At 45.4% G+C, this 56,667-nt stretch carries 62 protein-coding genes and 2 riboswitches (1 of these 64 only partly in view); of the genes, 18 read left to right on the top strand and 44 right to left on the bottom strand.

Annotation, left to right across the window (positions count from 1 at the left end; translation table 11 throughout):
• Positions 1-362, bottom strand: partial view of a response regulator aspartate phosphatase gene (locus AB3351_RS03490; protein WP_371145742.1) — the 5' end (the start) only. It extends 724 nt beyond the left edge of the window; 362 of the gene's 1,086 nt are visible here — the first part of the coding sequence; the start codon lies at positions 360-362; the stop codon falls past the left edge of the window.
• Between the two features lie 303 nt (positions 363-665).
• Here AB3351_RS03490 and def point away from each other — a divergent pair, with 303 nt between their 5' ends.
• Positions 666-1,202 carry a peptide deformylase gene (def, locus tag AB3351_RS03485; protein WP_371145741.1) on the top strand — a complete coding sequence of 179 codons (537 nt, stop codon included), beginning with the start codon at positions 666-668 and terminating at the stop codon, positions 1,200-1,202.
• A gap of 86 nt (positions 1,203-1,288) precedes the next feature.
• Here def and AB3351_RS03480 read toward each other — a convergent pair whose 3' ends face one another.
• From AB3351_RS03480 to AB3351_RS03465, 4 genes are all read right to left on the bottom strand, one after another.
• Positions 1,289-2,080: a cytochrome c oxidase assembly protein gene (locus tag AB3351_RS03480; RefSeq protein ID WP_371145740.1), complete on the bottom strand. Its 792-nt coding sequence runs from the start codon at positions 2,078-2,080 to the stop codon at positions 1,289-1,291.
• The gene (locus AB3351_RS03475) at positions 2,070-2,576 is read right to left on the bottom strand and encodes a DUF2243 domain-containing protein (protein WP_371145739.1); all 507 of its coding nucleotides are present in this window, start codon (positions 2,574-2,576) and stop codon (positions 2,070-2,072) included. Before AB3351_RS03475 ends, AB3351_RS03480 begins: the two co-directional genes overlap by 11 nt.
• Before the next feature lie 132 nt (positions 2,577-2,708).
• A complete protein-coding gene (locus AB3351_RS03470; RefSeq protein WP_371145738.1) occupies positions 2,709-4,445 on the bottom strand; it encodes a methyl-accepting chemotaxis protein in 1,737 nt (578 codons plus the stop codon).
• A 49-nt stretch (positions 4,446-4,494) separates the two neighbouring features.
• Positions 4,495-4,579, bottom strand: a riboswitch (cyclic di-GMP riboswitch).
• Positions 4,580-4,703: 124 nt separating this feature from the next.
• Positions 4,704-5,681 carry a helix-turn-helix transcriptional regulator gene (locus tag AB3351_RS03465; RefSeq protein WP_371145737.1) on the bottom strand — a complete coding sequence of 326 codons (978 nt, stop codon included), beginning with the start codon at positions 5,679-5,681 and terminating at the stop codon, positions 4,704-4,706.
• A gap of 94 nt (positions 5,682-5,775) precedes the next feature.
• Here AB3351_RS03465 and AB3351_RS03460 point away from each other — a divergent pair, with 94 nt between their 5' ends.
• Positions 5,776-6,687 (top strand): SDR family oxidoreductase, encoded by a 912-nt coding sequence (locus AB3351_RS03460; RefSeq protein WP_371145736.1) that lies wholly within the window; start codon positions 5,776-5,778, stop codon positions 6,685-6,687.
• A 39-nt stretch (positions 6,688-6,726) separates the two neighbouring features.
• On the opposite strand, the gene AB3351_RS03455 is transcribed toward AB3351_RS03460, so the two are convergent.
• Complete coding sequence (locus AB3351_RS03455) at positions 6,727-6,993, bottom strand: hypothetical protein (RefSeq protein WP_371145735.1); 267 nt, start codon at positions 6,991-6,993, stop codon at positions 6,727-6,729.
• Positions 6,994-7,237: 244 nt separating this feature from the next.
• On the opposite strand from AB3351_RS03455, the gene AB3351_RS03450 reads away from it, so the two are divergent.
• Positions 7,238-8,110 (top strand): YitT family protein, encoded by an 873-nt coding sequence (locus AB3351_RS03450; RefSeq protein WP_371145734.1) that lies wholly within the window; start codon positions 7,238-7,240, stop codon positions 8,108-8,110.
• A 148-nt stretch (positions 8,111-8,258) separates the two neighbouring features.
• Here AB3351_RS03450 and AB3351_RS03445 read toward each other — a convergent pair whose 3' ends face one another.
• Together AB3351_RS03445 and AB3351_RS03440 are read right to left on the bottom strand one after the other, a co-directional pair.
• A complete protein-coding gene (locus AB3351_RS03445; protein ID WP_371145733.1) occupies positions 8,259-8,864 on the bottom strand; it encodes a hypothetical protein in 606 nt (201 codons plus the stop codon).
• A 149-nt stretch (positions 8,865-9,013) separates the two neighbouring features.
• Positions 9,014-9,337: a hypothetical protein gene (locus AB3351_RS03440; RefSeq protein ID WP_371145732.1), complete on the bottom strand. Its 324-nt coding sequence runs from the start codon at positions 9,335-9,337 to the stop codon at positions 9,014-9,016.
• A gap of 218 nt (positions 9,338-9,555) precedes the next feature.
• On the opposite strand from AB3351_RS03440, the gene AB3351_RS03435 reads away from it, so the two are divergent.
• Positions 9,556-9,873 (top strand): NHLP leader peptide family RiPP precursor, encoded by a 318-nt coding sequence (locus AB3351_RS03435; RefSeq protein WP_371145731.1) that lies wholly within the window; start codon positions 9,556-9,558, stop codon positions 9,871-9,873.
• A gap of 518 nt (positions 9,874-10,391) precedes the next feature.
• Here AB3351_RS03435 and AB3351_RS03430 read toward each other — a convergent pair.
• The 8 genes from AB3351_RS03430 to AB3351_RS03395 form a co-directional block, all read right to left on the bottom strand.
• A complete protein-coding gene (locus tag AB3351_RS03430) occupies positions 10,392-13,697 on the bottom strand; it encodes an S-layer homology domain-containing protein (protein WP_371145730.1) in 3,306 nt (1,101 codons plus the stop codon).
• A gap of 581 nt (positions 13,698-14,278) precedes the next feature.
• Positions 14,279-14,473 carry a hypothetical protein gene (locus AB3351_RS03425; protein WP_206250224.1) on the bottom strand — a complete coding sequence of 65 codons (195 nt, stop codon included), beginning with the start codon at positions 14,471-14,473 and terminating at the stop codon, positions 14,279-14,281.
• Between the two features lie 148 nt (positions 14,474-14,621).
• Positions 14,622-14,798: a hypothetical protein gene (locus tag AB3351_RS03420; protein ID WP_371145729.1), complete on the bottom strand. Its 177-nt coding sequence runs from the start codon at positions 14,796-14,798 to the stop codon at positions 14,622-14,624.
• Between the two features lie 173 nt (positions 14,799-14,971).
• Positions 14,972-15,232 carry a hypothetical protein gene (locus AB3351_RS03415; RefSeq protein WP_371145728.1) on the bottom strand — a complete coding sequence of 87 codons (261 nt, stop codon included), beginning with the start codon at positions 15,230-15,232 and terminating at the stop codon, positions 14,972-14,974.
• A gap of 272 nt (positions 15,233-15,504) precedes the next feature.
• Positions 15,505-16,365 (bottom strand): CvfB family protein, encoded by an 861-nt coding sequence (locus tag AB3351_RS03410; RefSeq protein WP_371145727.1) that lies wholly within the window; start codon positions 16,363-16,365, stop codon positions 15,505-15,507.
• Positions 16,366-16,404: 39 nt separating this feature from the next.
• Positions 16,405-18,492, bottom strand: a complete 2,088-nt coding sequence (locus tag AB3351_RS03405) for an ATP-dependent helicase (protein ID WP_371145726.1) — start codon at positions 18,490-18,492, stop codon at positions 16,405-16,407.
• A 169-nt stretch (positions 18,493-18,661) separates the two neighbouring features.
• Positions 18,662-20,212: an acetyl-CoA hydrolase/transferase family protein gene (locus AB3351_RS03400; RefSeq protein ID WP_371145725.1), complete on the bottom strand. Its 1,551-nt coding sequence runs from the start codon at positions 20,210-20,212 to the stop codon at positions 18,662-18,664.
• A gap of 207 nt (positions 20,213-20,419) precedes the next feature.
• On the bottom strand, positions 20,420-21,091 hold the full coding sequence (locus AB3351_RS03395; protein WP_371145724.1) for a LytTR family DNA-binding domain-containing protein: 672 nt from the start codon (positions 21,089-21,091) through the stop codon (positions 20,420-20,422).
• Between the two features lie 187 nt (positions 21,092-21,278).
• On the opposite strand from AB3351_RS03395, the gene AB3351_RS03390 reads away from it, so the two are divergent.
• Complete coding sequence (locus AB3351_RS03390; RefSeq protein ID WP_371145723.1) at positions 21,279-21,929, top strand: GerMN domain-containing protein; 651 nt, start codon at positions 21,279-21,281, stop codon at positions 21,927-21,929.
• Positions 21,930-21,965: 36 nt separating this feature from the next.
• On the opposite strand, the gene AB3351_RS03385 is transcribed toward AB3351_RS03390, so the two are convergent.
• The 7 genes from AB3351_RS03385 to AB3351_RS03355 form a co-directional block, all read right to left on the bottom strand.
• Positions 21,966-23,078 (bottom strand): YheC/YheD family endospore coat-associated protein, encoded by a 1,113-nt coding sequence (locus tag AB3351_RS03385; RefSeq protein ID WP_371145722.1) that lies wholly within the window; start codon positions 23,076-23,078, stop codon positions 21,966-21,968.
• A gap of 182 nt (positions 23,079-23,260) precedes the next feature.
• Positions 23,261-23,665 (bottom strand): FixH family protein, encoded by a 405-nt coding sequence (locus AB3351_RS03380; protein WP_371145721.1) that lies wholly within the window; start codon positions 23,663-23,665, stop codon positions 23,261-23,263.
• Between the two features lie 18 nt (positions 23,666-23,683).
• The gene (locus AB3351_RS03375; RefSeq protein WP_371145720.1) at positions 23,684-25,102 is read right to left on the bottom strand and encodes a sensor histidine kinase; all 1,419 of its coding nucleotides are present in this window, start codon (positions 25,100-25,102) and stop codon (positions 23,684-23,686) included.
• Positions 25,099-25,785, bottom strand: coding sequence for a response regulator transcription factor (locus AB3351_RS03370; protein ID WP_371145719.1), 687 nt, complete (start codon positions 25,783-25,785; stop codon positions 25,099-25,101). The genes AB3351_RS03375 and AB3351_RS03370 overlap by 4 nt, the downstream gene beginning before the upstream one ends.
• Complete coding sequence (locus AB3351_RS03365) at positions 25,782-26,774, bottom strand: YncE family protein (protein ID WP_371145718.1); 993 nt, start codon at positions 26,772-26,774, stop codon at positions 25,782-25,784. The genes AB3351_RS03370 and AB3351_RS03365 overlap by 4 nt, the downstream gene beginning before the upstream one ends.
• Before the next feature lie 281 nt (positions 26,775-27,055).
• The gene (locus AB3351_RS03360) at positions 27,056-27,688 is read right to left on the bottom strand and encodes a DNA-3-methyladenine glycosylase family protein (protein ID WP_371145717.1); all 633 of its coding nucleotides are present in this window, start codon (positions 27,686-27,688) and stop codon (positions 27,056-27,058) included.
• A 2-nt stretch (positions 27,689-27,690) separates the two neighbouring features.
• Positions 27,691-28,143 (bottom strand): hypothetical protein, encoded by a 453-nt coding sequence (locus AB3351_RS03355; protein ID WP_371145716.1) that lies wholly within the window; start codon positions 28,141-28,143, stop codon positions 27,691-27,693.
• Between the two features lie 200 nt (positions 28,144-28,343).
• Positions 28,344-28,503: riboswitch (FMN riboswitch) on the top strand.
• 6 nt (positions 28,504-28,509) lie between these two features.
• Here AB3351_RS03355 and AB3351_RS03350 point away from each other — a divergent pair.
• Both AB3351_RS03350 and AB3351_RS03345 read left to right on the top strand, forming a co-directional pair.
• The gene (locus tag AB3351_RS03350; RefSeq protein ID WP_371145715.1) at positions 28,510-29,103 is read left to right on the top strand and encodes an ECF transporter S component; all 594 of its coding nucleotides are present in this window, start codon (positions 28,510-28,512) and stop codon (positions 29,101-29,103) included.
• Positions 29,104-29,274: 171 nt separating this feature from the next.
• Positions 29,275-29,433 carry a hypothetical protein gene (locus tag AB3351_RS03345; protein ID WP_371145714.1) on the top strand — a complete coding sequence of 53 codons (159 nt, stop codon included), beginning with the start codon at positions 29,275-29,277 and terminating at the stop codon, positions 29,431-29,433.
• Between the two features lie 63 nt (positions 29,434-29,496).
• Here the strand turns inward: AB3351_RS03345 and cbpB are convergent, their stop codons facing one another.
• From cbpB to AB3351_RS03305, 8 genes are all read right to left on the bottom strand, one after another.
• Positions 29,497-29,937: a cyclic-di-AMP-binding protein CbpB gene (gene cbpB, locus AB3351_RS03340; protein WP_371145713.1), complete on the bottom strand. Its 441-nt coding sequence runs from the start codon at positions 29,935-29,937 to the stop codon at positions 29,497-29,499.
• An 83-nt stretch (positions 29,938-30,020) separates the two neighbouring features.
• Positions 30,021-30,488 (bottom strand): large conductance mechanosensitive channel protein MscL, encoded by a 468-nt coding sequence (gene mscL, locus AB3351_RS03335; protein ID WP_371145712.1) that lies wholly within the window; start codon positions 30,486-30,488, stop codon positions 30,021-30,023.
• Positions 30,489-30,550: 62 nt separating this feature from the next.
• Positions 30,551-33,103: a DNA translocase FtsK gene (locus tag AB3351_RS03330; protein WP_371145711.1), complete on the bottom strand. Its 2,553-nt coding sequence runs from the start codon at positions 33,101-33,103 to the stop codon at positions 30,551-30,553.
• Between the two features lie 214 nt (positions 33,104-33,317).
• The gene (locus tag AB3351_RS03325) at positions 33,318-33,713 is read right to left on the bottom strand and encodes a DUF2512 family protein (protein ID WP_371145710.1); all 396 of its coding nucleotides are present in this window, start codon (positions 33,711-33,713) and stop codon (positions 33,318-33,320) included.
• Between the two features lie 180 nt (positions 33,714-33,893).
• Complete coding sequence (locus AB3351_RS03320; RefSeq protein ID WP_371145709.1) at positions 33,894-36,581, bottom strand: YhgE/Pip family protein; 2,688 nt, start codon at positions 36,579-36,581, stop codon at positions 33,894-33,896.
• A gap of 205 nt (positions 36,582-36,786) precedes the next feature.
• A complete protein-coding gene (locus AB3351_RS03315; protein WP_371145708.1) occupies positions 36,787-37,014 on the bottom strand; it encodes a YlzJ-like family protein in 228 nt (75 codons plus the stop codon).
• Positions 37,011-37,778 (bottom strand): ClpP family protease, encoded by a 768-nt coding sequence (locus AB3351_RS03310; RefSeq protein WP_371146253.1) that lies wholly within the window; start codon positions 37,776-37,778, stop codon positions 37,011-37,013. The genes AB3351_RS03315 and AB3351_RS03310 overlap by 4 nt, the downstream gene beginning before the upstream one ends.
• A 135-nt stretch (positions 37,779-37,913) precedes the next feature.
• The gene (locus AB3351_RS03305; RefSeq protein WP_371145707.1) at positions 37,914-38,132 is read right to left on the bottom strand and encodes a hypothetical protein; all 219 of its coding nucleotides are present in this window, start codon (positions 38,130-38,132) and stop codon (positions 37,914-37,916) included.
• Positions 38,133-38,389: 257 nt separating this feature from the next.
• Between AB3351_RS03305 and AB3351_RS03300 the strand changes: the two genes are divergently transcribed.
• Positions 38,390-38,998: a DedA family protein gene (locus AB3351_RS03300; protein ID WP_371145706.1), complete on the top strand. Its 609-nt coding sequence runs from the start codon at positions 38,390-38,392 to the stop codon at positions 38,996-38,998.
• Positions 38,999-39,016: 18 nt separating this feature from the next.
• Positions 39,017-39,595 carry a hypothetical protein gene (locus AB3351_RS03295; protein ID WP_371145705.1) on the top strand — a complete coding sequence of 193 codons (579 nt, stop codon included), beginning with the start codon at positions 39,017-39,019 and terminating at the stop codon, positions 39,593-39,595.
• A 33-nt stretch (positions 39,596-39,628) separates the two neighbouring features.
• On the opposite strand, the gene AB3351_RS03290 is transcribed toward AB3351_RS03295, so the two are convergent.
• Both AB3351_RS03290 and AB3351_RS03285 read right to left on the bottom strand, forming a co-directional pair.
• Complete coding sequence (locus tag AB3351_RS03290; RefSeq protein ID WP_371145704.1) at positions 39,629-40,147, bottom strand: hypothetical protein; 519 nt, start codon at positions 40,145-40,147, stop codon at positions 39,629-39,631.
• A 102-nt stretch (positions 40,148-40,249) separates the two neighbouring features.
• The gene (locus AB3351_RS03285) at positions 40,250-40,489 is read right to left on the bottom strand and encodes a hypothetical protein (RefSeq protein WP_371145703.1); all 240 of its coding nucleotides are present in this window, start codon (positions 40,487-40,489) and stop codon (positions 40,250-40,252) included.
• Between the two features lie 202 nt (positions 40,490-40,691).
• Between AB3351_RS03285 and tlp the strand changes: the two genes are divergently transcribed.
• Positions 40,692-40,925: a small acid-soluble spore protein Tlp gene (tlp, locus tag AB3351_RS03280; RefSeq protein WP_371145702.1), complete on the top strand. Its 234-nt coding sequence runs from the start codon at positions 40,692-40,694 to the stop codon at positions 40,923-40,925.
• 167 nt (positions 40,926-41,092) lie between these two features.
• The gene (locus tag AB3351_RS03275) at positions 41,093-41,290 is read left to right on the top strand and encodes a hypothetical protein (RefSeq protein WP_371145701.1); all 198 of its coding nucleotides are present in this window, start codon (positions 41,093-41,095) and stop codon (positions 41,288-41,290) included.
• A 68-nt stretch (positions 41,291-41,358) separates the two neighbouring features.
• Here the strand turns inward: AB3351_RS03275 and AB3351_RS03270 are convergent, their stop codons facing one another.
• The 3 genes from AB3351_RS03270 to AB3351_RS03260 are packed head-to-tail and all read right to left on the bottom strand — an operon-like array spanning position 41,359 to position 43,587.
• A complete protein-coding gene (locus AB3351_RS03270; RefSeq protein ID WP_371145700.1) occupies positions 41,359-41,697 on the bottom strand; it encodes a phage holin family protein in 339 nt (112 codons plus the stop codon).
• Between the two features lie 59 nt (positions 41,698-41,756).
• A complete protein-coding gene (gene recT / locus AB3351_RS03265) occupies positions 41,757-42,626 on the bottom strand; it encodes a recombination protein RecT (protein ID WP_371145699.1) in 870 nt (289 codons plus the stop codon).
• Positions 42,627-42,645: 19 nt separating this feature from the next.
• Positions 42,646-43,587: a YqaJ viral recombinase family nuclease gene (locus AB3351_RS03260; RefSeq protein ID WP_371145698.1), complete on the bottom strand. Its 942-nt coding sequence runs from the start codon at positions 43,585-43,587 to the stop codon at positions 42,646-42,648.
• Between the two features lie 252 nt (positions 43,588-43,839).
• On the opposite strand from AB3351_RS03260, the gene cls reads away from it, so the two are divergent.
• The 4 genes from cls (at position 43,840) to AB3351_RS03240 (ending at position 48,316) form a co-directional block, all read left to right on the top strand.
• Entirely contained in the window at positions 43,840-45,360 is a 1,521-nt protein-coding gene (gene cls / locus AB3351_RS03255; RefSeq protein ID WP_371145697.1) for a cardiolipin synthase, read from the top strand.
• 49 nt (positions 45,361-45,409) lie between these two features.
• Positions 45,410-46,441 carry a CobW family GTP-binding protein gene (locus tag AB3351_RS03250; RefSeq protein WP_371145696.1) on the top strand — a complete coding sequence of 344 codons (1,032 nt, stop codon included), beginning with the start codon at positions 45,410-45,412 and terminating at the stop codon, positions 46,439-46,441.
• Between the two features lie 22 nt (positions 46,442-46,463).
• Positions 46,464-46,697: a membrane protein insertion efficiency factor YidD gene (yidD, locus tag AB3351_RS03245; RefSeq protein WP_371145695.1), complete on the top strand. Its 234-nt coding sequence runs from the start codon at positions 46,464-46,466 to the stop codon at positions 46,695-46,697.
• 158 nt (positions 46,698-46,855) lie between these two features.
• Entirely contained in the window at positions 46,856-48,316 is a 1,461-nt protein-coding gene (locus AB3351_RS03240) for a sigma-54 interaction domain-containing protein (RefSeq protein ID WP_371145694.1), read from the top strand.
• Between the two features lie 27 nt (positions 48,317-48,343).
• Here the strand turns inward: AB3351_RS03240 and AB3351_RS03235 are convergent, their stop codons facing one another.
• On the bottom strand, positions 48,344-49,138 hold the full coding sequence (locus AB3351_RS03235; protein ID WP_371145693.1) for a D-alanyl-D-alanine carboxypeptidase family protein: 795 nt from the start codon (positions 49,136-49,138) through the stop codon (positions 48,344-48,346).
• Positions 49,135-50,259 (bottom strand): UDP-N-acetylmuramoyl-tripeptide--D-alanyl-D-alanine ligase, encoded by a 1,125-nt coding sequence (locus tag AB3351_RS03230; protein ID WP_371145692.1) that lies wholly within the window; start codon positions 50,257-50,259, stop codon positions 49,135-49,137. The genes AB3351_RS03235 and AB3351_RS03230 overlap by 4 nt, the downstream gene beginning before the upstream one ends.
• Positions 50,260-50,473: 214 nt before the next feature.
• Here AB3351_RS03230 and AB3351_RS03225 point away from each other — a divergent pair, with 214 nt between their 5' ends.
• Positions 50,474-51,307 (top strand): aldo/keto reductase, encoded by an 834-nt coding sequence (locus tag AB3351_RS03225; protein WP_371145691.1) that lies wholly within the window; start codon positions 50,474-50,476, stop codon positions 51,305-51,307.
• 47 nt (positions 51,308-51,354) lie between these two features.
• Here the strand turns inward: AB3351_RS03225 and AB3351_RS03220 are convergent, their stop codons facing one another.
• From AB3351_RS03220 to AB3351_RS03205, 4 genes are all read right to left on the bottom strand, one after another.
• The gene (locus AB3351_RS03220) at positions 51,355-51,549 is read right to left on the bottom strand and encodes a GNAT family protein (protein ID WP_371145690.1); all 195 of its coding nucleotides are present in this window, start codon (positions 51,547-51,549) and stop codon (positions 51,355-51,357) included.
• Positions 51,550-51,656: 107 nt separating this feature from the next.
• On the bottom strand, positions 51,657-52,154 hold the full coding sequence (locus tag AB3351_RS03215) for a metallophosphoesterase family protein (RefSeq protein WP_371145689.1): 498 nt from the start codon (positions 52,152-52,154) through the stop codon (positions 51,657-51,659).
• A 429-nt stretch (positions 52,155-52,583) separates the two neighbouring features.
• Positions 52,584-52,802 carry a hypothetical protein gene (locus tag AB3351_RS03210; protein WP_371145688.1) on the bottom strand — a complete coding sequence of 73 codons (219 nt, stop codon included), beginning with the start codon at positions 52,800-52,802 and terminating at the stop codon, positions 52,584-52,586.
• Between the two features lie 180 nt (positions 52,803-52,982).
• Positions 52,983-53,657: an FHA domain-containing protein gene (locus AB3351_RS03205; RefSeq protein WP_371145687.1), complete on the bottom strand. Its 675-nt coding sequence runs from the start codon at positions 53,655-53,657 to the stop codon at positions 52,983-52,985.
• A 241-nt stretch (positions 53,658-53,898) separates the two neighbouring features.
• Here AB3351_RS03205 and AB3351_RS03200 point away from each other — a divergent pair, with 241 nt between their 5' ends.
• Together AB3351_RS03200 and AB3351_RS03195 are read left to right on the top strand one after the other, a co-directional pair.
• A complete protein-coding gene (locus tag AB3351_RS03200; RefSeq protein ID WP_371145686.1) occupies positions 53,899-54,288 on the top strand; it encodes a CidA/LrgA family protein in 390 nt (129 codons plus the stop codon).
• Positions 54,263-54,949, top strand: coding sequence for an LrgB family protein (locus AB3351_RS03195; protein WP_371145685.1), 687 nt, complete (start codon positions 54,263-54,265; stop codon positions 54,947-54,949). Before AB3351_RS03200 ends, AB3351_RS03195 begins: the two co-directional genes overlap by 26 nt.
• A gap of 99 nt (positions 54,950-55,048) precedes the next feature.
• Here AB3351_RS03195 and AB3351_RS03190 read toward each other — a convergent pair whose 3' ends face one another.
• Together AB3351_RS03190 and AB3351_RS03185 are read right to left on the bottom strand one after the other, a co-directional pair.
• Positions 55,049-56,230: a serine hydrolase domain-containing protein gene (locus AB3351_RS03190; protein WP_371145684.1), complete on the bottom strand. Its 1,182-nt coding sequence runs from the start codon at positions 56,228-56,230 to the stop codon at positions 55,049-55,051.
• A 20-nt stretch (positions 56,231-56,250) separates the two neighbouring features.
• On the bottom strand, positions 56,251-56,550 hold the full coding sequence (locus AB3351_RS03185) for an MFS transporter (RefSeq protein ID WP_371145683.1): 300 nt from the start codon (positions 56,548-56,550) through the stop codon (positions 56,251-56,253).
• Positions 56,551-56,667: the final 117 nt, after the last annotated feature.

Below are 56,667 nucleotides of genomic sequence, written 5' to 3'. Positions count from 1 at the left end.
AGTTTTTGTTCGGCGAATGTATAGGCGGAAATGGCTTCACAATAGTTTTTCAAACTATACTCATACATTCCCTTGAAAAAGTAATAATAGTAAGCTAAAAAATCATCTAGTTTTTCGGGCGCTACTTGCTCAAGAACAGCTTCACTCCTTGTTACACTTTCATTTAATAATCGATAACGAAAATCTAGAAGGGAATAATAAACTAAAAGGGTCTGGTTCTTCTCCATTCTACTAATTTTTTCTTCTACTTCTTCTTTCATACTGTGAATTACTTCTTCATTTTCTTCTCGAATATGGATGTACCAAGTATTTAGCAGCTTCATCATCTGTTCGGAAGTAATTACTTCATAATACCCTTGCATAAACAGACCTCCATACCAAGACCATCAAGAGAAAAGCTGTACTGTACAACTTGGCGTATACAATAAGTAAATTTTTAACATTATCTCTTGTATAAAAAATATACCTCTTTTTTTATACATATGATAGACCCATTTTTTGTAAATTACTAACATTTATCGACATTACGATCATATTTTTACACCTTATTGCTGTAAAATAGCTTACCATACACAGGCGGCGTTTTTTTGACGCCTGTGTATTACCAACGTAACAAGGAAGGGAAAACATGCACCGTATCATATTAAATCAAAGGATGTGAGGAGATGGCACAAAAAAACATTGTTCGATTTGGTGATCCTATATTAAGAAAAGCAGCCAAACCTGTATCGGAAATCACAACAAAAACCTTAACGCTTCTCGATGACATGGCTGATACATTGTATGCAACAGACGATGGCGCAGGCCTTGCTGCCCCACAGGTTGGAATACTTAGAAGAATCGTTGTGATGGATTGTGGGGAAGGATTGATTGAGCTAATTAACCCTGAGATTATAAAGGCAAGGGGGAAGCAGGTAGGTCCAGAAGCCTGCTTATCATTTCCGAAGTTCACAGGACTTGTAAAGAGGGCGAATTACGTTAAGATAAAGAGCCTCAATAGAAAAGGCGAAGAATTTTCATTAGAAGCAAAAGGTTTTCTCGCTCGCTGCATCCAACATGAAATCGACCATCTAAACGGCATCTTATTCATTGATCACGTTCAGGGAAATGAGCTTTACCACCAAATATCAAAAAAGAAAATAAACCTCCTTGATGTAATCCGTTTATCTCATGGAAATAAACGTGACAATGAGCTTTTCTAGGCAACAGCAGCTTCCGCTTGCAAATTCCGTATACTACAACAAAAAAAGACCAAACTCTTTAGTAAGGTCTTTGCAAAAAATCATTTTTACTTTAAAACCGTAGACAACGATGGGCGAGGTCGGGCAGCCTTGAACCATTGAAAACAAAGGATGGTGATAAGTACAAGGTCAATTGCATCCCCGCCATAGTACATTAACATCCCGCCCATTTCCGCCTGTGCTGCAGAAACACCCGGAGGTGGATAAGCATAGATGTATTTAGATAGAATTCCATGGCCCGCTAAGGCTATTATGAATACGATGGCACGGTAGACAAAGTGAAAACGATGTGGGGTTGGATCAATATAGATCATAGACACAGTGAAAAGATAGCCTGCAAAGAAGACATGTACGTGTACTACTATATGCAGAAGAAAACTCTGCTGCATCGCTGCGTACAAGTTGGTTGTATAGAGCAGCCACAGACCTCCAATATTAAGAAGCGATGCAATAATAGGATGCGTATACATGCGAATGGGCCAGCTTTTCAATACGCGAGTGAAACGCCGTGCTACATTTACGTTACTTGTTCTCAAGAAAAGGGTCACAGGCGCAGCTAGCGCCATCAGAAGCGGTGCAAGCATACCAAGGAACAAATGCCCGAGCATGTGTGCTGTGAAATCTACATGAGCTCGAGCGGCTAAAGGCCCTACGAATACAAGTGCCGCACAAATAACGCCACAAACCCAACATATTGTACGGTATAACGGCCACTTTTTGTGATGGCGATTAGATATGATTACAGCACCAATATAAAAAATCAACGCCAGAACAAAAGGCAGCGCCAAGATCAGTTCTAAAGAAGCTCCGCTGCTATGATGAATGTGATCATTGTTCATATGACGCGGTTCCTTCCACTTGCTGTGATCCGCTTCGTGTGCGAACAACCAGGATGATGCCAATAAGCATGATAACAATGGCGGTAATATTCCATACCAGGTCATAGGGAAGAACATCCACATTGTAGCGAATCTGGTGCAACCGCATCAGTTTGTGTTGAACGGTTCCGTCGTATAACTGGAATGCCCCTGCTCCAAGGAACATGCCTCCTATCCACCTTGTAAGCCACAATGCATTTCGGCGCCGCAAATCAGCAAACATAAATAGCGATCCAATTGTTGCAAACCAGCTAAAAGCGTGAAACAAACCATCCGAGATCAATCCGACACTGGTGGTAGACTTGTCATAGAAATGATGCCAATGCAGTAATTGATGGAAAACGGCTTCATCTATAAAGGCGACCAAGCCAACACCAAATAGGAAACCCGACCATAGATTGCGGGCCGAGTAGGCAGAGCGAAGCGAATCATTTGCATTAGTAGTTTCAGCAGCCATGGCTCCTCCTAAGTGTATATGCTTTTTCTCCCCTAGTTTACCTCATATGAGTAGGCTGCAAACAAATTCAGTAACTTTTCAAAGTGATTTCTTACATAAAACTGCCATAATTGTCGATCATCCGGGAAAAGATCATGCTCTACGATCCATTTCATTCTGTATTTGATCTAACAGACGTACTACTTCCACAGAAGATTCTTCAATTAAATAGAGCAGTGATTCCGCTTTATCTTTTTGTCCTCTATTTATATATTCGTGTGCTTCCTGTGCTAGCTCATGTACATGACGATGCGGCGCTTCCAGCTCCTTAAATGCCGGAAGTTTTGAAATATGTGGGTGTTTTCTCATTTGCTCATACCATTTTCCTAAACGGCACTGCGTATGATTCACAAAATGCTGTGCTTCCATTTGATGATATCCGAGGATACTGTTATATACCCACCACTTCCATAACAAATGCTCTGTTTTTACCACTCGAATGACCTGTTTATTTTGCAATCTAGGAATGGACCCAATTGCTTTTTTGCGAAGATTATTAATGCCCATACTTACATCGTAAATGGTTTGGCCCGTGTACTGGGCATCGTTCTTAATCTCATCCGTCTGATGCAACACCTCGCTAATTCGTAGGGTGATATCGTGCGTAGCAGCTGACTGTTCCTGAGCAATCGCTGCAATATTGCCTGTTGAACTACCGATGAGTTCAATCCTCGATACAATAGTACCTAATGTTTCAATCGCATCTTTCGCTTGATCCACTTGGTCATTAAGCTGGTTTGCCATTCTTTCTTCCATGATACTAACTTCTCTAGCTTCCGTTTGTACTTGTTGAATTGTTTTTGTGATTTTATCCACCGATTCCTTTGTCTGTTCAGCCAAATTTCTGACCTCATCGGCGACAACAGAAAATCCCCGTCCTTGCTCACCCGCTCTTGCTGCCTCAATCGACGCATTTAACGCAAGTAAATTGGTCTGTTCAGCAACTCCTTTGATGAATTCAACGACTTGAGAAACATTTTTAATTTCGTCAAGCAACGTATTAATTTTATTCCTTGTCTCTATAAATGAGTCTGTCATACCTAAAAAGCCTGTGAGAGACTTTTCAATTACTTCCCGTCCTTGTTCCACCTGTTGTATGGTTTCTTCAGTGTTTTCTGCGACGCTAACTGCGTTAGTGGCAACTTCTTCTACAGAAGCAGAAAGCTGTTCAGCTGCCGCACTTACACTCTCTACATTTTCTGCTGCGGATGCCACCGTATTCATTAACGTGCTTATTTTATCCAATCCAATAACCGTTTCCATAACAGAGCTGACACTCTCAATAATTTTAAAATCATTAGCTTCTTGATAGGATTCAAGAACGATCTGTGAATCAAGTGTTACAATACGAATGAGCGCCATCAAAATGTCTTTCATTTCATCCGGTCTATGTCCATATTGTTCGATAATCTCTGGAAGTACATACTCATATACACGAATATAAGATCCTGTATACCATTCTGGAGTCAATCGTATTCTACTATGTACCTCTCCAATTTTCACACGGTTTTGGATGTACTCTGTGTCCAGTTTGATTCTTGGTATTGATTTTACATATTGAATAAACGTTTGACTAAGTCGATCGACCGTACTATGATCCTGCATAATCTTTTCTAGGTTCCCGTATTCGCTAAGCATTCTATAATGGCGATTTGTAATCTCAACCGCAAGTTGATCTATCACGTTCTCCAACTTTTTGATGCTATCTATATCATGTGTGGTCATCTCTAAAAATTTTAACTTATCACCTAAACGTGGTGTAGTTTGAATATCTGACTTTTGGATAGGCTTCATTTTCTTTGATACTTTTAATTTCCTTCTAAAAAACACACCGTTTCCTCCTCTTTTCTTGCTTTTTCCATAAAAAAAAGCCAGGTTTTAATAAACCGGCCGGTTGCACTACTTGCTCCAGATTCTTCAAGTGCCCATGTACGAAAGAATCTCTCATCGCATCCTATTTTTTGATTATTATTTACTAGTATATAATACCTATAAAAAAATGAAAATACCTATACTACACCGAATTTTGACGAAATGCTATCCACTTCTCTGATGCTATGCAAGTGGTGTACTAAATCGGACTTTTTCCTAGTGCATCCCTTTGTCACCTATCTCATAAAAATTCACCACACGCTTTGCCATATCATAAATCGTTTGCTTTAATGCGTCCGGACGAATAATTCTTATCTGATCTCCAAAGCCCAGAATGTATTCTTTTGCCTCCTGTTCTGTATCAAAACGCAGGTTTGCTGGAATCCACCCATCTTCTAAAGGTGAATCCATTTTTAGTAGCTGTACAAAGCGTCCGGTAAACCGTATTCTCTGAACGATAGATGGAGAAATTTCAACATCTACCTCATAACTTGGGAGATTTTTAATAAATTTTTGTGTAGAGTTATTCCAATACTGGGCTAAATTAAAGTCATCTGGCCGAGAAAACGAATCCTCTGTCAAGAATACGGACTTTATTCTCGACGCTCTATAGTTTCGGATTTCTTCATCTGAAGATGCGATCAAGTACCAGACGCTTCCTTTAGCGACTAGTCCTAACGGATTTACAACTCGATCGATCACCTCTCCATCTGTCCGTTCATATGTAATCTGCAGCTTTCGCTCATCCCAAATTGCTTGCTGTAACAATGTAAATGATTCAATTTTTTCCGGTGATTGTTTCCATGTAGTCGTATCAATATGAATCCGATTCCAAATATCTTGGGAATGTCCCTGTGTGGAACTTGGAATCGCAGCGAGAATTTTTTGCCGCGCTTCATTCCAATCTTTTGCCAGACCTAAATCAGCAAGCAATTGAGGAGACGGCGAGATAAACAATGACTTGATTTCATTGGCTTTTAACCCCGTTACATTTGTACGATATTGTTCAAGCAATCTCCAACCACCCAATTTCCCCCGTTCAGCTACAACAGGAATCCCCGCCGCACTCAACGCCTCCATATCTCTATGAATCGTACGTCCGGTAACCTCTAATTCTTGCGCCAATTCTCTGGTTGTTAATTTTCCTCTATTTTGCAGTAACAATAAAATCGAAATCAACCTATCTGCGCGCATATTTTCCCACCTTACAAAAAGATACTTTTTATATGACAAGAGATGTCATCATTAGTAATTATACTATATCTATCGAGAAAAAGGAGTGAACGCAATGAAACCTCTAGCTGGAAAAGTTGCTTTGGTAGCGGGTGGAACAAGAGGCGCAGGACGCGGCATTGCGATGGAATTAGGTGCAGCAGGAGCTACCGTCTATATCACTGGACGTACAACACGACATCAGATGTCTGAATACGGACGCCCTGAAACGATTGAAGAAACCGCAGAGTTAGTAAATGATGTAGGCGGCATCGGAATTGCTGTTCAAGTGGACCATCTTGTTCATGAACAGGTCCAAGCCCTAATTAAAAGAATTGAGAAGGAACACGGACGGCTAGATATACTGGTAAATGATATTTGGGGAGGTGAATATTTAGTAGAATGGAATACCCCCGTCTGGGAGCACTCACTGGAAAAAGGATTACGAATGCTGCATTTGGCTATTGATACTCATATCATTACCAATCATTATGCGCTTCCCCTGCTAATAAAAAATAAGGGCGGATTGGTTGTCGAAATGACAGACGGTACAGAAGAATATAATCGCGATAATTACCGTCTATGTTTGTTCTATGATATAGTGAAAACTACAATCAATCGGATCGCTAAGGCTTTGGCACATGAGATCTCCCCTTATGGATGCACGGCGATCTCTCTTACACCAGGATGGATGCGTTCGGAAATCATGCTTGAGGAATTTGGGGTTACGGAAGAGAACTGGATGGATGCGACAAAAAAGGAACCTCATTTCGTTATCTCTGAAACCCCACGTTTTACAGGACGAGCGGTTACTGCCATCGCAGCAGACCCAGCTAAAGATCGTTTAAATGGACATTCACTATCAAGCGGTCAGTTGGCTAAAATGTATAATTTTTTTGATATAGACGGATCGCAGCCAGATTGCTTCAGATACTTAGTTGAAGTTCAGGAAGCTGGAAAACCGGCCAACGCAGAGGGATATAGATAAATGGATTGTTTCCGCCGTATTGGCTGTTAAGCCCTACGCTCATACAATTTTCAGAGACAAAAAGCCGGTTTTTCCTGTACTAGGGAGAACCGGCTTACTTCTTTTGTTATCGAACTTCGTCAGTAATTGACATTGAGCAAACCCTATTGCCTGGTTGCTGGTATATGCGAGAAAAACAGCCGCATGCTTCTCTCCAAACAATTGCTCCATTTCTTCTATAAGTTCCGCTGTGGTATGAGTAGGCCAAAGCAATAATGCCAATTCCGCTACAGTTTGCGCATCCTCTAGTCCAGCTTGCTTAACCATAATCGCTCTCCTTTTCATTGAAAAACACCAGTATATGATTATTGAACTACAGACAAAATTGTTAGTAGACTACATTCTAGACACACAGAGCACAACATGCGAAAATAAAAACAGCCTAAACCAAGATGTCTACGATGATAAAATGGGATACGTGAGGATTGAAACATCTTATTTTATACGAACGTACTTTACTTCCATGTGTCCAATACGAACAGAGAACATATTCTGAAACAAGGAGAGTCAAATGAGTACAATCGCAAAACAAAAATCCAACAGGCTTAAAATGGCTTCAAGAATGCTATTGGTTATTATCGGAGCCTTCATAACAGCATATGGCCTCGAATCGGTACTAATCCCAAACAATGTATCAGACGGGGGTGTAACAGGTTTAAGTATCGTCGGTTCACAATTAAGCGGATTACCTCTAGGGCTGCTAATTGCAGTACTGAATATCCCGTTCGTATTTTTAGGATATAAACAAATTGGCAGAAGCTTTGCTATTTACTCGGTTATCGGGATTGCTTCACTGGCAATCGGCACCAGTCTTATGCATCGTGTACCAACCATTATACAAGGTGATACGTTATTAATAACCGTTGTTGGTGGGATTATCATCGGTTTTGGAATGGGATTGGCATTACGGAATGGCGGAGCATTGGATGGGATTGATATGTTAGCTGTGCTGCTTTCGCGCAAATTACCTTTTGGAACAAGCGATCTCATCTTATTTTTAAACATGTTTGTGTTTATTGTTGTCTCAACAGTCTTTGGTCTTCAAGGGGCCATCTTATCGGCTATCGCTTACTTTATTGCTTCTAAAGTCATTCATATCGTTGAAGAAGGATTAAGCGGTTCTAAAACCTTTAAAATTATTACAACGCAACCCGAATTGATGGTAGAAACAATTCGTAACCGCTTAGGGCGTGGGGCAACATATAAACTGGCTCAAGGTGGTTATTCAAATGAGCAATTTAAAGAAATTACGTGTGTTATTAACCGGTTAGAAGAAAGTAAAATGAAAGAAATCATTAATGAAATTGACGCCCACGCCTTTGTTATTGTATATGACGTAGCTGAAGTTAAGGGCGGTAACTTTAAAAAGCATGATATTCATTAATTAACGATCCACTGCCTCTCCCCAAGCACACAAAACATAGCATGCACCTTTTTCCATCGAGTAGGAGGGGGCGATCAACCCCCGACTACTTACATCACCGTATGTCCCATTCGATGTACGGCGTCTTACTAAAACATTCATCCATACGCTATTTCTTAAAAGAAACGGTATCAACAACTTTTAAAAACATAGGTAAATTAGGTTCAAAATCCTTCCTACTACTTTCAAATACCAGGTATGCTGCATTATTGGCACCCATCTTTAGCGCGATCAGGGCCTGTTTCTTTTCTGAGCCAACCTGCCTGCTTAAAACAAAAAAGAGCGTTTTTTTATTTTGGAGCAGGATTCCCGTACCTTCTTTGGTAGATTGAATTGCTTTGGTTACGTCTTTATTGTTCATGCAGACAACGATTTTATGCGCTTGTTGTAAGCTTTTATAGTTGTTTAGTATACGAATGGCACTATTATAAGCCGCCGTTCCTTTTTTATACTGCGAAGTCCGCAGTAAGTTTTTGTTATTGTTATCATTATTCTGCTTAAGTATAATTGTCAGTTCATAATCGGCGTTTTCTAGTTTATCAACTGTCTCCTTCATTACATCAAATTGGTAGTTTTTCACTATCTCCTTACTATAAGAAGGCGCTTGAAATTGATACCCCTTCATATGAAAAGTCTTCCATCCTTCTGCATACCCCGTTGTTGCTAACGATAAAAATAAAACCAATATACCTAACCCAGTCCCTAGCTTCTTCACTACTACTCCTCCTCTTCCATACTAGATTACATTCTATACAACTCTCTTATTACCTCTTTACTGGAAATTTTTAGTGATGTATGGTTGTCGATATTCACCTCAGCTTTACGATAAAAGAAAAAGCCACTCCGTGGAGTGACTTTAGGACTTTAGCGCATATTGCCGATAATTGAGCTTCTACTATCCTGCATCTTTTTAATAAAGTTCGTCATAACATCAAATGCTTCATTACGCTTGTTCGAAAGATTCTGAAGCCGCAGCATATCCATTTGCTGAGCATTGTTTATTTGATCTTGCAGTTGAGCATCCAACAGTTGTTGTCGTTGTGATTGAACAAGCATTAAAGCCGTCTCTACATCCATATTTCTTACATCGATCCCATTTACATTTCCAATACTTCCAGCAGATACGGCCCCGGCGCTAGAGAATACCATAGTGGCAATCATCAGTCCGCCAATAAGTTTCTTTTTCATCATGAGCAACTCCTTTTATACCATTTCGTTGTATGAATCTTGATGAATTCATTCTAACAAGGTAAACAGGATAAAACTGTAGCTCAGACTACAAACCTGTAATTTTTATTTAGAGGAATAAAAATGAATTGTTTGTAGTTTGAATTACAGTTTCATCTATCCCTTCTTAAATTATAATCAATGCATGGCATTCAAAGAATACGAGGAGGAATGTAGATATGGAATGGAATAACGAAAAATTAGATCAAGCAATCATCCAATTTCAAGAGAAAGCATCTACGGATGCAGAGTTTCGTAAGCTTGCTTTAAGGAATCCGTCAAATGCTGTTAAGCAAGTAGTAGGCTTAGATTTACCTGAAGGATTCAAATTACAGATAGTTGATAACGCTGGTGCACATTTAACTGTTGTACTTCCAGACTTGAAAAAAAATGAGTATGAATTAGACGAAACTGAGTTACAAAATGTAGCTGGTGGTTATATGCTTTTATGTGTAGATGATAATGGTTTACCGATTTATTCAAAAGCAAAAAAATAAAGGCATCCTTTATACTCGATTACTATATAAATGAAACAGTTAGAGACCAATCCTAATGTCGATAAGGTTTCTGAATGTTTCTTTACCTATCATCCAGATTTTAAGCTTAAGAAGACAGGTATTAGAAATGTGCATTATAATCCAGGGGATAATAAATATCGTGGACGCATCGTTGCATCGTCTCTTTCTTCCTGGGGAATGGCTGAGTGTTTGTTGACATAAAGTAACAACGTGGAAAAAATCAAGAAAATTTGATGTCAAAGTAAAAGTTACGTATGGTATTTTCTCTATTATATGTAAAAGAAAAGAAAGAAAAACAAAGGAATAAAATCAGGATGTGGTCAAATGCGTGGTCAAGAAAACAGCGCGAAAGGACCTGTTTAACCCTATTTCAGACCGCAACTCTTTGCTATGCCCTTTAAAATCTCTAACAAAATCAGGCCTCCCGGATAAGCGGGAGGCCTTAACTATAACTGAGTACACGTATTTACTGTTCTGCTCTTCTATCTGCACAAACACTATTCTTGTTCTAACATATTAAGAAGAAAAACAACAGCCTCTGCTCGGGTAGTTAAATCATTAGGTGCAAATTGATTACCGCCTCGGCCGCGGATTACACCTTTCTCAAACAAAGCATTTACAGAGCCTTGTGCCCATTTTGGAATTTCCTTATTATCTGAAAATGTTGTCGGTGGATTATTCTTCACTTCTAACTTCAGAGCACGTGCAAGAATACTAGCCATTTCTACTCGTGTAATTTCCTGATTCGGACGGAATGTGCCATCCGGGTAACCACTGACAAGTCCTTTTTTTACTATAAGGGAAAGAGATTGTTCCGCCCATTTTGGAACTTCTCCCTGATCATGGAAAGAGGTTACTTCCTCTTCACCCTGTAATTGTAAGGCACGTGCAAGTAGTGATACCCATTGAATTCGTGTTACTGGTTGATTTGGCCGGAAGCTTCCATCTGGATAGCCACTTACTAGCCCCTTTTGCACAGCCCCTTGAATCTTTTCTTTTGCCCAGTGTTTCTCTGTATCGTTAAAAACAGTTGGGGAAGGCTGAACCTTTGGCGACTCCGGTTGCTTCACTTCCGTAGGAGGTACTGGCACCGTAGACGAAGAGGAGCCTCCCCCTCCACCACTTCCCCCACTCGAAGCGTACGCACGGTATAAGGTAAGCTTATACGTTTTCGTTGTACCATCCTCAGCAGTCACTACAATTACTACTACACTGTTTCCTTCAGGAACAGAGATGGGTTTTATTACACCATTATTTTGCATCTGACCATTTATTGTTATCGATGCATTCGTATCATCTAAAGTCGCTACCAAGTCAATGGACGTACTTTGATTTGAAAGAGTGAGCGTATACTTTGTTACACCTGGATCAAATACCGGATTGATTATTCCTTGATTCACGGTAAGATTACGCAGATTCGCATTGGCAGACAGCGGCTGGCTAGGCTGTGTAATTACAAGAGCTACGTTTTTGGTATGACCATTGTTTATGATGGTTACTCCTACCGTTCCTGACTGCGCTCCAGATGCAACCGTAATCAATCCATTTGGGCTGACTGTTACCAGATTCGTATTGGCCGATAAATAAGTAGTTCCTTCCGATCCTGCTGTCACATCTTTTGTGCTTCCATTGGACATTGTCGCTTCCACATATAACTGATGTGTGGCTCCCGGCAACAAGGTAATGGTATCCGGTGTCACTCCAATGCTCGTTACGGTCGGTGCAGGAGGTGGCGTTTCTATTCCAAGAAGGGTAGCTGTTCCAAGAGTCCCCTGATAATCAGCCGTAACCGTAACTGTATCGGCCGATGTAATGTTGACCAGTCCGTTCGTAACACCTGCTATCGCTGGTTTATCTACCGACCATGTTGATAAGCTCGTTACATCTGTAGTTGCACCATCCGTAAATTCAGCTATTGCTCTATACTGCTGCGTTGTCCCTACCTCAATGGTTGCCGTAGAAGGTGTGAGAGTTAGCTGAGTCACAGTAGGTGGAGGATTCGTTGTAAACGTGAGGACTGTCTCTGCTCCGGCAGGTGCTCCCGTTACCGCATTAGCTGCAACCCTTACTCTCACCGTATGGTTTCCACTTAGATTTGGATGGTTATTCCCTGTATACTGGATATACGAGCCTCCGTCTACACTAAACTCCATAGCTGTTGTTAAACCCATGATGACATTATTTATGTCATCCGCAGTTATCCGTGGTGCTTCTGGCGGACCTGCCAATGTAATGGAGTTCGTAAGAGAAAGTTCATTTCCTGCATCATCACGCAGCTGCATATGAACGGTTTTGCTACCATCTCCAGCAGTAAGAATCCAACTCTTAGTAGACTTTACTGTTTCCCAGCTACTCCATGTACTTCCATCATTGGAGAACCGCATATCAGTACTTCCACTCTCGGTAATATCAAGTGTGACACTGTCGCTTGATGTAAACGCCGCTCCGTTATTAATCGTAAACGAGCCCGTTGGTGGTGTTTTGTCTATCGTAAAAGAAATCGTTGTTGTATTTCCCACAGCATCTGTTACAACCAAAGTATAGAAGCCTTCATTACTTATTGTTGTACCGTTTGTAAAGAGCAAGCCGTTTAATGTAGCTGTTCCTTCATTAAATGAAATGGTTAAGTCAGTATTAACTTTTTGACCATTACTTACCCCTGTCATAATCGGCGGTACTGTATCAATCATCCATGCATACATCGCTGGAGTTCCATCTATATTTCTTGCTGCATCCTTTGCTCGTACAGCAAAAGTATGGCTGCCTGAACTTAAACCTGAGACCGTAACAGGAGAAGTGCACGCTGTATATGCGCCCCCATCCAGACTGCATTCAAATGAGCTGCTTCCCTCATTTGAGGTAAACGTAAATGTCGCTCCTGTGCTACTTGTCATTCCTGCAGGGTGTGACGTAATAGAAGTATCCGGCACTGTCGTATCTAAAATAATGGTATCGGAATACGTATCGGATACTAATCCACTTGCATCCTGGATTTGCATATAGACGGCTTTGTTCCCGTCTCCTGCTACAAGCGACCAAGCCTTGGTCGCGGATACTGTTTCCCAACTGCTCCACGTTGCATTGTCATTAGAAAACCTCATGTTAAGAGAATCGTTTTCTGGATCAGAGGCATTCACTTCTAATGTGACAGTAGAAGAGGATGTATAGGCTGCCCCAGAGTTTATTGTAATGGATCCTGTTGGCGGGCTAGTAACAGGGTTATTCGTAACATACGTATCAAATTGCTCATTGGATGTATCATTTGTTGGACTAGCCCACCCATTATTGAAATGAGCCAAAGTTACCCATAGAGCATAAGATGGTGGGATTGTACTAGATGTAACTTCCTGAATGCCATCCACGCTATATTTGTACGTCTGATAACGTATTTCCTTGTTTTCCATTGTTTCAATTTTGAATCTGGAAAGCGTCGCCCAACGTGCATCTACCGGTATGGAGAGTGGATCAGTAGTCTCTCGTACCTGATTATCTTTACTATAAAGATATACTTCATCCCGGGAATATGAAGACCATTCATCATCATAAATTTTCTTAGCTACTATCCATTTTGCATTTGAAGGAGGGGTAGGACTTTCACTAATGTGTGTTCCATCACTATAAACATAGCTTTTTACGCTACCTGAATAACTACCATTAAAATACGTATAGGATGTTAACACTTGGGCATTAGATGCTGCCGCAAAAGATTTTTCATTTGCACAAATGGAAATAAAGGTAAAAACAAAGAGTAAAACGGTTAGTGCTATAGGCCGCGTTCTTTTAGAAGAAGGGCTTTTAAGCATAATCAATAGCCCCCTTTTGTAATTAAAATCATAATTCACAGGTAACAACTTAACTTTATAGTTTCCACCTCCTTTTGTTTATTTGTTTTACGATATGTCTGTAAATAAGATAGTGAATTGCGTAAAAATTATAACATCGACTTTACTTTCTATTCAGTCATATGTTTGGTCATGATTTCAATGGGGTACATAGTTTCTTCGACCTATAAAATTAATTCCTTACATCATTTCCCTTCCACGCATAAAGTGACATCTCAGTATATAAAACAGAAGTCCTATCCGTTTACCTTTGCCATGCTCGCTGCTTCCCGAAATGGATTCATCGGCATATTCATTTACCTCTTTCCGATCGTTAATGAGACTTCTTTTTTCGCCTGGTTCCAATCCAGGGAGAGAATCCAAAGCTGGCTTCTGAACGCCTTGGACATGCAGAAAGACTTGGCAGCTAATTTGGAAATGGCAATGAGGAATAGCAGCAGGCACCCTCCTTCAGGCACTTTAGTAGACTAAAGGCGGTCAAAATGTGGTCAATTGCATTTTTCCACCAAAAATCCCCGCCTTGTAGGCGGGGATGTGTCTGCTTACTTCTTCTTTTTCCGGTACGGCAGTGAAATGCTTTTCTTGCCTTCAACCGGCGGTAAATTGCGGTATTTCTCAAGTTCTTCCTCGGACAAGCGATACGTCACCACTTCACTTGGACGCATCGTTGCATCGTCTCTTTCTTCCTGGGGAATGGCTGAGTGTTTGTTGAAATAAAGCAAACGTCCATGTACCATGTTCATCTACTCCTCTGCTTCGGGATCTACCGCTTCAGTTAGAAATATTTTACCCGCTTTCTTCATATACGAAACATCTCAACCATCCCATTCATAATCAAAAGCGGACCCGTACACTACCGGGTCCACTCTTTTTCCTTTCCTATAGCTAATTGGCCAGCCGCTCGTCACCGACCATTTCCTGGGCAATCGTTACACGTGGAGAGCCCTGTTCAGCAACTTCTTTAGCGAATAAACGCGCTTCTTCCAGCGTTTCAAATGCAGCTACGTTATGATCATTCGCTTTTCCAAACAAAGAAATTGTTTCATATACCACGTAGTACATAGCTTCACTCTCCTTACTATTAGATGATAAAAACAGCGTATAATAGCTAACTAACCTTACCCAAAATCCTTGATGTCTAAACTGTTTCCTCTTACAAAATGTATGTTGGAATCTTGAAAATGTGCCAACTTTTTAAAAGAAAAATGTCCTGTACAGATTGTACAGGACATTTTTTATTCAAAGGTGCCTCGATATGCATCCATTCCCATCAAGCGTGAAATGCTTCGATTTACTTCATGGGCCTGCTGCCAAGACACGCCGGTGTGAATTGCATTGATGTTAATCGTTTCACCGCTTCTCATATCATCTAGCACCGTCGACTCTTCTTCTTCGGGCTCTGTCCATGTATTATTCTCCATGGAAAGCATCTGCATTCGCAAATTTGATAAGCGTTCCCATTTTTTCATCTGCGACTTCTCATCATAATATACCACTGCCTAGCAGCCTCCCTTGATATGGTGTGTGTTGTATGTTGTATTCACCAGTTCCGGATTATGTATGGTATATATTTTCGTATCCATTACCACGTTTATGTCGCATTTTAAACATTTTGATATGTATTTTTCTCTTATTTATATATTGCTTATAGTCTGAATTGTATATACTTACATTGTATGCGCTTTCTCATAAATAATTCAAGTACATATTGTACTAGAAAAGATAAAAACGCCGATAAAATATCGGCGCCTGTTGTAGGAATGTATCATTATTTTTTTTCTGAAAGAATGGTCCAGCCATCTTCCTGATAAACTCCGCGTTCTTTCATTAATTTGCCTAATGCACGCTTGAAGCCGGCTTTACTGATACCAAACTTCTCTTTAATAACATCCGGCTCAGTCTTATCCGTATACGGCATGCGCCCGCCCCGATTTTTTAGGTAATCATAAATCATCTCAGCGTCTTGGTTATAGCTTATTTCTTTGCGCGGCTTCATCGTTACATTAAGTCGCCCGTCTTCGCGCACTTTTGAGACGCGGCCTTCTACCCGCTGTCCTACACGCAGGGACTCACTCGCCTCATCCCGATGAATGAACGCAAGGTGCTGCCCCTCGGTTAGCAGGAATGCGCCAATTTTAATGACTTTATAGATATATCCGGTGATATCTTGATTGAACGCCTCTTCCTCTGCTGGCGTAGCAACCTGGGCAAAATCCTCCTCGCGCGCAAGTACCGCAAGCATCCGGCCCTGCTTATCATGCTCAAGCTGTACATATACGCGATCACCCTCACGCGGCCATTTACTTTTGATCTCGGGCAGCTGATCAGCCGGAAGTAATAAATCCTTCTGAATGCCATTATCCAAAAACACGCCCATGCGCGGGTGTATGTCCTTCACTTCAAGCCAGCCGAACTCGCCAAGTGTAACATGCGGCTTATGCTGCGTGGCGGCCAGCCTGTCCTGATGATCATGATAGAGAAACACTTCTACTTGTGAACCAATCTCTACCCCATCTTCCACTTCACTCTGATGTAGAAGGACGTCTTGTCCCCCTACCGACAGAAAATAACCAAACGGCGCCTTTCTTTCTACGGTTGCTGTCACCAGCATGCCTGCTTCTGGTTTCACTGATTGTGTTCCTCCTTATTATTACCTGCGTACTAAAATCTATGGTGCGCTGCGAAACGCTTCTAACAGGAAGGGGGACGGGATGGCGGGCTTGCCGCGAAAATACTGCGGCGTACTGATATAGAGCTCCTGCATCGCTCTTGTAACAGCCACGTATGCGAGCCGACGCTCCTCCTCCACTGCTTCGTCCTGTTTCTCATCGTTTTTCTTATGCAGCCAAAAATCCGGCTTCTCCTCCGGGTCCACCGCAATGCTATGCGGGAGGACACCGTCAATTGCTCCGATAAGAATAACGACCGGATACTCAAGTCCTTTGGCACTGTGAATGGTCTGCAGCGTGACACCATGATTTGGTTGCTGCATTTTTTTCCGTGTCTCTTTCTGTGCGAGAATGGTATCTGCATATGCTAAGAATTCAGTTACCGTAGCGAATGCCTTCACCGCTTCTTCAAGCTCAAACAGATCATCACGCAGCATCTCCTTATGATAAGTCACGGCTCCTTCCTGTTCACTGCCGAGAAACTTATCATAGCCGCCCCCTGCTTCATTGCGAATCTCTCGCACAGCCTGCAGCGGACTTAACCGGGCAATGCTTCTGAGCCAATCGACCTGTTCACTGATGCGCCGGCGCTGAAATGATGGAATGCCCTCTAAATACCGCAGCGCCTCCACATAGGATACGCCCCGCTGAATCGAGAGGATTTGGATTTCTTTCATGAAGCGGGCTTTGCTGATATATAGACAGGGCAGGACACCTTCGAGTGCCGCTTCGTTATATGGATCAAGCGACAGCCGCATAAAATCAAGCACCGGACGAATGGTAGAAAGTTCATAAAATGTTGGGTCGTCACGATGCGTGGTGAACGGAATACCGCTTAGCAGCAGCTTCTCATATAAGGTACGCACCGTACTGTGCGTCCGATAGAGAATAGCGATATCACCATACTCATACCCATCAGATGCGGTCAACTGTTCAATCAACTGCAGCACTTCCTCCGCTTCTCGCTCCACAGAGCGGGCCGTAAAATACTTCGGCAGCCGAACTTCACCAGGCAGTACTTTCAATTCTTTCTTAAAACGCTTCTTATTATGCCGAATCACTTCATTGCCGAGACCGACAACGCCTGCGGAGGAGCGGTAGTTAATATCAAGCGTAATGCGCGTACAGTCTGGATGCTCATCCGGAAAGCGCAGAATAATAGAAGGCTCCGCACCCCTCCAGCCATAAATTGCCTGGTCCGGGTCTCCAACCGCACATAAGTTGGACGTGCTTGAGAGCAGCCGAATCATTTCATATTGTGCGATGTTTGTATCCTGATATTCATCCACCATAATATACGCCATCCGACGGCGCAGCGCACCGAGGTACTTTTCATTCTGACGCAGCGTTTCAATGCATCCGGTAATCAGGTCTTCATAGTCGATAAGGTTATTATCCTGCTTCTGCGATTCATATCGCTTAAGTACACGGCGCGCATCGTCTTTAAGCCCTTCCACTTCTTCTGTTACCCACGTATCGCCGACTACGAACAAATTATTCTTAAGATAGGCAAGTAGGGAGAGCAGCGTCTCTGGTTCATATTGTTCCCCTGTCGCCATCTCCTTGGTGATTTGTTCGATCATGTATGTTTTTTGCTTTTCACTCATAATGCGCGGTGACTGGCTAAGCTTGTGAAAATAAATCGTCCGCGCCAGCGAATGGAATGTACCGGCAATAATCTGTTTTACCATCCCTTGCGTAACACCGGGAATCGAAAGCAGCCTCTCCTTCATCTGACGTGCAGCCTGGCGGGTAAAGGTGACCAATACAATATCACGCGGCGGCACACCTTTGACCAGCATAAGATAGGCGGTACGACAGGTAAGGACGGTCGTCTTCCCACTTCCGGCACCCGCGTTGATGAGTACGGGGCCTTCTGTAGCTCTTACCGCTTCGATTTGCGATTCGTTTAGGCGAATGCCTGTTTGCTCCAGTGCACGAAAGAAAAACGCGTCTGCCGCGTCATCTGTCACTACATGCTCTGAAGTCAGTCCATCCGCCGTCTCGGCCCGAGGAATGGCCGACGCTGCGGTCACGCCGGGCGGCAGGTGCCTCATCTCGCACATATCCTCCTGGTTTTGTCTCATAGCAATCAAACTCCCGTTAATCGTAGCATCTTTTACCACTATACAAGAAAGCCTATAAAAAAGGAATGAAAAAAGAGAGCCGCCTTTCAATTAGAAAGGCGGCATCCGTTCTGTCTATATGGTTTCTCTCCACGTATCCTCTTGTTTCACCGTGCACGCTCTGTCTTATCTATACGTGTACAGTTTCTTTGTCTGTTTCTGCTTGCGCCATTCCTTGTAAGGACTTATCAAGCATGGTTCCTGTTTCTCTATAACGCGTATGAAATGCGAAAGCTTCTTCCAATATATGCGGCGTCTGTCCGCCCTGCTCACAAGCTTCTTCAAAATATGCACGCAGTTGCGGACGATAGTCCGGGTGTGCACAGTTCTCGATAATCGCTTCGGCGCGCTCACGCGGAGAAAGACCGCGTAGATCGGCTACACCTTGTTCCGTTACAATCACATCCACATCATGCTCTGTATGATCTACATGCGGCACAAACGGTACAATGCTTGATATGTCGCCACCTTTGGCAATGGACTTCGTAACAAAGATCCCCAGACGAGCATTGCGGGCAAAATCACCGGAGCCGCCAATGCCGTTCATCATGTTTGTTCCCATCACGTGTGTGGAATTCACATTGCCATAAATATCAAGCTCAAGTGCCGTATTGATCGCAATCAGGCCGAGACGGCGCACGATTTCCGGATGATTGGAAATTTCCTGCGGACGCAAAAGTACGCGATCTTTATACTTCTCGAAATTCGGGAAGACCTGTTGGCCCTTCTCCTTCGACAGAATGATTGAGCATCCAGATGCAAAGCGGATCTTTCCTGCGTCAAGCAGATCAAATACCGCATCCTGAAGCACTTCTGAGTATACTTCAAGGTCGGTAAACTCCGAATCCAAAAATCCGTGGAAAACGGCATTGGCTACCGATCCAATACCTGATTGCATCGGCGCGAGCGTTTTTTGCAGACGGCCTTCTCTGACTTCGTTGCGTAAAAACTCAATTAAGTGACCCGCCATAACAGCAGTTTCCTCATCAGGCTTTACGATTGAAGATGCCGTATCCTGCTCATCCGTTACGACAATCCCTCTGATTTTCTCAAGCGGAACAGGAATCGCAGACGTTCCGATTCGCTGTTCTACTGCCGTCAACGGAATTGGCTGACGATGCCCTTGAGGTCCTACATCATATGAGTCGTGTATGCCTTCAAGCGTAAGCGGCTGCGCCATATTTAACTCGATGATGACTTCTTTTGCATGCTCAATAAAAATGGATGAGTTGCCAATCGAAGTCGTCGGAACAATGTGACCTTCCTCCGTCACCGCAACCGCTTCCACAATTGCTACATCGATGGCGTCAATCGTGCCAGCACGCACCATTTCAGCAGTATGAGACAGATGCTGATCGATATACGTGATCTCACCGCTGTTAATCTTACTGCGCATACGTTTCTCGGCTTGAAAAGGAAGGCGGCGGTTAATGATGCCCGCTTCCGCCATAATCCCATCAACTTCGGAACTGAGAGAAGCACCTGTATATACATTTACTTTCAATTGTTCGCCTGTTTCTTTTACCCGCTCTACCAAGGCGCGCGGAACGGCTTTTGCATCCCCGGCTTGCGTGAATCCGCTTAAGCCAAGAGTCATTCCATCTTTAATCCAGCTTGCTGCTTCTTGCGCTGTCACCAGACGTTCTTGGAGTGCTTTATTACGTAAACGTTTCGTGAACATGTGAATACGCCCCTTTTGAAAACGTTATTATTTTAACAATTTGTAATATAAACAATAGCACGCCTTATGTGTTGCCGCCGCAGAAAGCGAATAAAGGAGAAAATACATCGATAAAGCAGAGAATATAGGAGTGAAGCATACGTGCGCCTCCATTTTTTTGAAAGCGCTTTACAACAATATCCATAAAAAAAGAAGGGTCTCCCCTTCTTAAAATCCCAGCAGGCGACGGAACGAGCTGGCATATTTTTGACTAACCGGCACACGGGTGCGCGCCGCATCATTCATGATCAGCATAAATGTTGAGTGAAAATCTGGATGAATCTCATCAATGGAGTAGACATTCACCATATAAGCGCGATGACTCCGTATAAACAAATCACCCGGCAGCATGCGTTCAAGCTCAAGTAAGCTGTATTTATTCACATACACACCGCGCTCCGTATACAAGTACGTCTTTCCCTTCTCCGATTCAATAAAATGAATCTCCGCAAGCGGAATCGGTACCCAGCGATCCTCGCCTTTGCCGATTAAAAAGTGATGACGCGGTAATTTGGGAAGACCGGGCGTTGCCGTCGGTGGAAAAATCGCCGTAATGCACCCTTCCGCATCGCCTTCATTTAGTATGGGCGTACTCATCGCATAATATGAGACACCAAACACACTATTGTCGAGATACTGCTCTATTTTCTGTTTTCGTGAAAGCGCTTGGCGTGTGAGTGTTCCTTCAGAAATTTCGTCGCCTGGTTTGATTTTCAGATCTATAGCCCGGCTGGGCTGGTAATAGATGAATCTTGATTTATCCGCAATCGCAATCGAAGCTTCCTGAGGGAATACATCGCTGATCGCTTTCACAATTGAAAGAACGGATGTGTTTTCCATTGCTTCATCTCCTGCTTTCGAATTCAATTTATATTGTAGCATAAAAAATTTATAATTTGCTGCATCGTTTTCAACTTCCAAGAGTCTAACTACAATGGAGAGATTAGGACTTCAGCAGGTGTTTTCTGGTAACTTATTGTGTAAGAATAGAAATTAAGTCTATTTCAGTCAGAAGGGAAGGATACATATGCGTCTACATCGCGCACTTGTCTTTATCTTACTTATGCTTATGCTAGCCATTACGGGCTGTACAACATCTTCCACTCCAAGCGGTGGCTCCGCTCCGGAAGGTAATAATACCACGCAGAACCCTCCTGCGCAGCAGCCAAATAATACAAGCAAGCAAACACCGACAGAAGCGCCAAAAGAAGAACAGCCATCAGCTGATAATTCAGAGGAAGAAAGTATTAAAGAAAAAGAAGTAATGCTGGTGTTTAGCGATACCGATCTCATGGAGCAATATAAAGAAGCACGCACCATTAAATACAAAAAAGAAGAAAATCTCCCGACCATTGCATTAATGGCATGGCAGAATGGGCCGCAAAGCAAAAAGCTTACGTCTCTTATGCCTAAAGAAGTCAAGATTCAATCGCTGAAAAAAGAAGGGGATACCGCCATCATCAGCCTCTCTCCTGAAATTAAGAAAGCCAACCTGGGTTCTACCGGCGAAATGTTCCTGCTTGAAGAGATGGCAACCATTTTACAGCAATTTGGCTACAAAAACATGAAAGTTGTCATTGACGGTAAAGAAGTGGACACCATTCTTGGCCATGTTGATACAACCTCACCAATCGAGCCGCTGAAGCTTGATGAGCTAAAAGAAATGAAGGACAAATAATCTACTCCACAGCCTATGCATAAGCTAAGACAGCACCTAATCCGTGCTGTCTTTTTTTTCTTGTGCATCTATTTTATCAAGCAAGTAACGGGCATAGCCCATCGGATTTGCATACGTTGCCTTCCATTCCTCCATCATGCGCACATTGCCAAACGCATAGCGCTGATCCCGTCCATTGCATTCAATAAACAGAGGTTTTCCCTTCTTCGTCAATCCGATATCAAGCCCGATATCAGCAAGGTCTGGCAGCGTCTTCTCTAGATAGCGGGCAACACGTAACGCAAATTCCTCTATTCCGTGCTTTACCTTTCCGACGTGCAAATCCGGATATTCACTAAGCAGCGTTGCAAGCCGGTGTACCTTTCCACCCTGACCAACGTTGCTTAAAAACCGCCCGACAGGTGCCACCTTCCCCACCATGCCTGCCACCTGCCACTCTCCTGTCGCGCCTTTTTGCACGGTAACACGCAAATCGAAGCGATTGCCACGGAAGGTCGCAAGAGGTAACTCCTCCTGAATATGAAAGCGGCGGGTCTGAAGCTTCTTCAACAAATGAGCGGGAAGCGAATTGGTAAAGCTCATTTGCTTCCAATGCCTTCGCCTGTTCTCCCGTACAGCATACGAAAGACGCCAGCCGCTCGAGATACGTATGATTCGCATAATGCCCACACCGATGCTACCGCTATTCGGCTTAATAAAGAGCGCACGGTGCATGCGCATCATTTTCCGTATGTTGTCCGGCGTACCATGTACTGTACGTGCCAGATGAGGATGAAACGACGGCTCTGCCCACAACAATGAATGAATATACGGTTTACTATACCGATTCCAACGATTAAATATCATGCATTTTTTCTCAGCTAATTGTGTTAGCTTGTTCTTATCCTTGGCTGAAAATAGCAGCGCCCGATTATGGATCACACGAGGAACCGGAACTTCTATACGCTTGTATAATTGGCCTTCTCTGACATATGCCATTACTGTATCACGGTGAAGATGCAGGTCATCCAGACGGATATAGCAAGGCTTCAGTCCGTACAGCCGGGCTCCCTCCTCATAATAAGGAAGTACTTCTGTTTGTGTCTTACCGGCCGGGATTCCCCGATACATCGATTGGTTAAGTAAGATGCCTACATACGAACCCTTCATCTTCTGCCTCCTTGTCTGCCTTCCTCTATACAGTATGAGAAGACAAAAGTGCGGGTGCTTGTTTCCCTGCTATAAAAGGCGGGTGAAGAGCAAGAATAGACGGGGCTGCATATATACGCTCTACACCTGCCGATGCGCCCTAAAACCAAAGAAAAACGGGCCGCTTACGCTCACCCGTTTTCTCACTTGACGATCACTTTATGCTTTTGCATGGCGTGCAGACTACGTGCATCAATGTGGTACATGACATAATATACACCCGCTTGCTCAAAGCGATACACGGCCCCATAGCGGCCTTCTCCCGACTTGTTAGCCGGGATCATCGTATGCGCCTCCGTTTGCCCCTCACGCCAGACTTCAAACTTCACCTCTTCTGCATCCTCTACCTTTTCTCCCCCCTGCTCTACAGCAACAGATAGCGCAGCCTCCTGCTTCGGCTTGGGAGATACCGGCGCAATTGCAAACTGCACGGTAAGCTTCTCCGGTATACTTCTCTCTACCGGCGGCTTCTCGTTGCTGCATCCCGCTACCACAATGGTTGCGATAAACAGCAAGAGAACAGTCCATACGCATCGGTTATGCTTCATCGCCTTCTCCCCTATTCTTTACTCGTCCTCTTCATATAACGGCAGTCTAACGGTTACGATCGTCCCTTCGTCCACCTTGCTTTGTATCGAAATTGTTCCTTCATGCAGATGAACAATCTGCTTAACGATGGAGAGACCTAAGCCGCTCCCCCCGTGCTTGCGTGTTCGCGCCTTGTCCACCCGATAAAAACGCTCACCTAAACGCGATAACTCTTCCGGTGCAATACCGCACCCGTTATCTGCAATGACCAATATGCACTGGTGTGCCTGTTCTTCACGATGAAGGCTTACACGAAGCAGACCCCCTTCATTCGGCAGGTGGCGCAATGCATTATCGCATAAATTATGAACCACTTGCTCTAGTCTGTCTTCATCTCCCCAGGTGATTACATCCGGATCAATGTGTAGATGAAGATCTGCTTCTTTCTCCATCAGAAACGGTCTAAACTTGTCAATCGCATCTTCTATTAGCTGCCCCAACGGTAAGGGAGTCACATGCAGAGGATACGAGGAACCTTCAAGCTGCGCTAAGTCTAGCAAGTCGTGCACAAGCCTCTCCATCCGTCCTGCCTCACGATGGATGAGATGAAGATAACGATCCTTCTCCTCCGGATCAGCCGCGACTCCATCAATTACAGCTTCACTGTAGCCTTTAATATAACTGAGCGGTGTACGAAGCTCATGCGAGACATTCGCAAGAAATTCACGACGCTGCGTATCGACCTGCTCAAGTGCGGATGCCATGTGATTGAGCGCCCGTCCCAGATTGCCTACCTCATCACCTTCCGTTACCGCAAACCGTTGCGAGAAGTTCCCGAGCGCCATCTTACCTGCCGTCTGCTCCATATGACGCAGCGGTCTCGTTAGGCGATTGACAAGATGGCGGACAATATAGAGCGAAAAAAGAACAAAAATAAAAGCACATACAAGAATAATATAGCGAACCTCACTAAGCGCTTCTGTTATGCTTGCAAGGGGAAGATACAAATATACAATGCCTTCGAGGCGTTTTCCGTCCAAAAGCGGCACAATCGCAGCCATGATCTGGCGGCCAAATCTCTCCTCATAGCCGACTTTGCTTACTGTCTGTCCCGCTACTAGGCGGCTTCGCTCCTCCTGGGTAATCAGCGCATCATACTCAATTTCAAAAGGAAGACATGCCCCCAATTGACGCGGATTCTCGGTTACAAAAATCTCCGCTTCCGACACTTGGCTTATCCTCTCCACCTCTTTGCGAAACGCAGGTGTGAGCCCTTCTCGCGGATACATATCCGCGATGCGCTGCCCCTGATAAATAAGAGATGACTCAATGTTTTGCACATACAGCTTCCCATATAAATATTGGGTCAACCCATACGTTACCAACACCGTGAATATGACACCGGAGCTGACAAGAAGCCACAGCTTCTGATTGAGCTTTAATGTGATGCGTTTCAAGACGGCACCTCGAATTTATAACCTACTCCCCACACGGTCTGGATAATACCGGCATGTGCACCAAGCTTCATACGCAGCGTCTTCACATGCGTATCGACCGTTCGCGCATTGCCGTAGTATTCATAGCCCCAGACCATCTCCAATAAGCGCTCCCGACTCATGACCTGACCCGGATGACGAATGAGACAGGTTAATAAATCGAATTCTTTGAGCGTAAGGGAAAGCACCTGACCATTCAGACGCGCCTCATGTCCGCGCATGTCCACCTCAAGCGCTCCATGCCGATCAATCGACTCGATACCGCTCCCACCCGAAGGATGCGTGCGCCGCAACAGCGCTTCAATACGAGCCAGCAGCTCACGCGGACTGAACGGCTTCACCACATAATCGTCAGCCCCCATTTTTAACCCGCTAACCTTATCGGCTTCCCCACCCCGGGCTGTCACAAAAATAATCGGGATATCTGACGTTTCACGAACCTTCATACAAAAAGTTAATCCATCCAAGCCCGGCATCATCACATCAAGTACAATAAGGTCAAATGCATGCCTCTCAAGGAGCATAAGCGCTTGCTCTCCGTCCTCGGCTTCCGTACAACGATAGCCCTCACGCTTTGCATACATACAGATTAATTCGCGCATTTGCGCTTCATCATCAACGATCAGGAGAGAGTACCCCGTCACTTTCCTTCACCTTCCCGCACAAACATTTGAATAGGTCCATCCCCTGTGCGTAGTGTTTTCACTATACGCATGGTCTTTGGATCCACCACTACAATCTGGTTGCTCTCATAACTGGCGATATACAAATACCGTCCGTCATGAACCATTCCAAACGGATTGGCTCCCAGTGCCAGCTCACCGGTTACGCGCCCATTCTCCATGTTGATCCGCCGCAGCATATTGGACCCGTGACTTAATACATACACCGTGTCCTTATCTATGCGCACAAAATCAACAGGCATCGATGGTGCATGGACAGTAGTTTTCTTCTGTCCTGTTTCACTTGAGAATACAGATACCTCCTGCTCCGGCAGGTCACCGCGTCCGTGACCACCCACCCACAATTCCTTACGATCAGCCGCTAGCAACGCACCCATAGGCGACTCATTGAGTTGCGAGGTGCGAACTACCTGCTTTGTGGAAAGGTCGATCTCCCGCAGCTTCGCATCTTGCAAATCCATCACATACAGCCGATTGCGAGCTAAATCAGGGATCATGGTGAACGGAGACGGCCCCACTTTGATCTCGCTTGTCTGATTTCCATCAAGCGTATACATACGAACGGAGCCGTGCTGCTTATCCGCCAGATACACCGCATCTCCATCTGGTGCTAATACAGCATTGACAATACCGCCTCCCGTCTTCCATACCGCATCCTCTTTGCCCGAGTTCATATTTAGCATACGCGCGTCTTCACCGTTCTTGCCATACAACAGCACCGTATGATGATCCGGCAGCAAAAGCATCCGATCAAAAGGAAAGGCGGGCTTCCATGCAGCCAGCATCTCACCTGTTTCGATACTCATGAACGAAATCGTATTATCCCGTGCATTGGCTACTGCGAGTACGGATGCATCCCGCGGAACTTTCGTTAATGCTGCGGACTGACACCCGGCGGCCATGATCCAGATCAACATCATCATTACAAAAGCCAGGCGCTTCTTTCTCATCCCGAACGCTCCTTATGTAAGATATGCCTTTTATTATAAAGAATAATTGTGTGTGATTTGTGAAATACCGGATTGCCTTACACATAAACGTGGAAAAGCAGTACATGGAGGTGCGTCATGAGAAGAGTACTTACAGCAATCGGATTTACCATCTTAGCTTACGGCACATACCGAACTTTTATGAAAAAGGAACGCCGCTACATCCGCCTCAACTAGCAGCATGGACTTTATTAATGTATAACAGCAGAACAGGGCGGAATCTCTGGTTCCGCCCTGCATCCTTATACTGATGGCTTATTGTTTAGGCTTCTCCATAAATACAAGGTTGCAATGGACTCATAAGGAACCCACTTCGCGGCGATTTCAAGCATCTGTTTTTTGGTGGGAAACTCCGATAGGCCATAATTGACCTGAATGGCTTTCTTAATTCCCAGATCATCGGCAGGAAATACATTCAGCCTCCCCATCCCAAATAGGAGAAACATCTCCGCTGTCCATCTACCAATACCTTTAACCATGATTAAGCGCTCAATTACTTCTTCATTCGTCTCCTCTGTTAAGCGGTCTAAACGCAGACGTCCGTCGGCACAATGCGCAGCAAGATCTTTTACATATACGACTTTGGCACGCGAGAGCCCCAATGCCCGCATCTCCTCCTCGGATGCTGCAAGCAGAGCTTCTTGGCGCCACTGGCCGCCAAAATATTGCAGAACACGCTCCGTAATGGACGCAGCGGCTTTGACAGACAACTGCTGAGAGACAATGGAGCTGCACAGGACAGCAAAATAATCCCCCGGCTCTTTCCAGTGATAGGGTTCGTATTCATTAATGATTCGGGCCATTATCGGATCGGCGGCTCGTAAATATTCACAGCCCTGAGCAAGCGTACGATCATTTATAATTGTGCTGTCCATCTTTATCGCTCCTCGCTTCTATACAACCATTTGGCAAAACCATCTTGTTTCGCCCAATATGTAATAGGGATTCCGTTCTTATCTTTCTCCTCACGTACAATTAAAACATCGTTTCGGTATGGCATCACTTCAATCATACTGCCTGCTTTTTGTGCGATACGTATTATGATGTGGGCAGAATTGTGCGGCGGATCTACTTTTTGTACCAGCTTCGCCCCATTAAACAGAGCGATAATCTGCTGTGTTTCCTCTGCTCCTAGCTCCTTCTCCCCTGCTTCCTTATCACAAATCGTAATAACGCTTATGTTATGAGCAGAAAGCGGCTGATGAAGATGGTCACTGGAGTAATATTTTTCAAGACGCTTGAGCCACCCGTTCGGCAGACCGAACAGAATGACCAGGACAACTACCACAACATAACCAATCCATTCCGCATACGGAATACCAAATAGCATAGTTTTCTCCTCTCTTCCCCGCGCTGTATCGTTTACTTCCTTTTTCTTTCCCATTTATTATACCGAAATATTTTCCAGAAAGAGAGAGAAATTCCACCGCTAACTCTCCAACTTTGCTTTTGTAAGTTACTGCTTCTGTATTGACGAACAAGCATTTTCATGGCATATTTGAAAATAGGTTGTGAAATTTATAACACCATACAAACCTTCAGGGCAGGGTGAGATTCCCGACCGGCGGTGATGGGGCGCTTCATATTGTCCCTTAGTCCGCGACCCGGACGCAAAAATAGTAGTAACGCGTCTGGCTGATCCGGTGCAAATCCGGGACCGACAGTATAGTCTGGATGGGAGAAGGGGGAACTTCATATGAGAGGGAAGGTTCGCAGAACAGCGTTTTTATCGCTGTTGTCGACCATTGGGTTTCTGCTGATGTTTGTAGAAATCCCGCTGCCGATGTTTCCGGCTTTTTTGAAAATCGGTGTAAGCGAAATTCCAGCGCTGATTGGCGCCATTCTGTTCGGCCCACTGGCTGGTGTAGCCGTGGAGTTGATTAAGAACATCCTGCACTTTTTGCTTACCAATCAGGGTGGCATGGCTGTAGGAGAGCTGTCCAACTTTATAGCGGGCAGTACGTTCGTTGTTGTATCTGTATTCTTTATGCGGAAGCTGAAGCAAAGCAAGGTGAACTTCTGGGTAGGTATGACCGCCGGTACAACGGCTATGGCAATTATTATGTCGCTGACCAACTATTTCTTCTTCATTCCGGCTTTCGCCTATGTTATGGGTATGTCCGTTGAAGACATTATCGGTTGGTCGCAAGGTGCTAACGCCAGCATTACCAATCTGTGGGCGCTGATCCTGTACGCGATTCTTCCGTTTAACCTGATCAAAGGAATCGTCGAGGCTTTGATCACATATCCAATCTATAATCGACTGCGTCCCGTATTGCACAGCAGATAGTCTGCATGCTGCGGGTACGATTCACAACCATACATGTATGTTGTCAGCTAAACTTCCGCTGCCCGGCGGAAGTTTTTAATTTTTTTTGTAAAAAATGTTTAGTCACCCCACATAAACCACACATACACGACGAATGATTATAGCAAAAGAAATCGAACGAGGTGACTTCCCATGAATCGCATGGAAATTCTAATTAATTCTGCTGATGAGATGTATGAGACAATGCAAACACTGCAAAGCAGTTACCCGAATGCTACATTTGAAGGACTTGAATATGTCGGGATTGAGAATGGTCAGCTCTCCATTAAACTGTCCTACTCATTAAACTAAAAAAATCAGGCGTTCCAATTGGACGCCTGATTTTTTGTTGTATCGTTGTATATCCATTATGTCTTATCTATAAAATTTAAGGTAATTATGAACCTGCGCAAGAATCGTTTTTCGAGTCAAAATCCCAACGAATACTCCATCTTCATCTACGATGCATAGAAACGGGTGATTAATGGACAGCTCAAGCCCCCGGAAAAAGCTTCCGTCTGCCTTCATCCATGCCACCTTCTTATTCATTACTTCTTCAACCTTCATCTCACTAAGCTTATTGTACTCAATCTGCTCAATACCTAATGTGGCATCAAGGATAAGCGCCATACTAATCAGCCCCTTCAGCTTGTATTCCCGATCAAGCACAGGAATGGCTGAATACCCCGATTTCGTAAGAACAAGCAGCGCATGCTCAAGCGAGTTCCCCTCTTGAACAATCGCTACCCTGCTGCCCGGAATCATTAACTCCCCTATTCCATTCTCCAATGATACCTGCTTCATGGTTTTCCCCATACGACCACCGCTTCCTTTTCCTTACTAAAAGTCAACGTCTTCTTAATTATATCATGAAAACGCTTTCCATGCCTATTGCTCCCTTATGCCTCTTCGGCTCGCTCCAATTGAGACGTGCACGATGGGCAGCGGGTTGCGGCAAGCGGAATGCTTGATATACAATACGGACACTCCTTCGTCTCTGCCAGCTTCTCTTCTTCCTGCTCCTGATGCCGCAGATCACTTAAGCGGGTATACACTTTCACTACGACAAACAGGGAGAATGCGACAATAATGAAATGCAGCACATTGTTTAAAAAAATCCCGTAATTAATCGTAACGGCTTCCGCATCCTTTGCTGCTTTAAGAGAAGCGTACGAGCCGGGCGAAAGATTAATGTACAAGTCCGAAAAATCCACGCCATTTAACGCCATCCCAATCGGGGGCATAAGAATGTCTTCGACAAGCGATGTCACGATTTTATTAAAGGCTGTACCTAGTGCCACACCGACTGCAAGATCAATAATGTTGCCTCTGCTGATGAATTTTTTAAAGTCTGTTATGAACTTCACACATGCTCTCCTCTCGTCAGCTTCTTCAACCTACTCTTCTTTACCCGCATTGATGCTATGTACTATAGCGTTTGCGCATCACCGGGCGGAATAAGCACTTCGCGCGGTTTGCTGCCTTCATACGGCCCAACTATACCCCGCGCCTCCATCATATCAACCAGGCGTGCCGCCCGTGTATATCCCACACGCAGTCTGCGCTGCAAGAGCGAAACAGAAGCGGTCTGTGCTTCACGCACCAAATCCACCGCCTGCTCGTATAGCTCGTCTTCCGGTTCATCTGCCACGACCGATTCCTCTTCACCTGGCATCATCTCCGGATTATATCGCGCTTCCTGCTGATTTTTTACATAGGAGACTACCTTCTCCACTTCGTGATCACTAATAAACGCACCCTGAATGCGCACAGGCTTCGAAGCGCCCATCGGCAAATACAGCATATCTCCGCGTCCTAATAGCTTCTCCGCACCGCCCATATCAAGAATGGTGCGCGAGTCGGCCATCGACGATACACCAAATGCAATGCGGGATGGAATATTGGCTTTAATTACACCTGTAATAACATCAACGGACGGGCGCTGTGTTGCGATAATCAAGTGAATGCCTGCGGCACGGGCCATCTGTGCCAGACGGCAGATGGCATCCTCTACATCACCTGGAGCCACCATCATCAAGTCCGCCAATTCATCTACAATCACAACGATCAGCGGCAGCGGAACAATACCTTCCTGACGCGCTACCTGGTTGTAGCGTTCTACATCGCGCGTACCCGATTTTGCAAACATCTCATAGCGACGCTCCATCTCCTGTACCACCTTCTTTAGCGCCATGGACGCCCGGCGCGGGTCGGTAACCACAGGCGATAACAAGTGCGGAATGCCATTGTATACGTTCAGCTCCACCATCTTCGGGTCAATCATCATCAGCTTTACTTCGCTCGGTTTGGCCTTGCATAAAATGCTCATAATGATGCCGTTTATACAAACTGACTTCCCGCTCCCTGTAGCTCCGGCTACCAGAAGATGAGGCATACGGGCCAAATTAGCGATCATGGGCTGTCCGGAAATATCTCGTCCCAGCGCAATGCTGAGCTTGTCAAGCGCATCTGTGTATTCCGAGCTCTCAAGAACCTCTCTGAGCGTAACCAATGCAATTTCATCATTCGGCACCTCGATACCGATGGCTGATTTGCCCGGAATCGGCGCTTCCATTCGAATGCCGCGCGCAGCCAGCGCCAACGCGATATCATCGCTAAGACCAACGATTTTACTTACCTTTACACCGATAGCCGGTTGGACTTCATACCGTGTCACCGTAGGGCCGCATTGCACTTGAAGCACTTTCGCCTGCACGCCAAAACTCTCTAACGTAGCAACAAGCTTTTGCGCATTGTTGTGAACATTTTTCGTCGCACTACCCGGCTTGATCCCCTTAGGCCTATCCATCAAGTCCGGTGTTGGAAGTCGATAGGATGGATGATCAGGCGCATCCTCAAAGGCAAGCGGCACATCCGGCATCACCTCAGGCGGCTCTTTCACCTCCTGCTTCTTACGCGCAGCCAGCTTTATCTTCATCTGCGCACCTTCCATCTGCATCTCCGGCACAGCGGACGGTACAGGCGGCTCTTCAGCTTCCTCGTACAGCTTTTGTGCAAAATCATGCACGATAATCTCTTCGGTCGCTGTCTCTTCGCTTCTCTCCTGCTCCTCTTGGGTCCAGACTGCTTTTGGCGCGGACATGACAGCGTGCTCCTTCCGTATGCGCGCAGACTTAGGTGTTGTGTGCGCTACAGGTGCTTCCTTTTGGCCCTTTTGACCACGGCCGCTAAACCATCTTGCGACAAAGCTTGGTTTACGCTCGGCAGCAGTATCTTCCTCAGGCTCTTCTTCCGCTTGGTCCACTTCGTATGCTTCCTGTTCCTCGCGTTCCCGTAAGCGCTGTTCGCGTCGTTCGCTCAAAAGCGCCAACGCATCCTCTCCCGCTGTCTTCATTCTTGATCCGCCAGTCATGAATAACCGGCGCAGTCCGTCAAAAATACGTACATACGAAATCTGAAACGTAAGCATCAGTCCAATCAACACGAGAAAGACAACAATCAATGCTGTCCCTGCGGAACCGGCCGCCGCTGCAAAGAACGCATATCCAAGCGCACCTAGCAATCCGCCTCCCACATCCGTGGTGGACGGCTTCCCCGCATCCATCTGTTTCTTCTCCTGAAGAAGCTGCTCCCATGTAACGGAGAGCACAGACTGATCAGCAAACCTCCCCCCGGCTGTCAACGCCTCAAACAACAGCATGTGATTCCATACAAGCAGGGAAAAGAATAACAGAAAAATACCAATCCAGCGCTGAGATAAAAGGTATGGCCACTTACGCTTAGCCATTACGTATATGCCGATGCCTACTCCAGTAAGCGGCAGCAGGAAATCCCAGGCTCCAGCTACAACCCGAAATACCCAAGCAAAATATCGGCCAAACCAGCTCGTATTCGAGAAGGTCAATAAGGCAAGAAGCGAGAGGGCGATGATGACAAGTCCGTATAATTCATACCGGACGAAGGCACGCACATCCTTCTTTTTTGCTCCTGTTTTTTTCCGGCTCTTCTTTTTGTCGGCCAAAGGCTTCACCACCTCAACCATTATGTATGATGCGACAGGGAAAAAGGCAGCCCAACCAACCATTGGCTGCCGTTACCTTTTTTTCCTGTACAGGCGTTCGTATCGCTATTATAACACAAGAACAAATGAGCGGTCATGGAGGAGAAACTGTCGAGTTTTGCAGAATTATATAGAAAAGCCCTACCGATATTCTGGCAGGGCTTCTTGCTCATTATCAATATTTATTGATCGCAGCCATGAGGCTCTCTTTACGTGTACCCAGAATCTCTTTCTGGATATGCACATGGTACAGGGCTTCTTCAAAGGTTAAGAAGCCAATGACCACCAACAGCGCAAACAAGTGGCTCATATTATAATCAAAGCCAATATACGTAGCCACTGCCCACATGCCGAGAATAAACATAACGACATCGAGCGCGGTAGCAATTGCGTTGCCGGCAAAGCGCAAAATAACCAGATCGCCAATTAAATAAGACAGGACGGACAAAATTAAAATCGCGCCTAGCACGTAACTGAACGGCTGATTAAATACAAGGCCTAAAAAAAGAAAAATATTAAATCCAAAGCGAGCAAGCTTAATTCCAAACGCTTTTGCGTGTGCCTTAGCCATAGTCTACCTCCTCCATTCTTCGTTGCGAATCTTTGCTCTTATCTTGTTTTACACCATTTCCCCTTCATTTACACTACCTACTACTAAATTAGCATAATTCAAAAAATTTAGCGACATAACAATCTACCACATAAAAACTCCCACTACAAAGGCTTAACGCCTTCTAACGGGAGTCCTGCATCAATGAATCATCTTGCTTTCTTTCGCCTTCTGTGTGACCCGCTGGGTGGATTTACTAAGCGGCTCTTTTAACACCACGCCCAAAATAAAGGCAGACCCAAGGAATAATAAGAGGCACAACACATCTCTAATGACAATGTCATACACCATTCCCCCCACCGCTTCACGCAGCAAGCTAATCGCATACGTAAACGGCAAAAACGGATGGATGGCCTGGAAGAAAGGCGGCGTGACCTGGATCGGGAACGTCCCCCCCGATCCGGATAGCTGCAGCACCAGCATAATAATGGCAAGTGCCTTTCCCATATTCCCAAAGACAGAGACAAACGTATAGACAATCGTCATAAATACGATGCTCGTAAAAATACCGAATATGACAAACCACATCGTATCGGCAACGTACGCGCCAAGGACCACCATATCACCAACCGTAACAATCAATGCTTGAAAAACACCGATAGTTAAAAAGGTCAGCAAACGTCCAAAATACACATCAAGGCTCCGGTATTTCCCTTCCGGATCTTCCACATCAAGCCGCAGGAGCGACACCAATAAAATGGCTCCAACCCACAAGGATAAAACGGTATAGAACGGTGACATCGCCGAGCCGTAGTTTGGAATCGGGAATCGCTTCTCTTCCTTCAGCAAAACAGGCTCCGCTAGATAATCACTCTCTTTGTGAATATCATTTTTTAACAGTGCAATGATGTCACTAAGGTTCTTAGACTGCTCGAATTCACGGATCTTATCCGCCGCATTACGAACTGAATCCTCAAGCGCAGGCAGATCCTCGCGTACGAGATTCGCAAGCTTATGTACCGCATTCTCAACTTCAGGCAGCTTCGTCTGGATGAGGCTAGCCACCTTATGAACCTCTTGTTCTGTCCGCGGCAGGTCGCGTCGAATAAAATCAGCCGCTTGATGGATCTTCGGCTCTAGTCTAGGCAGGTCGTTGCGGACAAAATTCGCAGCCTGGTTCACTCCCTGGATCAGATCACCCATTTTGCTCTGAATATTTACTGCTACCTCATGCAGTTTGCCTTTGATCTCCGGCAACCGTTCCTTCAGGCGAGCAAGTTCCTCCTGTCCGTATGCTACGCCGACAGCCACATCAGCGAGAATTGCTTTCATATCCGGCAGTTTTTCTTGCGCAGTCTGCATTACATCGGCTGCGTTTTTAGCCGACGTTTTAAGCTGTTCAAGCGCTTTTGTCATATTTGGTACGATCTCTGAATCATACCGCGATAGAATCCCGCCCAGCGTATCGCTTGCATTTTTGGATAATGTATTCAAACGATCCACAAGCTGCTTGGCCGGCTTCTCTCCACGCTCGATGGCAGATTGAATCGTTTTAATTGTGTTGATCTGCTGCGTAAAATTGTTTTGCACCGTACGAAGACGGGCAATCGTATCATCGAACGGATGATTTGGGAGATACGCATTCAGCTTTGTTAATAAATCTGCCGTACGGTCAATGACTCCAACACCGGTAGATAAACGCTCCGCAAGGAAGGACAAGGCATCAAGCGTTGGCTTTGGATCCATGTTAGCCTGCTGCAGCGTATCGGTTATCTGTGTTACGGCATCTGCCGTCTGCTGAAGCAGCAGCAAATTCTGTTTGACAACAGGAGCTACCGCTTCAAACGCCCCGTCGTTTTTTTGTAAAAACGACTGCAGTCCCTGTGTGAATTCTCCTCCGGCTGCTGCAATCTGTTCAACTTTTGGCAATGCCTGCTGCGCAGCATTAATAATGTCCGCTGCTTTGTCCGCATCCTCTATCGCTTTATTAAGTGTTTCCTCTACCTTATTGAAATTCTGATCAATTTCTGCAATACGGTCAGCCGCCTGCTGGATTTCGGGCAGTTTTTGCTGAATGAGCAGGATTTCGTTGCCCACTTCCTTGATTTTTGGCAGCTTCTCCTCCAACTTGAGAATATGATTACCAGCCTGCCTGATTTCGGGCAGCTTCTTCTCAAGTTCGATGATTTTTTGTCCCTTTTCCCGAATCTCCGGCAGTTTTTTCTCGAAGGCAAGCGCTTTGCTTCCCGCTTCCTCAATACCCGGCAGACGTCTCTCCAGCTCAAAGATCCGGTTTTCGATGTGACGAATGGTAGGAAGCTCCTCTTCAAGCTTAATGCCCACCTCATTAAATATTGTAAAAATGGCTTCGCTTGCCGTCTTTACAAAGCTTTCGCTTACTTGCGCTACGACACCTGAAGCGCCGCTCGCTGTGATTTTCGGAGCGATTGCATTGATCTTCTCATTCACCACATAACGTATCTCAGGCTTTTGCGGATTTTCTTCAAGAACGGTTGCAATTTTGGCTGAGAAATCTTTTGGGATAAGCAGACTTGCATAATAATCCCCATGAACAACCCCGCGCTCCGCTTCTTCCCTGCTGACAAACGTCCAGCCAAGCTTCTTATTCTTCTGTAGGTTTTTGACAATCTCGTCTCCAATATTAATCTGTTTATCGATTTCGCTGTTATGAATCCGCGCTCCTTCATCTTCGTTCGTTACAGCGATCGCAATACCTGACGTGTCTCCATACGGGTCCCAGGATGCTTTTAAATTGAACCAGGCATACATCGAGGGCAGCACCATCAAGCCAATAATCAAAAACAAGGCAATTGGTACTTTAAAAATATTGCGCCAGTCGGTTTTATAAATTTCAATGATTCTTTTCATGCGCCGCTCACCTAATCTTATCTAAGTTAATGACTGCAAGGGTAGTGTATCAAACATTTCTCGGTACATAAACACAAGAATTACATATATACCGATTATAGAGATAGGTTTAAAAACATATGTGTTTTTTGTACAAAAGCAGTATATAAAAAAACGGAGCCAGAACAACTGACTCCGTCTCGTCCCCTGCTGTATTGCGCCGCCCTCACTCGCCCACTTCCGGACGGAAACGCAGAATCTGTCCCGGTGCATACGCTGGATTCATATAATCATATGGATTTGGACTAATCAAGCGTACGATACGCGCCTCATTTGTTCCGCATGGCTGAACGAGCATCGTCAATCCGTTCCATTGGATTTCCATGTTCTCATATGCGGACGGATCTTCATTCTGAAAAATCAGCTCCATCGGCAGCGTAGAGTAATGAATCATTGGATCACCTGCTCGATTTGCTGTGCCGGCCGATTCGCCTCAATACGGCTCTTCAACTCCCGTATCGCCGCTCCCAATCCGCCGACCTCATCAATCAGCCCGTATTCCACGGCCTTCGTCCCAACCACATTTGTTCCCACATCCCGACTTAATTCCCCGACCTTGAGCATAAGTTGACGGAACTTTTCTTCTTCTATATTTGAATGACGCACGACAAAATTAACAACCCGATCCTGCATCTTCTCTAGGTATTCAAAGCTCTCCGCCACTCCGATCACAAGCCCTGTTAAGCGAACAGGGTGAATGGTCATCGTAGCTGTCTCTGCAATAAACGAACGGTTCGTTGATACGGCAATCGGAACCCCGATACTGTGTCCTCCACCGAGTACGAGCGAGACGGTTGGTTTTGACATGGAAGCAATCATCTCGGCAATAGCAAGCCCTGCTTCGACATCACCTCCAACCGTATTCAAAATCACAAGCACCCCTTCAATGTTCGGACTCTGTTCAGCCGCTACGAGCTGGGGAATGAGGTGCTCGTATTTGGTGGTTTTATTCTGGGGCGGCAATTGGACATGTCCTTCAATCTGTCCAATAATCGACAAACAATATATATTGCTCTCTGAAGCGGACGGCACATTCGTCTGACCGAATTGCTGAATCATCTCCGTTACTGCTTTGCGCGGCTCGCCCGGCAGCGAAGGAGCTGGAGGCATGTCCGGCTTTGCCGGCATCGGTTGTGTTTGGGGTTCTACTTCATTCATCTGCTCTTGCACATCTGTTTCCTCCTCTTTCCTTAGTATCCATAGTATGAATTGCAACTAAGAAAAGCATGCATCTACCACACATACGAAAAAAATCCAGGAAACTTCCCTGGATTTTTTGGTCACATCATCTGCTTATCGATTATTTCGGAGCAAACCTTGATGTACATACTTTGTAATCTTATGGATTGATACTTGTGTCGCATTGGCGATCTGCATCGCATTGGAGTAGGGATTATTTCGCAGATATTCACGTACCTTACGATATGCGTCCGCCTCTTCTTCTGATTCCATACCGAATGGAACCGTTCGGGTAAGGACTTGCCCCTCCATTGGGTGTATTTTCTGCTTCACGTTCATCCCTCCCTTTTACTTTTTTTAGTTATTTCTATTATAATTTCTATTTTTTTCATATTAAATAGATAGAATGATGTACTTCTCTTACCAGAAACCACAAACCATAGGTCTATTCATCTGCTTCTTTCATTGCTTCATAGTCCTTTTTTCAGACCATCCGTCCTAGCAAGCTTTTCCTTGTTAAGGAAGTGGGCTTGCCTGTACAATGAGAAGGTGAAGAAAAGTGGAAAGCTTACAGAAAACCAGGAGGAGTTATGGAAGAGTTCATTCGATCGGTGTTAACCTTTCTTAGTGATTTAGGCTACTTCGGCATCGCTATCGGACTTATGCTTGAAGTCATCCCAAGTGAAATTGTGCTTGCTTACGGCGGTTATTTGGTTGCGCAGGGGCAGATCAATTTCATCGGTGCCGTTATTGCAGGGACGATCGGCGGTACGATTGCTCAATTATTTTTGTACTGGATGGGCTACTACGGGGGCCGTCCGTTTCTTGAGAAGTACGGCAAGTACCTGCTTATCCGCAAAAAAGAAATCGATAAAGCGGAAGAATGGTTTAATCGCTATGGAGTTGGCGTGATCTTTACCGCCCGTTTCATTCCGGTCGTGCGGCATGCCATATCGATTCCCGCAGGCATTGCCCGGATGTCTGCTGCCAAGTTCATTCTATACACGACACTGGCCGTTATTCCATGGTCGATCTTATTCGTCTATCTTGGCATGCAGCTCGGAGCGCGTTGGGAACAGATTGATGAATTCGCCCGACCATTCGTGCAGCCGCTTATCTGGGTAGCGATCATAAGTACCGTCGCCTATTTATTGTTCAGCCTGCGAAAACGCCGAAAATCATCCCGCATCTCCAATTAATTAAAAATGAGGTGAGCTATGAAGAAGAGAACACGGCGATACACCTATGGAGGTATATGGCTTGCAGCCTTAGTTCTTGCGCTTTCAGGCTGCGGAGGCAAAGAAAGCCTGCCGACCGAACAGGAATTGTCAGCCAAAATTGTGGAAAAACAGGAGCAAAAGCAGGAGAAGAAAATGGCGGACGCTAAGCAAACGCTCGATCACTACTTCAATGCTGTCGCAGCTGCTGTAAAAGATCTTGGCGACAAACGGACCGCCTTCTTCGAGGCATTCTCCGAGCTTGGCGATAAGAAATTGACACAAGCACAGGCACAAAGCCGGGCCGCCTCATCCATAGCAGACTATGAGAAGGCTTTAGTGAAGCTGCAAAACCTTGAAATTCCACCCTATCCAGAGGCAGAAAGATTCCATCAAGAACTATATCAGACGATGAACGCCTATGTTCCTGCAATGAAGAAGGCGGAGCAAGGACTGCGCAAGCAGGATGTATCCGCATTGGAAGAAGCGGAGAAGCAGATGGCCGCCCTTGATGCAAAAGCGCAAAAAGTTCTGGAACAAACCGCTCGCCTACAGATTAAAATCAACACAAATGGATAAACAAAAGGACCCCAAAAGCATCGGGGTCCTTCTTTATTGCTTTATTAGCTTAGGATAATCAGTTACTTGATACGTCTTCTCCTCGGGTAGATAACGCAGCGTAAGCTCGATTGTATAGCGGACAGCAGGCTGTGCATTCCCTGTCTGTGCTTCGAGAAGCAATACCCCCTGGTATTGAGTGACAACATCTACGTCCCGTACATATACCTGATTGATCTGCTTTATGGCAGGAAAGGCCATACGTTCTGCTATAAGCGATGGAGAAAGCTTGCTCTGAATGGATGGGGTTATACGGGATGCGTGCAGCCATTCCGCAACGAATGCTGCCGCAAATGCTTTGGCTTCAGGATTTGCCGTCGCATTGATTTTTTGTGCAGGGGCGATGGTGTTCTCCAGATAAGAAGCGTTTAAACGAACAAGGCTAGTCGCCCCGTTATAGATCAGCGCAAGCGTAGCAGCAACGCCGATAACTTGAACAATACGCAGCCATGCATAGTGTTTCTTTCGTCTGCGCCCATCTTTTATTGAACGTATCTTATCCTGCTTCATCATTAACGCCCCACCCTTACGCACGCACTCATGCGTCAGCGCTTTTATTTATTACCATATAAAACTTGGTAATATTTTCATTCTATCATGGCGCGTTTGTATTTTCTATTCCCGTCCTTCAAAAGCAGGGGACTCATCTACTACAGGCAAGATTCCAATACGGTCTACTTCCCGTCCATATCGCTCTAAATATGCATGTCGTGCTGTTTTTTCTGTAGGACGCCATCCCCAACATATGATTGATTTGGGGGTCTTTTGCATGTTTTGCAACTCTTCTGGGAATAGGCACTGATTCGTGTTCTCACATATCCACCAACAGTTCTGGCATGTTCGCGATATCGACACCGGTCATCCTCCTCAGCCTTTGAAAATGAACACATATACTCCCATTATATAAATAGCAAGGTAGGATCTGGAACCTGGGAATTCATGCAAATTTTGCATGGATTGTTCTTTGACTGTGCAGGAATAAACGGTCTTTTTTTATCAAACAATACGTGACGTGAAGCCATGGCGCTCACGAATTCATCGGAGGAGGCAGATTCGTATGGCAAAGCCGGATAACCGCAAGGACAACGCACAAAAGCTTCAAGAAATGGTGCAGAACACGATCGGCAACATCGAAGCCGCTGAAGATACAATGAGCAATACGCACCTCTCGGAGACACAGCGAGAAGAAATCCGGGACAAAAATGCCCGCCGTCGGGCGAGCATCGAATCCATGCGTAATGAAATCCAAGATGAACAGCAGGCGCAGAGCCAGCAAAACCGGTACGAGTAGGCTGCGGATCAATACGGGAAGTCGGCGATCCGGCTTCCCGCTTACATACAAGCAATATGTATGCAGCAAAAATGAATATGGACATTCTTGTCATTTTCGCATATGATATAAATCGTGTGTTTGAGATAACAGCCACATGGCGAAAAAGGAAACAGGAAGTGACAATCATGAAAACCATTCAAGAGGCCTTATCAGCAGGTGAAACCATCGAGCTCTCTGAACTATTCAACGATATGATCCAGTGGGATGCGTCTTTTAATTTGATGGAGCTGCTTGATACAGGACGTGTTCAATATAATGGTGTGGCCTTAACCCGGGAAGAAAGCCTCGAGATTATCCGTGCGCTAAAAATTCTCGCAGCCTAACATGCCTTACCTTGATAATAAGCAGGCCCCTATCTTTGTACATACACATAGATAGGGGCCTGCTTATTTTAGTCTTTCAATGCGGCTGACATGATACTGCTCACAATCGAGAGCACGATGGAGCCGAAAAAGGCGGCAAAAAAACCTTCCACATGAAACCCAGGTACAAGATTGCCTGTCAGAAGCAGCATGAGCGCATTAATAATGAGCGCAAACAATCCTAATGTCAAAATCGTCACCGGCAGCGCCAACAGCTTTAAAATCGGACGCAGGGTCACATTAATAATTCCCAATACGAGCGCTGCGATAAAAGCAGCACCCACGCTGTCAAACCAGATCGCATCAAACAGCCAGGCAACAACCAAAAGTGCGATCGCGGATAAAATCCATTGCCAAATCCAACGCATGACTCTCCCCTCCCTATAATCGAGCTACTCCTACCTATATGCGGCAGTCAAAAATTCCATTAATCTTTATTATGATTGTTGTTGCCGCTTTTGGCAGCACTTTTTTTCCCATCTTCTTCTTTATCTCTTGCATTTGTTGTCTCCCTCTCGACCGGCACATCTTCAGCAGAGAGAACCTGCGCCTCAAGCGGACGCTCATACACACTAATCGCTTCCTCCCCTATATCCGGCAGTACCGTCTCATCCTTCGCTGCTCCACGCATAATCTCTACGCTGAGCGGCAGATATTTAAACATATGACGAATGACTGTTTTTTTGGCCATTTCCTCATAATCGGTTACCCATGGACCGCTTTGATAGGAGCGGGAACGCATGCGGCGCCGGTCAATTTCTTCTTTGGGCATGAACTCAAACTGATAGCCGCCATCCATAAAATGTGCTACCGCATATACACCGATGAATTCACCGCGCTCACGCATGGCCGGACGATGAGTCAAAGACGGATGAAGTCCGTATTCGTAATCAAATTCATCGTTGCTGTAGACTTCATGTGCATACATGCTTTTAATAGTACCGGAGCGGCGTGCGAGATCGATCATTCCTTTGTATCCGATAACGAAGGTCGCCTCTCTGCCATACGGAATAATATAGCATTGGCCAAGCAGCCCGGGTTCAAGACCTAACTGCGCAGCTTGCATCACCGCACCAAGCAGGGAGGGTACCGTACACTCAAGAAGCTGTGGATTGGTTCGAATCGTAGTAAGTGCAATACGCAGCAACCGATCTACATCCATATGCTTCGGCAGTACCCGTGCAATTTCTGGCTCCATTTTTTTTAAGTATGCACCGATGGCCTGAGCCGGTGTAGGTGGATTACTTTGCGTTTCCCTCGCTTTTGCTTCGAGCTTGCTTCGTAAATCATCTGCCATTGTACCTTCCTCCTCTTTTCTACATAATGAGAAAACGCCTTGTTACTGTGGGACGGACGAATTCTTCGTAAATATCCGGCCGCTTCTCCCGTAAAGCTTTGACATCGACTGCTCTGCGGGATATGTTCTTCCAGCTGATTCGACGCTCACCTGTAAGACCGGTTTCATGGCGGCCAATCAGCGCTTTCAGTCGGTTCTCTGCTTCACGCTTTCTTTCCTCCGCCTCCTCCATATCCCGGTCTGCCTCTTCCCATTTCGCAATCAGCTCTTCCGCTTCATCCGGAAGCACCGTTACGCTATCCGCCTCACCTTCAGGATACATTGCCGTAATCAACTCCGAGGCAGCTTCACTTCCGTCCGGCAGCGGAGGAACACCGGTCATCACATGATTGTGCCAAAAATGTTCACAGATTTGCACGCTAAGCGCAATCAACGCTTCATCCCGCTCTACGATCTGATAATGAAACGTATTGCCCCCAATCAAAACGGCAAAAGCACCCCATGTCAGGCCGGTGATATATAAATACCATTGAAGCTGCAGCTGATACACTTCCGGAATGCTGCCTTCCTCCCATTCCTTGCGCATGTATTCTGAGGCTGTCTTAATCTCTAGTACACCGTTGCCCCGTTCTGTATCGAGAATTAACCGGTCGATATTACCAATTGCCCATTCTGTCTCTGGATGCTGAAGAATGGCATTGCGACGCTCTAGTTTATAGCCGGTTCGGCGTGCGAATTCGTCCGCTATGACCTCTTCAAGCACGCGGCCAAAATGCATTGCTTCGGTATCTTTTCGCTCCATTGCCTGGCCCACCTTCTCCAAATAAACCGCAATGCGTGATCGATACTTATCCACTCCGCAGATGGCTCCTACATCGCTGCCGCTAATTCCTTGCCGGCGCCAAGCAAGCCACTCATCATGTGTCAGATCCGTTGTATTCACAAGTCGTACCGCCTGCATAGTTCCTCCCTCACTCCCTTCATCCTGCCATGTACCTTCTCTATGTACCTTCCCCTTTTTTACATAAGAAAAAACATTCTAAGCCATATATACAGCAAGCGTTGAACAGAATAAAAAAAAGAAGAAGCAGCGCACACTATTTCTCGTTTAAAAGGGGAACGGGCGGTGTAATTTTTATATACACAGCGGCCTACTGATCTCCTATCGGAATGCCGACTGATAATCTAACTTGTAGAAAGCGTCGTGGAATGTATGTGGAAACGGTTTGGACAATTTATTATTTTGCTTGCAATGATTGGAGCGCTGTATTTAGCTCGACTTTCTTACGCCTCATGGTCTGCATTCGCCTTCTGGATTGCCGTCTACCTGTTGATGGTGGCGACAGTTTCGTATTCGCTCATTCTCGAAGAGCGAGCACCTCATAATACACTGCTATGGCTGTCCCTTTTATTTTTTCTTCCCATTTTCGGCTATATTCTCTACTTGTACTCAGGGCAACTGTACTTAAAGGGGCTATTGTTTCGCCAGAAGCGCATATACAATCGTACATATCTCAAGCGCATGCTGGGGGATACTTCCCCCCATACAGCGAGATGCCGGGAGAAGGGGCAGGCAATAACCGATACAAAGCAATGCTTCATCTCTCTTGTGGAAGCGATGGCTTATACACCAATCAACTTTCATTCAAGAACGGAAGTACTAAAAAACGGGCAGGAAACATACACTTCTCTTTTGACAGAACTGAAGCAAGCACAGCGTTACATTCATATGGAATACTATATTTTTCGTTCGGATCGCATTGGCAAAAACATGATTTCCCTATTAATTGAAAAAGCACGAAGCGGGGTAGAAGTTCGATTCATCTACGATGCCATCGGCAGCTTCACACTTGAATCACGGGATATTGCCGCGATGGAGGAAGCCGGTGTGCAAGTACACGGCTTCTCCCCGATCGCCAACGGATTCTTCAATCAGAAATTCAACTTCCGTAACCACCGTAAAATCGTTGTGATCGACGGGCGCGTCGGCTTTACCGGAGGGTTAAATGTAGGCGATGAATACTTGGGACGGGATAAGGCAATTGGTTTTTGGCGCGATACGCATCTGAAGATAGAAGGTGAGGCGCTGCGTACACTGCACGCCATTTTCCTGCTTGATTGGGAATATGTATCCGGCGAACAGTTAGAGGAGCGCCCTTATCTTATTACCGAGAAAGTAGAAGGTGATGGGGGCGTACAGATTACCGCCAGCGGACCCGATACGCAGATCGGATTGATGAGTGATTTGTATTATGCGATGTTCTCCTGTGCCGAGAAGTCCATCTGGATTGCGACACCGTATTTCATCCCGAATGAAGCGATACGCACCGCGCTGCGCATTGCCGCTCACAAGGGCATCGATGTAAAGCTGATCGTCCCGCAAACATCAGACAGTGCGCTCACACAGTATGCTACTGCCTCATATTTTATGGAGCTGCTCCGCTGTGGTATTAAAATCTATTTATACCAAAAGGGGTTTTTACACCAGAAGGTCGTTATTATCGACGGAGATTTCGCTTCAGTAGGTACCGCCAATATCGACCTTCGCAGCTTCCAATTAAATTTTGAGGTCAATGCGTTTCTATTTGAGACGTCAAGTATTGCCACACTTATACAGCAATATGAAGAAGATCTTGATGAATCGATCTGTCTTGATATGGAAGAATTTACTCGGCGCGGTATTATCAAGCGGACAAAAGAATCGTTTGCCCGGCTTTTCTCCCCTGTCTTATAATAGAGAAGAATAAACATGGAACAAGCCTACAGGGAAGGAGTCGAATCTTATGTCACGTATTCCTGTGGTCATTGTCAGTGGCTTTCTCGGCAGCGGCAAAACCACATTGCTGCTTCGGCTGCTTCAAGAAGCCACCCGGCGCGGCCTAGAGTCGGCTATACTGATGAATGAACTCGGTACAATGGATGTGGACGGACGCTTAGTGAACGCAACCATGCAAGAGAATCAAATCATGGAAAAGCTGCTCGACGGCTGTATTTGCTGCAGCAAAAAGAGCGAGGTGGTCGAAAGCGTAGAGAAGCTCTTGCAGAAGCAACCCGATGTGATTTTTGTGGAACTGACGGGAGTGGCCAATCCAGAGGAAGTTGTAGATATGCTCACCGAACCTCGTTTAAAGGAAAAGGTCCGCTTTCATACGGTACTGACTACGCTTGATTCGTACTATTATCTTGAGTACACAAGCATCTTCGAGGTAGACCGCCAACTGGTACGTACGGTAAAACGCCAGGTTGAAGTCGCAGATACGGTAATCGTTAATAAAACAGAGGATATGAAGGATAACCATAAAGAAAAGCTTATCAAGGCACTGCGCAAGCAAAATGACCGCTCACCGATTCTGTTTACAACTTACAGTGACATTGACCTTGTTCCGATATTTGCGCATATACATAAGCAGGAAAAAAGCGCCGCAATCCCAAAACCGCTGTTCCGTATTGTACAAGCACAAGTGACCCGTGAGCCAGATTCTATAGAAGAGCATGACCATGATGCGGCCGCACAAGACGGCTCTTATTCACGGGTACAGACATTCACCCTTCCGGTTCAAGGAATGGTCCAGATCAAAAAGGTGGAGAAGCTGCTGAAGCGCTACCATCCGCACCTGTTGCGCGCTAAAGGCTATTTGCCGGTTGAGGGTCAAACAAAGACACAGCTCATGCAGTATGCGGCCAAACGCACAGAATGGGAACCCGCACCCGATGCGGCTGAACACTATCTCGTTCTAATCGGCATTGATCTGCCTGTTGCTGAAATTCGCCGGGCGTGGGGTGAATTCGTACAAGAAGGAACGCATCAAGCATAGGAAAGGAAGTCGTATATACATCATGAAATCCATTCTACTGGGGATTATTCGTCTCTATCAGCGGCTCATCTCGCCGCTTCTTCCCCCTTCCTGCCGCTTCTATCCAAGCTGTTCGCATTATGGAGCGGAAGCCATTCAACGCTTCGGTGCCATAAAGGGTGGCTGGCTTACGATTAAGCGGTTGGCCAAGTGCCATCCTTTTCATCCTGGAGGTGTCGATTTAGTGCCGGAGAAGCCGGAACAAAAGAAGAGATAGGGCGTTCTTCCGCTCATGTATAAATCACGAGAAGACCTTGGAGCAATCCTGTTAGGTCTTCTTTTTTTGCACCCTTTTCACAAAAGCGCTTGATTTTTTTGCATATCCATGATTAATTTTATGGCAGGCATACTATGCACGCAGAACGGAGTGGACACATGAGCGCATTCGATACAGAAAAGCTTACCCAAAAAATTAAAATCTACGAATTCATTCTAAATCAGCTTAATGAAGGCATCCATGTCATTGACGGGGATGGCGTATCCATTATTTATAACGAGAAAATGTCTGAAATCGAAGCCATGAAGAAAGAAGCCGTCCTTGACCGACGTCTGCTTGATGTCTTCACCTTCACCGAAGAGCAGGAAAGTACGCTGCTGCGCGCACTTCATCATAAAGAGATCACCAAGAATGTAAAGCAAACGTATTTCAATGCCAAAGGCAAACAAATTACGACCATTAACAATACATTCCCAATCACAGAAGACGGCCGGACCGTTGCCGCGCTAGAGCTCGCTAATGACATTACCCGCATGGAACACATGCTGCGTGAGAACTTCTTAAAGTATAAGGATACGCGCTATGTATTCGAAAGTATTATCGGGGAAAGCGCTGCGGTACAGGATGTGATTGAAGTTGCGCGTCGTGCCGCCCGCACATCTTCCTCCGTGCTAATTGTCGGCGAAACCGGAACCGGCAAGGAATTGTTTGCACAAAGCCTGCATAATGATAGTGCGCGCGCTACAGGCCCATTCATCTCCCAGAATTGCGCCGCCCTTCCTGAACATCTGATTGAAGGTCTGCTTTTTGGCACACGCCGCGGCGCTTTTACAGGAGCTATTGAGCGGCCCGGCTTATTTGAGCAGGCCCGTGGGGGAACGCTGCTGCTCGATGAGATCAATTCAATGAGTCCGCCTCTTCAGGCCAAGCTATTGCGGGCGCTGCAAGAAAAGAAAATCCGCCGCATCGGCGATACGAAGGATATGGATATTGATGTGCGCATTATCGCCACCATGAATGAAGACCCTATCGACGCAATCGCGGGGGAACGCCTGCGCAAAGATTTGTATTACCGCCTTGGCGTTGTCACCTTATTTATCCCGCCGCTGCGTGAACGCAAGGATGACATCGACTTGCTTACCCTGCATTTCATCCGCAAATATAACCGCCTCTTCGACATGCATATTGAGCGCATCCACCCGGATGTAATGCATTCATTCCGCGAATACAGCTGGCCGGGCAATGTACGGGAGCTTGAGCATGCAATTGAAGGCACGATGAACTTCATCGCCGGAGAAACCGAGATCACGATGCAGCACCTGCCGCACCACATTCGCCGCAAGCTGCTTCATCTCTCGCATGAAGAAGGCAGCGAACCTTCAAGTGCTCAAAGCACGATACCTGCCGGATCGAGCCAAGGTGATGAGGGTGCTTCCTTCGAGCCTGCGCCTAGTGATTTAAAAAGCCAAGTGGCTGCTTTTGAAAAAAAATATATACGCCATGTAATCCAAAAAAACGGAAACAATGTATCACGTGCCGCACGAGAGCTTGGCATCAGCCGTCAAAGCTTGCAATATCGAATGCGTAAGTATGGCATGAGCTTTACACTTAACGACTAATATTATAGAAGCAGCGTCCGCTTTTGCCTATGCAGGGCCGTCAATGTCTCTTAGTGTATCCGCATAAGAAAGCAGTGCCTTTACCTCTGCGTCTCGTGTTCTCTTCGTCGCACTCCCCATAACAACGGCAATGATTCTCCCAAAGCGAGTATGCGGAACGGTGGCGCATAAGCAGTATTTTGCCTTCGGTGTATATCCTGTTTTCAGCCCGTCTACACCATCCAATGCACCAAGCAGCGTATTCGTATTGCGAAGGGTAAGCGTGCGTCCCCCCCTCGCTACCCGAATAACTGCCCGCTTGCGCTTGGAGATAGTCAGCGCCTCCTCATACTGGATCAGTCTCCGTGCAATGAGGCACATATCATATGCACTGGAGAGATGCCCGGTGACAGACAGACCATGCGGATTGCGAAATTGCGTGTGCGACAGGCCGATCGTTCTGGCATGCTCGTTCATCTGTTCTACAAACATCCCGCTGCTGCCTGCCGCATGTTCTGCAAGAGCAATCGCGGCATCGTTTCCTGAAGCAATCAATAAACCCTGCAGAAGTGCGCGGACGCTAACTTTCTCTCCCGCCTTCAGCCGCATGCTTGATCCCCGGATCGCTGCCGCACGACGACTAATTCGCACTCGGTCTGTTATACCCAACTCGCCAGATCGAATTTTCTCCATTATAACCAACGCTGTCATCATCTTCGTCATACTTGCAGGTGCAAGCGGCTGTATCGCATTTTTTTCCCAGAGAATCCGGCCATCTAAAGCCGTGATCAGACAGGCCGATGATGCCGTACATCGTGGCAGCACAGCACGGATGCTGCTCATGTGGATTTTTTCATCCCTTTACGCCGAGCCTGCTTTTTTATATAGGCTACCGTTTTCTCTAATCCGATCTTATGTGATGCCTTCACAAGGATTGTTGTATGGGGACGCAGATGAGCTAGGATGGCACGACGCAGCGCCGGCTCACTCTCGAATGTCCGCACACGCTCGGCCGGAAAACCGGCCTTGATCGCACTGGCCGCAATGATTTTAGCCTTCTTACCGTACGTATACAAATAATCAATCCCGGCCTGTGCTACATATTCTCCCACTTCGGTATGTGCCTTGGTTGAATACTTTCCCATCGCAAGCATGGTGCCTAGCACAGCCAGCTTGGTTTCACCACCGACTTTATTCAATACATCAATCGCTGCTCGGACCGCATTCGGATTAGCGCTGCACGAATCATCAATTAGCGTGATGTCTGGGGCATAGCGGAACACATTCATCCGGTGCGGGGTTCGTTTATATATTCCCAGTCCCGTCTTCATCTCCTGCGGCGAGAAACCCAGTCCATATGCAATAGCGATGGCATTCAAGGCATTATACACGTTATGATCGCCAAAAATGGGTATGGAAAATGTATGTGTCTCCCCATCAATCATCACATCAAATGCCATGCCGTTCTTTGCATAACGTACATGTGTCGCTCTAAAATCAGCTTCCTCATGCACCCCTACTGTCACCATCGTTCCTTTAAACGCTTCTGTTTCGAGAAGTTTTGAATTGGGATCATCCGCATTCGTCACCAAATAGCCCGTTTGTTTCATATACTTTATCAGCTCCGACTTCGCCTGGGCAATTCCTGCCACACTTCCGCCTACATTGCCGATATGAGCTGTTCCGACATTCGTTACGACCCCCATATTTGGCTGGATAAACTGACAGTGCTTTCGAATCTGACCGCGCGCACCCATGCCGAATTCTAACACCGCCGCCCGATGAAACGGCTGAATCCGCTTCGCGTTGCGCGCTGAGCATGTGTGCTGATTAAAACTCCGATAGGAAGCAAAAATACGCCATTTCCGCCGTAGAATAGATGCGATCATTTCTTTTGTTGTTGTCTTCCCTGCGCTGCCGGTAACGGCAATTACCGGCTTGCGTAAAATCACCGTTTTTGACACGTGATCCCCTCCCTTTTTGCTGCACAGTTTCGCTATGACAATGTATGCAGTAAGAGAGAAAAAGGAAATGTGCTAAAAACCGTTTTTAGCGCACAATCTATGCGGGTATGATTCAATGAAGAGGTGTATCACTCCATTGATGTTGTTTCATCAACACCTGTAATCATTTATGATAGGATGGAGAAGGTAATGTATACTTGAAGGAAGAATAACCATGGCAAAGCATCTCGCAGACTGTACCGTATTAAGCAACGACGTTCGTATGCCCTGGGTAGGGCTTGGCGTCTGGAAATCAAAAGAAGGACAAGAGGTAGAACGCGCCGTTGCAGCAGCGCTTAAGGCAGGCTATCGCAGCATCGATACAGCCGCAGTCTACGGCAATGAAACAGGTGTTGGCAAGGCGATTCAACAAGCGGGCGCCGAGCGCAACGAGTTATTTGTTACGACTAAGGTCTGGAATGCAGACCAAGGGTATGACTCCACGCTGGCCGCGTTTGAAGAAAGCCGCAAGAAACTAGGCCTTGACTATATTGATCTATATTTGATCCACTGGCCGGTTAAAGGCAAGTACAAAGACACATGGCGCGCCCTTGAGAAGCTTTATAAGGACGGATTGGTGCGAGCCATCGGGGTTAGCAATTTTCAGCCGCATCATCTTGAAGATCTAATGGCAGATAGCGAAGTTACTCCTATGGTAAATCAGATTGAGCTTCACCCGCTTCTCTCACAAAAGGACGCACGCGCCTTCTGCAAGCAGCACGGCATTCAAGTAGAAGCATGGAGTCCGCTTGGACAAGGAGGCGAGCTGCTGCAGCATCCGGTACTTACCGAGATTGCCCGCAAGCATGGCAAAACCGCAGCACAAGTCATCCTGCGTTGGGATTTGCAGCATGAAGTCGTCACCATTCCGAAATCCGTTCATGAAGCACGCATCGTTGAGAATGCCGATCTGTTCGATTTCGTATTGTCGGCAGAGGAGATGGAAAAAATCGATGGACTCAATGAAGATAAACGCATCGGCCCAGACCCCGACAACTTTAATTTTTAGAACAAAATAAAGCCACCCGCTCAGGTGGCTTTATTCTCTATATCGCTTTACAATTTGCTTATTAAATCGTTTTTGACAAGCACTTCGAGGTTCAACTGCCTACTTCCGTCAGCAAAGTCAATGTCAATCAATTGCTTATCTAGCGCTCGGATTGTCCCTCGACCTAACTCTTTGTGCATAATCACATCATTAACCTCATACTCCGCCATCTTCTTTCGGACTTCTAGGTTGTGTAATACCATTACGTCCTCCCACCTTCGTTTTATTATAATGTAAAAGGTAAAGATATTACATACTACCCTCACCGAATCTTCTCGAAACGAACGGGGAAAGAACGCAGGGTCTTTAGCTATTCTTTGGACGGATAAAAATAATGGGTCGCATTCACTTCATTTCCAAGCTCTAAAATACCATACGAGAATTGAGGTTGTCTTCGTTTATCCGTCGGCGAGCCCGGATTAAACAACAGCCTCCCTTCATGCCAGCGCAGAAGCGGAATATGCGAATGCCCGAAAATAATAATATGTACATCCTCTTTGGCAAATGCATCCACAGCCCGCCGCTCTGTCGTTTTGCTCTTTCCATCACCATGCACCAAACCGATGCGATACTTCCCGAATGTCAGCACTTTCTTGCGCCCGAACCGCTCCACGATGTCCGCCCCGTCATTATTGCCTGCCACACCGTCAACAGGTGCGATGGCTTCTAATTTCTCTATGACTGCCGCTGTAGTAAAATCACCGGCGTGTATTATCCTATCTACTCCTTGAAGGCCATAGATAAGCGCTTCGGGAAGCTTTTTGGCACGCGATGGCATATGCGTATCCGCGATGACTCCAATCCGCATCTATAGTAACCTCCTTTATCTATACAAAAAGGCCGTCCTGCTCAGACGACCTTCATTCATACGATTATTATGTTTAAAGAAAGACAACATAGAATGCCCCGGCAATCATTACAATATCAAGCGCAATAAAAGTGCCGATCAATACTTTCTTCGTCATACTCGGCTGGTACATGGTTCGTGCCTCCTTACTATGCGATAACAACGCAATACATCCGTTATCTCTATTTATAACATAAATATACGGCTAATTGGGAACCGATCTGTTACAAATTTTTAAACTCGGTAATCCTGTACCCATCATAGCAGCCAAAAAGAGGTGAACACGAAAACAACCGGCCGTAACGGTCGGTTGGTGGTGATTATCTTCCGTATGTAATAAGTGAGGTACGCTTATCCGCAAAGCGAAGCGCCTCTTTGTTATTTATCAATTTATGTGCGGCGAATCTGAATCCGATCGCCCGGCATCAGCATTTCCACTTTTCCCTTGCACAACACATCGCCGTATACATGGATTCCCAAAATCCAATCATCCCCATCATTGACGCGAATTTCTTTTCCGTCTGTCAGTGGAATCAGCCCATTTTCTATTCGAATGGCGGGAAAGCCGTCGGCATGCCATGAAAACGTTCCTTCAATATGGTTGCTCATATCTATCCCTCGCTTTTCCAACACTTTTGCTGCCTTCTTGTAGCCTATAACAAAAATGTACTCTGTTTTCACAAAAGAAAACATAGCGAGAAAATGATTTTTTCATGATAAACGATCGAAAAATCTGACTATTTTACCGAGGGTGTTGACAATCACTGCATCAACACCCTTACCGTTTGCTTACTCCATGTCCAGCCGATACCCGTATCGCGGTACCGTTACAATACATTCTCCGTATTTGCCCAGCTTCTTCCGCAAGCGGTATACAAGCGCATTGATCTCATCCTTGCCCACATCGGGCACGTCGCTGCTGCCTTCCACTGCTCTCTCCGGCCAAATTCGCACCTTCATCTCATCATAGCTTATCGCCTGATTCCGATTTTCATACAGCATCATCACAAGTTCTGTATGCTTACCGGATAGAAATACGGGATTACCATCAATCAAGATCTCGCGTCTCTCCGGATGAACGATAAACCCTTCCGCCTCTGTTCCCCATTGAATGAACGGGCTTGTAAATTCTAACGTCGGTGAAAGCTCAATTTCATTATTATTAATAAAGGTAAGCAGAACAACCCCTTTGGCGAGGTTAATTTTATCACTGTTCTTAAGTATGTATGGCTGGTTTGGTTCAATTTCATAGCCATTAACCTGTACACCATGCTTACTCGCTAGATCTGTAATTGTAAACTGGCCGTTGTCAAGTCGAACAGCGGCGTGTCTACGGGAGATATACGGACTCGCAAACGTAAGATCCGGTCTATTCTCCCTGCCGATACGTCCGAGTAGAAGCTCCCCTTCCGATAACGGGACGCTCTCTCTTTCCGTATGCGGCTCACCCTTGTCAATCCGCAAAAAAACCCCTTCTACCAATACTGATTCACCTCCGCAACCGACAATACTGTTGTACGCGATAGATAAGGTTTGTGTCAACTTCCCAGTATTAGTGTATCGTAAATATCAAGTTTGTGAAAAGCATTGTGTGCAATCAACATGCCTATCTAGGGAATAAGCTATAGATATTCACCCTTCTCTCGTTTACAATGCTATTATTAAAGAAAAAAATAAGAAATATCAAAAAGTGGAGGATAGAGAAATGAAAACATTCCTGCTAGTTTTGATGCAGCTTGCCGGCTTATGGGCCATCAACGAGGCGGGGTACCTTCTGGCTCATACCCTGCATCTCCCTATTCCGGGAAATGCCATCGGTATGATTATTTTATTTGCTTTGCTTGCGACAGGTATTGTACGTCTGGCATGGATTGAGCAAGCGGCCTCCTTCCTCATTCGCCACCTGGCTTTCTTCTTCATTCCGGTCGCTGTTGGCTTGATGAATTTTGGCGGTCTATTTACAGCCAATGGTCCCGCTATCCTCATCGCTATCCTCATAAGCACCGGGGTCGGTATGCTGTGCACGGGGTGGGTATCGCAAGTACTTGAACAAAGAAAGGAGAAGCAAGATGAGTATGCTCGTGACGCTATATAGCATCCTATTAACGATGGGCGCTTATCTTCTTAGCCGCGTAGTGGCACGTAAATACCCATCGCCATTTACTACACCCGTATTTTTTAGCACTGCACTTATTATCTTGGTTCTACTCATAAGCAACGTATCATTTTCACAATACGAACCGGCCCAACGCATCATGACATTCTTTCTCGGTCCGGCTACGGTTGCGCTCGCAGTTCCGCTGTATAAAAATCGACAATTGATCAGTAAATACAGCTTGCCGGCCCTTGTCGGCCTGTTCGCAGGTTTATTATCAACGATCATATCTGTCATATTCATCGCACAGGCACTTCGTCTCTCTGATGAAATTGTCGCCTCTCTCAGCACAAAATCCGTCACAGTGCCTATCGCACTTGAAATTACACGCATTATTGGCGGCTCCCCAGCACTTAGTGCCGCCTTTGTTGTGTTGACGGGTACCATCGGAACAATGCTCGGTCCGTGGATAATGAATAAAGCTGGCATCCGCAGCCCCTTCGCATACGGATTGGCGATGGGAACGATCTCACACGGACAGGGAGCCGCTCAGGCCGCATCCACCGATGAACTGGCCGGGGCCGTGGCAGGAGTAGCGATGGGACTTGCGGCTGTGCTGACCTCCCTTCTGCTTCCGCCTTTGTACTCTCTCTTGTTTTAGCTGATCAGCATAATTCAATGGCAACAACAGTAGAAGAACAACAAAAAACCACAATATCCTGCGTATACACATGGTATTGTGGTTTTTACTTATAATTTTCTATTGCTGCATTAAATACTTTGTTATAGTCTGAAAAACTTCTGTCTCATATTTCTGCGGAAGATAGGAAGATAGCTTCACAATCAAGGTATCAGCTTTTGGTGCAATATATATGCGTTGATCGAAACGACCGTGGGCTGAATATCCGTCAAATGGGTCATGATTAACCCACCACTGATTGTGATAAGAAAATCCAGAAAGATATCCAAAATCACTTGCTTCAAAATATTCTTTATTACTGCCTTTTTGTATTTCTCTTATAATTCGCTCAGGAATAATTTGTTGGTCATTATAATAACCATAATTAAGCATCATTTCCCCAAAACGTGCCAAATCACGTAATGTAGCCCGCATACCACAGTTAGCAACATCCGTACCAATCGGATCCAATTGCATTGAAGCGTTTTCTTCTGCTCCGAGCTTGAACCAGATCGTATCTTGTATTAATTCTGCTATATTTTTACCTGTTAATCGCTTAGCAATCCACCCCAATACTTCTGTTTGGCCATTTTCATAATAAAATGAAGCACCTGATGGCTTATCTTTCTTGCTAGATAACATGACCTCATATAGATTTTCCGGCCCATTATAGTTATCTGGCTTGGGCATTGCCCCTGCTGCTATAAAAATGAGGGTCCCTCTCCCTATCCCCATCGGTGTATCTATTTCCATATATTTTACTGGAACTTGCATATCCATCAACTGCTGAATAGTTCCATCGCCAAGCCCGGTGCCTTCCAATTCAGGAATATAGAAGGAAGATTTTTTATCTAAATCTAACTCCCCTTCATGCCAAAGCACACCAATAATTAAACCAATAAAAGATTTTGTGGCAGAGTTTATTGCATGGAGCTGGTAAGGTTTGTATCCATTAAAGTAATTTTCGTAGACAATTTTCCCTTTATGCATCACCAAAAAAGCATCTGTATTTGTTCTTTTAAGATAATCTAAGACGGACTCTTCATCCTCATTTCCAAATACATCTAAATCCAATCCTTTTTCAGCATACAATAGTGAGGTTGCTTGTCGATTTCCTCTCCATATGATACGACTTGGACCCAACTCATCGTTTTGACAATACCATTGAACATTTTTTTGAGAGGTAAACCAATTATCTTTAGTAATAAGATCTTCCATGTGTGGGGGAAAAACCTTTTTCTCATCTCTTGTAACAGACTTCATTATTAATCCTCCTGCTCTTGTCAAATGGATTCCTTTATAGGCGCATCTTTTTTTATTTCTTGAATGTTATTTTTAATTGTTAATGCCATAATAGCTCCTGCCAATGCAGAGGCAATTAAAAACCATGATGCAGCATCATACGAACCGTCAAAAAGGGTAATAACAAACCCAATAACTGCTGGGGAGACAGCCCCGGCTATTTGTCCACCGAAACTCACCAGCCCTATAGCTGAACCGGTTAGTTCCTTTGCTGCGTATTTAATTACCGTTGTGTAAAGTGCTGTTCCAATAAATGAGATTGACATAGAAGCAAATGTCATATAGATAATACCTAGCGGGACGTTTGATGCTTTAAACATTAAATCACGAGTGTTGATTAGCTAAAAAAAGTAAATAAAAAACGAAAAAGAGGCGCCTTTTTCGGGAAAAGAGTTTGT

The sequence above is a fragment of the Aneurinibacillus sp. REN35 genome (assembly GCF_041379945.2).
Lineage (GTDB): Bacteria > Bacillota > Bacilli > Aneurinibacillales > Aneurinibacillaceae > Aneurinibacillus.
The sequence above is the reverse complement of the archived record's forward strand: the minus strand, read 5'-3'. Positions and strand labels throughout refer to the sequence as shown.

Excerpts from the sequence above, each read along its gene's own strand:
- def (WP_371145741.1), top strand. The coding sequence starts at position 666 with ATGGCACAAAAAAACATTGTTCGATTTGGTGATCCTATATTAAGAAAA.
- AB3351_RS03480 (WP_371145740.1), bottom strand. The coding sequence starts at position 2,080 with ATGAACAATGATCACATTCATCATAGCAGCGGAGCTTCTTTAGAACTG.
- AB3351_RS03475 (WP_371145739.1), bottom strand. The coding sequence starts at position 2,576 with ATGGCTGCTGAAACTACTAATGCAAATGATTCGCTTCGCTCTGCCTAC.
- AB3351_RS03465 (WP_371145737.1), bottom strand. The coding sequence starts at position 5,681 with ATGCGCGCAGATAGGTTGATTTCGATTTTATTGTTACTGCAAAATAGA.
- AB3351_RS03460 (WP_371145736.1), top strand. The coding sequence starts at position 5,776 with ATGAAACCTCTAGCTGGAAAAGTTGCTTTGGTAGCGGGTGGAACAAGA.
- AB3351_RS03455 (WP_371145735.1), bottom strand. The coding sequence starts at position 6,993 with ATGGTTAAGCAAGCTGGACTAGAGGATGCGCAAACTGTAGCGGAATTG.
- AB3351_RS03450 (WP_371145734.1), top strand. The coding sequence starts at position 7,238 with ATGAGTACAATCGCAAAACAAAAATCCAACAGGCTTAAAATGGCTTCA.
- AB3351_RS03440 (WP_371145732.1), bottom strand. The coding sequence starts at position 9,337 with ATGAAAAAGAAACTTATTGGCGGACTGATGATTGCCACTATGGTATTC.
- AB3351_RS03435 (WP_371145731.1), top strand. The coding sequence starts at position 9,556 with ATGGAATGGAATAACGAAAAATTAGATCAAGCAATCATCCAATTTCAA.
- AB3351_RS03430 (WP_371145730.1), bottom strand. The coding sequence starts at position 13,697 with ATGCTTAAAAGCCCTTCTTCTAAAAGAACGCGGCCTATAGCACTAACC.
- AB3351_RS03425 (WP_206250224.1), bottom strand. The coding sequence starts at position 14,473 with ATGGTACATGGACGTTTGCTTTATTTCAACAAACACTCAGCCATTCCC.
- AB3351_RS03420 (WP_371145729.1), bottom strand. The coding sequence starts at position 14,798 with ATGTACTACGTGGTATATGAAACAATTTCTTTGTTTGGAAAAGCGAAT.
- AB3351_RS03405 (WP_371145726.1), bottom strand. The coding sequence starts at position 18,492 with ATGAGACAAAACCAGGAGGATATGTGCGAGATGAGGCACCTGCCGCCC.
- AB3351_RS03400 (WP_371145725.1), bottom strand. The coding sequence starts at position 20,212 with ATGTTCACGAAACGTTTACGTAATAAAGCACTCCAAGAACGTCTGGTG.
- AB3351_RS03395 (WP_371145724.1), bottom strand. The coding sequence starts at position 21,091 with ATGGAAAACACATCCGTTCTTTCAATTGTGAAAGCGATCAGCGATGTA.
- AB3351_RS03390 (WP_371145723.1), top strand. The coding sequence starts at position 21,279 with ATGCGTCTACATCGCGCACTTGTCTTTATCTTACTTATGCTTATGCTA.
- AB3351_RS03385 (WP_371145722.1), bottom strand. The coding sequence starts at position 23,078 with ATGAAGGGTTCGTATGTAGGCATCTTACTTAACCAATCGATGTATCGG.
- AB3351_RS03380 (WP_371145721.1), bottom strand. The coding sequence starts at position 23,665 with ATGAAGCATAACCGATGCGTATGGACTGTTCTCTTGCTGTTTATCGCA.
- AB3351_RS03365 (WP_371145718.1), bottom strand. The coding sequence starts at position 26,774 with ATGAGAAAGAAGCGCCTGGCTTTTGTAATGATGATGTTGATCTGGATC.
- AB3351_RS03360 (WP_371145717.1), bottom strand. The coding sequence starts at position 27,688 with ATGGACAGCACAATTATAAATGATCGTACGCTTGCTCAGGGCTGTGAA.
- AB3351_RS03355 (WP_371145716.1), bottom strand. The coding sequence starts at position 28,143 with ATGCTATTTGGTATTCCGTATGCGGAATGGATTGGTTATGTTGTGGTA.
- AB3351_RS03350 (WP_371145715.1), top strand. The coding sequence starts at position 28,510 with ATGAGAGGGAAGGTTCGCAGAACAGCGTTTTTATCGCTGTTGTCGACC.
- AB3351_RS03345 (WP_371145714.1), top strand. The coding sequence starts at position 29,275 with ATGAATCGCATGGAAATTCTAATTAATTCTGCTGATGAGATGTATGAG.
- cbpB (WP_371145713.1), bottom strand. The coding sequence starts at position 29,937 with ATGGGGAAAACCATGAAGCAGGTATCATTGGAGAATGGAATAGGGGAG.
- AB3351_RS03325 (WP_371145710.1), bottom strand. The coding sequence starts at position 33,713 with ATGGCTAAGGCACACGCAAAAGCGTTTGGAATTAAGCTTGCTCGCTTT.
- AB3351_RS03320 (WP_371145709.1), bottom strand. The coding sequence starts at position 36,581 with ATGAAAAGAATCATTGAAATTTATAAAACCGACTGGCGCAATATTTTT.
- AB3351_RS03315 (WP_371145708.1), bottom strand. The coding sequence starts at position 37,014 with ATGATTCATTACTCTACGCTGCCGATGGAGCTGATTTTTCAGAATGAA.
- AB3351_RS03310 (WP_371146253.1), bottom strand. The coding sequence starts at position 37,778 with ATGAATGAAGTAGAACCCCAAACACAACCGATGCCGGCAAAGCCGGAC.
- AB3351_RS03300 (WP_371145706.1), top strand. The coding sequence starts at position 38,390 with ATGGAAGAGTTCATTCGATCGGTGTTAACCTTTCTTAGTGATTTAGGC.
- AB3351_RS03295 (WP_371145705.1), top strand. The coding sequence starts at position 39,017 with ATGAAGAAGAGAACACGGCGATACACCTATGGAGGTATATGGCTTGCA.
- AB3351_RS03290 (WP_371145704.1), bottom strand. The coding sequence starts at position 40,147 with ATGATGAAGCAGGATAAGATACGTTCAATAAAAGATGGGCGCAGACGA.
- tlp (WP_371145702.1), top strand. The coding sequence starts at position 40,692 with ATGGCAAAGCCGGATAACCGCAAGGACAACGCACAAAAGCTTCAAGAA.
- AB3351_RS03275 (WP_371145701.1), top strand. The coding sequence starts at position 41,093 with ATGAAAACCATTCAAGAGGCCTTATCAGCAGGTGAAACCATCGAGCTC.
- AB3351_RS03270 (WP_371145700.1), bottom strand. The coding sequence starts at position 41,697 with ATGCGTTGGATTTGGCAATGGATTTTATCCGCGATCGCACTTTTGGTT.
- recT (WP_371145699.1), bottom strand. The coding sequence starts at position 42,626 with ATGGCAGATGATTTACGAAGCAAGCTCGAAGCAAAAGCGAGGGAAACG.
- AB3351_RS03260 (WP_371145698.1), bottom strand. The coding sequence starts at position 43,587 with ATGCAGGCGGTACGACTTGTGAATACAACGGATCTGACACATGATGAG.
- cls (WP_371145697.1), top strand. The coding sequence starts at position 43,840 with ATGTGGAAACGGTTTGGACAATTTATTATTTTGCTTGCAATGATTGGA.
- AB3351_RS03250 (WP_371145696.1), top strand. The coding sequence starts at position 45,410 with ATGTCACGTATTCCTGTGGTCATTGTCAGTGGCTTTCTCGGCAGCGGC.
- yidD (WP_371145695.1), top strand. The coding sequence starts at position 46,464 with ATGAAATCCATTCTACTGGGGATTATTCGTCTCTATCAGCGGCTCATC.
- AB3351_RS03240 (WP_371145694.1), top strand. The coding sequence starts at position 46,856 with ATGAGCGCATTCGATACAGAAAAGCTTACCCAAAAAATTAAAATCTAC.
- AB3351_RS03235 (WP_371145693.1), bottom strand. The coding sequence starts at position 49,138 with ATGAGCAGCATCCGTGCTGTGCTGCCACGATGTACGGCATCATCGGCC.
- AB3351_RS03225 (WP_371145691.1), top strand. The coding sequence starts at position 50,474 with ATGGCAAAGCATCTCGCAGACTGTACCGTATTAAGCAACGACGTTCGT.
- AB3351_RS03220 (WP_371145690.1), bottom strand. The coding sequence starts at position 51,549 with ATGGTATTACACAACCTAGAAGTCCGAAAGAAGATGGCGGAGTATGAG.
- AB3351_RS03215 (WP_371145689.1), bottom strand. The coding sequence starts at position 52,154 with ATGCGGATTGGAGTCATCGCGGATACGCATATGCCATCGCGTGCCAAA.
- AB3351_RS03210 (WP_371145688.1), bottom strand. The coding sequence starts at position 52,802 with ATGAGCAACCATATTGAAGGAACGTTTTCATGGCATGCCGACGGCTTT.
- AB3351_RS03200 (WP_371145686.1), top strand. The coding sequence starts at position 53,899 with ATGAAAACATTCCTGCTAGTTTTGATGCAGCTTGCCGGCTTATGGGCC.
- AB3351_RS03195 (WP_371145685.1), top strand. The coding sequence starts at position 54,263 with ATGAGTATGCTCGTGACGCTATATAGCATCCTATTAACGATGGGCGCT.
- AB3351_RS03190 (WP_371145684.1), bottom strand. The coding sequence starts at position 56,230 with ATGAAGTCTGTTACAAGAGATGAGAAAAAGGTTTTTCCCCCACACATG.
- AB3351_RS03185 (WP_371145683.1), bottom strand. The coding sequence starts at position 56,550 with ATGACATTTGCTTCTATGTCAATCTCATTTATTGGAACAGCACTTTAC.